38 protein-coding genes and 1 pseudogene (1 of these 39 running past the window's edge) are annotated in these 57,671 nt (G+C 70.1%); 19 read left to right on the top strand and 20 right to left on the bottom strand.

Going from position 1 to position 57,671, the window contains the following annotated elements:
• Together ACFV2X_RS33950 and ACFV2X_RS33945 are read right to left on the bottom strand one after the other, a co-directional pair.
• On the bottom strand, positions 1–362 hold the beginning of the coding sequence (locus ACFV2X_RS33950) for a glucarate dehydratase family protein (protein ID WP_385624031.1). Its footprint begins 913 nt before the window's first position; the window shows 362 of its 1,275 coding nt (coding positions 1–362); its start codon is at positions 360–362; its stop codon lies beyond the left edge, outside the window.
• A gap of 59 nt (positions 363–421) precedes the next feature.
• Positions 422–1,384 (bottom strand): 2-hydroxyacid dehydrogenase, encoded by a 963-nt coding sequence (locus tag ACFV2X_RS33945; protein WP_385624029.1) that lies wholly within the window; start codon positions 1,382–1,384, stop codon positions 422–424.
• A 355-nt stretch (positions 1,385–1,739) separates the two neighbouring features.
• Between ACFV2X_RS33945 and ACFV2X_RS33940 the strand changes: the two genes are divergently transcribed.
• Genes ACFV2X_RS33940 through ACFV2X_RS33915 form a run of 6 tightly spaced genes read left to right on the top strand, consistent with a single transcriptional unit; the run spans position 1,740 to position 8,029 of the window.
• Positions 1,740–3,275 (top strand): ABC transporter substrate-binding protein, encoded by a 1,536-nt coding sequence (locus tag ACFV2X_RS33940; protein ID WP_385624026.1) that lies wholly within the window; start codon positions 1,740–1,742, stop codon positions 3,273–3,275.
• A gap of 1 nt (position 3,276) precedes the next feature.
• Positions 3,277–4,206, top strand: coding sequence for an ABC transporter permease (locus ACFV2X_RS33935; protein ID WP_385624023.1), 930 nt, complete (start codon positions 3,277–3,279; stop codon positions 4,204–4,206).
• Positions 4,207–4,220: 14 nt separating this feature from the next.
• Positions 4,221–5,228 carry an ABC transporter permease gene (locus tag ACFV2X_RS33930; protein WP_385624021.1) on the top strand — a complete coding sequence of 336 codons (1,008 nt, stop codon included), beginning with the start codon at positions 4,221–4,223 and terminating at the stop codon, positions 5,226–5,228.
• Positions 5,225–6,238, top strand: coding sequence for an ABC transporter ATP-binding protein (locus tag ACFV2X_RS33925; RefSeq protein ID WP_385624018.1), 1,014 nt, complete (start codon positions 5,225–5,227; stop codon positions 6,236–6,238). Before ACFV2X_RS33930 ends, ACFV2X_RS33925 begins: the two co-directional genes overlap by 4 nt.
• Positions 6,231–7,316, top strand: coding sequence for an ABC transporter ATP-binding protein (locus ACFV2X_RS33920; RefSeq protein ID WP_385624016.1), 1,086 nt, complete (start codon positions 6,231–6,233; stop codon positions 7,314–7,316). Before ACFV2X_RS33925 ends, ACFV2X_RS33920 begins: the two co-directional genes overlap by 8 nt.
• The gene (locus tag ACFV2X_RS33915) at positions 7,313–8,029 is read left to right on the top strand and encodes a sulfite exporter TauE/SafE family protein (protein ID WP_089510605.1); all 717 of its coding nucleotides are present in this window, start codon (positions 7,313–7,315) and stop codon (positions 8,027–8,029) included. The genes ACFV2X_RS33920 and ACFV2X_RS33915 overlap by 4 nt, the downstream gene beginning before the upstream one ends.
• A 16-nt stretch (positions 8,030–8,045) precedes the next feature.
• Here ACFV2X_RS33915 and ACFV2X_RS33910 read toward each other — a convergent pair whose 3' ends face one another.
• From ACFV2X_RS33910 to ACFV2X_RS33875, 8 genes are all read right to left on the bottom strand, one after another.
• Complete coding sequence (locus tag ACFV2X_RS33910) at positions 8,046–8,834, bottom strand: sugar phosphate isomerase/epimerase family protein (RefSeq protein WP_385624014.1); 789 nt, start codon at positions 8,832–8,834, stop codon at positions 8,046–8,048.
• A 3-nt stretch (positions 8,835–8,837) separates the two neighbouring features.
• Positions 8,838–9,698, bottom strand: coding sequence for a carbohydrate ABC transporter permease (locus ACFV2X_RS33905; protein WP_385624013.1), 861 nt, complete (start codon positions 9,696–9,698; stop codon positions 8,838–8,840).
• Complete coding sequence (locus tag ACFV2X_RS33900; protein WP_385624011.1) at positions 9,688–10,623, bottom strand: carbohydrate ABC transporter permease; 936 nt, start codon at positions 10,621–10,623, stop codon at positions 9,688–9,690. The genes ACFV2X_RS33905 and ACFV2X_RS33900 overlap by 11 nt, the downstream gene beginning before the upstream one ends.
• 8 nt (positions 10,624–10,631) lie before the next feature.
• Complete coding sequence (locus tag ACFV2X_RS33895) at positions 10,632–11,954, bottom strand: ABC transporter substrate-binding protein (protein WP_385624008.1); 1,323 nt, start codon at positions 11,952–11,954, stop codon at positions 10,632–10,634.
• A 72-nt stretch (positions 11,955–12,026) separates the two neighbouring features.
• A complete protein-coding gene (locus ACFV2X_RS33890) occupies positions 12,027–13,157 on the bottom strand; it encodes a mandelate racemase/muconate lactonizing enzyme family protein (protein WP_385624006.1) in 1,131 nt (376 codons plus the stop codon).
• A gap of 64 nt (positions 13,158–13,221) precedes the next feature.
• Positions 13,222–14,211 (bottom strand): hydroxyacid dehydrogenase, encoded by a 990-nt coding sequence (locus ACFV2X_RS33885; RefSeq protein WP_385624003.1) that lies wholly within the window; start codon positions 14,209–14,211, stop codon positions 13,222–13,224.
• Positions 14,212–14,415: 204 nt separating this feature from the next.
• Positions 14,416–16,296, bottom strand: coding sequence for a Na+/H+ antiporter NhaA (nhaA, locus tag ACFV2X_RS33880; protein ID WP_385624001.1), 1,881 nt, complete (start codon positions 16,294–16,296; stop codon positions 14,416–14,418).
• Between the two features lie 258 nt (positions 16,297–16,554).
• Positions 16,555–17,232, bottom strand: a complete 678-nt coding sequence (locus ACFV2X_RS33875) for a type 1 glutamine amidotransferase domain-containing protein (RefSeq protein WP_385623998.1) — start codon at positions 17,230–17,232, stop codon at positions 16,555–16,557.
• A gap of 174 nt (positions 17,233–17,406) precedes the next feature.
• Here ACFV2X_RS33875 and ACFV2X_RS33870 point away from each other — a divergent pair, with 174 nt between their 5' ends.
• Positions 17,407–18,306: a LysR family transcriptional regulator gene (locus tag ACFV2X_RS33870; protein WP_385623996.1), complete on the top strand. Its 900-nt coding sequence runs from the start codon at positions 17,407–17,409 to the stop codon at positions 18,304–18,306.
• Here ACFV2X_RS33870 and ACFV2X_RS33865 read toward each other — a convergent pair.
• Positions 18,284–18,913 carry a LysR family transcriptional regulator substrate-binding protein gene (locus ACFV2X_RS33865; protein ID WP_385623993.1) on the bottom strand — a complete coding sequence of 210 codons (630 nt, stop codon included), beginning with the start codon at positions 18,911–18,913 and terminating at the stop codon, positions 18,284–18,286. The genes ACFV2X_RS33870 and ACFV2X_RS33865 overlap by 23 nt on opposite strands.
• A gap of 126 nt (positions 18,914–19,039) precedes the next feature.
• Here ACFV2X_RS33865 and ACFV2X_RS33860 point away from each other — a divergent pair, with 126 nt between their 5' ends.
• Positions 19,040–20,242, top strand: a complete 1,203-nt coding sequence (locus ACFV2X_RS33860; RefSeq protein WP_385623990.1) for a cytochrome P450 — start codon at positions 19,040–19,042, stop codon at positions 20,240–20,242.
• A 15-nt stretch (positions 20,243–20,257) separates the two neighbouring features.
• Here the strand turns inward: ACFV2X_RS33860 and ACFV2X_RS33855 are convergent, their stop codons facing one another.
• The gene (locus ACFV2X_RS33855; protein ID WP_385623988.1) at positions 20,258–26,131 is read right to left on the bottom strand and encodes a type I polyketide synthase; all 5,874 of its coding nucleotides are present in this window, start codon (positions 26,129–26,131) and stop codon (positions 20,258–20,260) included.
• Complete coding sequence (locus ACFV2X_RS33850) at positions 26,124–32,924, bottom strand: SDR family NAD(P)-dependent oxidoreductase (RefSeq protein ID WP_385623986.1); 6,801 nt, start codon at positions 32,922–32,924, stop codon at positions 26,124–26,126. Before ACFV2X_RS33850 ends, ACFV2X_RS33855 begins: the two co-directional genes overlap by 8 nt.
• Positions 32,925–33,333: 409 nt before the next feature.
• Here ACFV2X_RS33850 and ACFV2X_RS33845 point away from each other — a divergent pair, with 409 nt between their 5' ends.
• The 6 genes from ACFV2X_RS33845 to ACFV2X_RS33820 are packed head-to-tail and all read left to right on the top strand — an operon-like array spanning position 33,334 to position 38,452.
• Positions 33,334–35,040 carry an AMP-binding protein gene (locus tag ACFV2X_RS33845; protein ID WP_385623984.1) on the top strand — a complete coding sequence of 569 codons (1,707 nt, stop codon included), beginning with the start codon at positions 33,334–33,336 and terminating at the stop codon, positions 35,038–35,040.
• On the top strand, positions 35,037–35,903 hold the full coding sequence (locus tag ACFV2X_RS33840) for a ferritin-like domain-containing protein (protein WP_385623982.1): 867 nt from the start codon (positions 35,037–35,039) through the stop codon (positions 35,901–35,903). Before ACFV2X_RS33845 ends, ACFV2X_RS33840 begins: the two co-directional genes overlap by 4 nt.
• Positions 35,900–36,430: a PaaI family thioesterase gene (locus tag ACFV2X_RS33835; RefSeq protein WP_385623979.1), complete on the top strand. Its 531-nt coding sequence runs from the start codon at positions 35,900–35,902 to the stop codon at positions 36,428–36,430. Before ACFV2X_RS33840 ends, ACFV2X_RS33835 begins: the two co-directional genes overlap by 4 nt.
• Positions 36,427–36,717: an acyl carrier protein gene (locus ACFV2X_RS33830; RefSeq protein WP_385623977.1), complete on the top strand. Its 291-nt coding sequence runs from the start codon at positions 36,427–36,429 to the stop codon at positions 36,715–36,717. The genes ACFV2X_RS33835 and ACFV2X_RS33830 overlap by 4 nt, the downstream gene beginning before the upstream one ends.
• A complete protein-coding gene (locus ACFV2X_RS33825; protein WP_385623975.1) occupies positions 36,714–37,583 on the top strand; it encodes an SAM-dependent methyltransferase in 870 nt (289 codons plus the stop codon). The genes ACFV2X_RS33830 and ACFV2X_RS33825 overlap by 4 nt, the downstream gene beginning before the upstream one ends.
• Positions 37,580–38,452 carry an acyl-ACP desaturase gene (locus tag ACFV2X_RS33820; RefSeq protein WP_385623973.1) on the top strand — a complete coding sequence of 291 codons (873 nt, stop codon included), beginning with the start codon at positions 37,580–37,582 and terminating at the stop codon, positions 38,450–38,452. Before ACFV2X_RS33825 ends, ACFV2X_RS33820 begins: the two co-directional genes overlap by 4 nt.
• Positions 38,453–38,494: 42 nt before the next feature.
• Here the strand turns inward: ACFV2X_RS33820 and ACFV2X_RS33815 are convergent, their stop codons facing one another.
• Together ACFV2X_RS33815 and ACFV2X_RS33810 are read right to left on the bottom strand one after the other, a co-directional pair.
• Positions 38,495–40,135 carry an amidase gene (locus tag ACFV2X_RS33815; protein WP_385623971.1) on the bottom strand — a complete coding sequence of 547 codons (1,641 nt, stop codon included), beginning with the start codon at positions 40,133–40,135 and terminating at the stop codon, positions 38,495–38,497.
• Positions 40,136–40,218: 83 nt separating this feature from the next.
• Positions 40,219–40,722: a YfbM family protein gene (locus ACFV2X_RS33810; RefSeq protein WP_385623969.1), complete on the bottom strand. Its 504-nt coding sequence runs from the start codon at positions 40,720–40,722 to the stop codon at positions 40,219–40,221.
• A 166-nt stretch (positions 40,723–40,888) separates the two neighbouring features.
• Here ACFV2X_RS33810 and ACFV2X_RS33805 point away from each other — a divergent pair, with 166 nt between their 5' ends.
• The gene (locus tag ACFV2X_RS33805) at positions 40,889–42,937 is read left to right on the top strand and encodes an alpha-glucuronidase (RefSeq protein WP_385623967.1); all 2,049 of its coding nucleotides are present in this window, start codon (positions 40,889–40,891) and stop codon (positions 42,935–42,937) included.
• An 11-nt stretch (positions 42,938–42,948) separates the two neighbouring features.
• Here the strand turns inward: ACFV2X_RS33805 and ACFV2X_RS33800 are convergent, their stop codons facing one another.
• The 3 genes from ACFV2X_RS33800 to ACFV2X_RS33790 all read right to left on the bottom strand — a co-directional run bounded on the left by ACFV2X_RS33800 (position 42,949) and on the right by ACFV2X_RS33790 (position 49,374).
• Positions 42,949–46,695 (bottom strand): CHAT domain-containing protein, encoded by a 3,747-nt coding sequence (locus ACFV2X_RS33800; RefSeq protein WP_385623965.1) that lies wholly within the window; start codon positions 46,693–46,695, stop codon positions 42,949–42,951.
• Between the two features lie 155 nt (positions 46,696–46,850).
• Positions 46,851–48,278 (bottom strand): GntP family permease, encoded by a 1,428-nt coding sequence (locus tag ACFV2X_RS33795; RefSeq protein WP_385623963.1) that lies wholly within the window; start codon positions 48,276–48,278, stop codon positions 46,851–46,853.
• A 109-nt stretch (positions 48,279–48,387) separates the two neighbouring features.
• The gene (locus ACFV2X_RS33790) at positions 48,388–49,374 is read right to left on the bottom strand and encodes a Bug family tripartite tricarboxylate transporter substrate binding protein (RefSeq protein ID WP_385623961.1); all 987 of its coding nucleotides are present in this window, start codon (positions 49,372–49,374) and stop codon (positions 48,388–48,390) included.
• A 98-nt stretch (positions 49,375–49,472) separates the two neighbouring features.
• Here ACFV2X_RS33790 and ACFV2X_RS33785 point away from each other — a divergent pair, with 98 nt between their 5' ends.
• Together ACFV2X_RS33785 and ACFV2X_RS33780 are read left to right on the top strand one after the other, a co-directional pair.
• Positions 49,473–51,170: an ATP-binding protein gene (locus tag ACFV2X_RS33785; protein WP_385623958.1), complete on the top strand. Its 1,698-nt coding sequence runs from the start codon at positions 49,473–49,475 to the stop codon at positions 51,168–51,170.
• Positions 51,167–51,859, top strand: a complete 693-nt coding sequence (locus tag ACFV2X_RS33780; RefSeq protein WP_385623955.1) for a response regulator — start codon at positions 51,167–51,169, stop codon at positions 51,857–51,859. The genes ACFV2X_RS33785 and ACFV2X_RS33780 overlap by 4 nt, the downstream gene beginning before the upstream one ends.
• Before the next feature lie 28 nt (positions 51,860–51,887).
• Here the strand turns inward: ACFV2X_RS33780 and ACFV2X_RS33775 are convergent, their stop codons facing one another.
• On the bottom strand, positions 51,888–53,006 hold the full coding sequence (locus ACFV2X_RS33775) for a hypothetical protein (RefSeq protein WP_385623952.1): 1,119 nt from the start codon (positions 53,004–53,006) through the stop codon (positions 51,888–51,890).
• A gap of 10 nt (positions 53,007–53,016) precedes the next feature.
• Complete coding sequence (locus tag ACFV2X_RS33770; protein WP_385623950.1) at positions 53,017–53,592, bottom strand: hypothetical protein; 576 nt, start codon at positions 53,590–53,592, stop codon at positions 53,017–53,019.
• 221 nt (positions 53,593–53,813) lie between these two features.
• Between ACFV2X_RS33770 and ACFV2X_RS33765 the strand changes: the two genes are divergently transcribed.
• The gene (locus ACFV2X_RS33765; protein ID WP_385623947.1) at positions 53,814–54,956 is read left to right on the top strand and encodes an amidase domain-containing protein; all 1,143 of its coding nucleotides are present in this window, start codon (positions 53,814–53,816) and stop codon (positions 54,954–54,956) included.
• Between the two features lie 314 nt (positions 54,957–55,270).
• Positions 55,271–57,671, top strand: a pseudogene (locus ACFV2X_RS33760) (type I polyketide synthase); the annotation flags it as partial.

The following is a 57,671-nucleotide window of genomic DNA, read 5'->3' as shown; positions in this document are numbered from 1 at the left end:
AGCGCGGCGACGTCGAACGGGGACACCACGCGGTCCACCGTGCTGCTGCCCGTGACCATGCCGGACATGCCGTCGCCGCCGGCGGTGTCCGAACCGAGCGCGCGGCGGGTGCGCAGCAGCAGGTCGTTCAGGCTCCAGACGTCCATGCCGACGAGTTCCTCGGCGGTCCGGCGCACCCGCTCCAGGTGCACGCTGCCGCCGTAGGTCTCACCGATGCCGGTGACGCCGCCTTCCGTGGTGACTTCGACGATGGTGCGCAGCGCGTACGGCTCATGCACTCCCACCGTATTGAGCAAGGGGTAGTCCCGGAAAGCCACCGGGGTCACCGTGACTTCGGCGATGCGTTCAGCCGTCCCAGCCATGAACACCGTCCTCATATGTAGCCGACGTCTTCATTTGTAAACAGGGGGTGATCCGGCTGTCAATGTTCCGGCACCGGCGTGAGGAGGCTGCCCTCGGTCATGAACCGATGCAGATTGCGGAAGGTGAGATCGCCCATGGCCTCACGTGTCTCATGGGTGGCGCTGGCGATATGCGGAAGCAGGACGACCGTGTCCAGGTCCAGCAGATCCTTGGGAACACGGGGCTCATCCGCGAACACATCGAGCGCCGCGCCCGCTATCCCGCCACTGACCAGGGCGTTCACCAGGGCCGGCTCATCGATGACACTGCCCCTCGAGACATTCACCAGATAGCCCTGGGGGCCGAGCGCGTCGAGCACACCCGCCGAGACCAGGCCCTGGGTGGCGCCGCCTCCGGAGACCGCCACGACCAGCGCGTCACACTCCGCGGCGAGCTCGGTGGGCGAGGACACGCGGCGATAGCTCACGTCCTCGGCGGGCGTACGTGAGCAGTAAAGGAGCTCGACATCGAAGCCCTCGAGCCGCCGGGCGATGGCGCGGCCGATCCTGCCGAGCCCGAGGATGCCCACGCGCTTTCCGCTCACCTTGGACGCGAGGGGGAAGGCATCCTGGAGCCAGTCGCCGCGGCGGACGAAGCGGTCGGCGGCCGACAGCCGGCGCATCACATCGATCAGGGCGCCGACGGCGAGATCGGCCACGCAGTCGGTGAGGACGTCCGGGGTGTTGCTGACGTCGATACCGCGCGCCCGGGCCCGGGCGACGTCCGTGGTCTCGTAGCCGACCCCGAAGTGGACGATCGCGCGGAGCGCGGGCAGGGCGTCCATCAGCTCGTTCGACACGCCGATCCGGGCGCTGGTCACCGCGGCCACCACCTCGCCACCGTGGTCCCGCAGATAGGCGTCGGGATCGGGCAGTTCCGCGAGTCGCACGGTGTGATGGTGCTCGGCCAGCGCGGACTCCAGGGTCGGCAGCAGTGGACACACCTGCAACACGATGCCGGCGGTGCCAGTTGAGGAAGGCATGGGGCCACTCCCGTTCTTGTGGAATGGGCGGGAGCGTATGGCCGATTTCGATGCGTGTCTAAGCTCAAAACTGTATCGCTCGATACCTTCTCCATATCAATGGACGGCCGCGGGGCTCGTCCCGACCTGCGGCGGACCGCGCAGCCAACGCTTTGGCCACACCCCTTGACGCCCCTGCACCTCGGCCTTAGCTTCGGCGTTTACAAATGCAGACCGGGTACGCATGTATGGACAGCCATGTCAGCAATCGCGTCTCCGGCGGCACCACTTCAGCCCTTTCGGAGATACGCCGACGATGAAGTCCTCCGTACGCTCCTTGCCTCGCCCAAGAAGGTCCCGAGCACACCCCGTTCTCATGTTTCTCGCCTCGGGCACGATGCTGCTGACCAGCGCGTGCACCGTGGCGAACAGCGACAGCGCCGGTGACGCCGGCAGCGCGGACGGCAGCACGCTGCGGGTGGTTCTCACCCAGGAACCCCCGACGCTGGAACCCTGCGAGTCATCCACAACCGCGACCGGTGTCGTGGTCCGCTCCAACATCACTGAACCGCTGATTGAACGGGACCCCACCTCGGGCAAGCTGGAACCGCTGCTGTCCACCGGCTGGCGGCAGACAAAGCCCACCACGTGGACCTTCGACATCCGCACCGGCGTGACCTTCCAGAACGGGCAGCCGTTCACCGCGAAAGACGCCGCCTTCTCCATCGACCGCGCCGTCAACTCCGATCTCGCCTGCAACGTGGACGGCTATGTCTTCGGCGACGAGAAACTTGATGTGCGCGCCGTCAGCCCCACCCGGCTGACCGTCACCACCAAGAAGGCCGACCCCATCCTCCCGTTGCGGATCAGCTTCATCGAGATCGTGCCGCGCACCACCGACACCAAGGCCAAGGTGCGCATACCGATCGGCACCGGCCCCTACGCCGTCAAGGAGTGGCAGACCGGTGTCTCGATCTCCCTGGCCCGCAACGCGAAGTACTGGGGGAAGGCTCCCGCCTACCCCCAGGCCATGTATGTCTGGCGCAGCGATGCCAGCGTCCGAGCCGCCATGATCAACAAGGGCGAGGCCGACATCGCGACATCGCTGGACCCCATGGACGCGACCAAGGACAACTCCGTCGCCTTCCCCAACAACGAGACGACCGCCCTGCGGCTGGACGGCCGCGAGGCGCCGCTCGACGACATCCGGGTGCGCAAGGCGATCGCCATGGCCATCGACCGCAAGGGCATCATCAAGGCCCTGCTCGGCGGACTGGCCAAGCCCGCCGCGCAACTGGTCCCGCCCGGCGTGGTGGGCCACAACGACGACCTCGTCCCCCCTTCGCACAACGTGGCCGCGGCCCGTGCGCTGGTCAAGCAGGCGGCTGCCGACGGGGTCCCCACCAAGCGGCGGATCACCATCGTGGCGCGCAACGGCCAGTTCGCCGGGATCGCGGAGACGGCCGAGGCCCTGCAGTACGAGATGGATCAGATAGGGCTGAACGTAAGGATTCGCATGGCGGACACGGCCACCAGTCTTCAGTACCAGCTGCGCCCGCTGCCCCGTAATGTCGGGCCGATCGCAATGCTGGTCCAGCACGGCAACCAGGCCGGGGACGCGGCCTTCACCACCAGTCAGTACCTGCTGAGCGACGGCCCGCAGTCCACGTTCGGCACCAAGGAGCTCGACCGGCGCATCGACGCGGCGAACGAGCTGTCCGGCGAGGCCCGCCAGAAGGCCTTCGCCGATCTGCTCGACTATCAGAACAAGACGGTCGCGCAGTACGCCTACCTGGCTCATATGCGCGGACTGCTCGGCCTGTCCTCGTCGGTCCGATACCAGCCGAACTCCGCCACCGGAGACGAGATGCGGCTGGCCGAGGCCACTCCGGTGAAGGCGGGGAGGCACTGACATGTGGTCCTTCCTGCGCAAGCGCATCATCTCCAGTGCGATCCCTCTGGTGTTCGTGGTGCTGGGCGTGTTCTGCCTGGCACGCCTGACCGGCAACCCGGTCGACCTCTATCTCCCGCTGAGCGCCACCCCCCAGCAGCGCGCGGAATTCTCCGCCGCCCACGGCTTCGACGACTCCATCCCGGTGCAGCTATGGCACTACCTCAGCCAGGCAGCACACTTCGACTTCGGTACCTCGCTGCGCACCGGCCAGTCGGCCACCACGATGGTGCTCGACGCGTTCCCCGTCACCCTTCAGCTCGCCGGCATGACCATGCTTCTGGCCATCCTCGGCGCGCTGCTGGTCGGCAGCCTCGCCGCCTACCGGCCCAACTCACTCATCGACCGGATCGCCGGTCTGCTGTCCATGACCGCGGCCAGCATCCCCGACTTCTGGTTCGCGATCATGGGTGTGCTGGTCTTCGGAGTGACCCTGGACTGGCTGCCGACCTCCGGCACCCTGGGCGGCCCCGAGATATGGGTGCTGCCGATCGCCACCTTGCTGATCCGCCCGTTCGGCGTGCTCGTCCAGGTGGTCCGCGGCAGCATGGTCGGCGCGCTGTCCGCGCCCTATGTCAAGGTGGCCCGCAGCAAGGGCGCCGACGCCAAGCGAGTGGTGTTCGGACACGCCCTGCGCAACGCCGTCACGCCCGTCCTGACCGTAGCTGGAGACCTCGCCGTCGGTCTCGTCAACGGCGCGGTGATCGTGGAAACGATCTTCGGCTGGCCCGGAATCGGCAAGCTCATGATCGACTCGATTTTGCAGCGCGACTTCGCCGTATTGCAGGCAGCCGTCCTGATCACCGCAGTGACGATCTTCGCGTTGAACATCCTCGTCGACGTCTGCCACGCCTTGATCGACCCCCGAGTGCGCCAGGCGGTGCCGGCGTGAGCGAAGGAGCCACCATGACCGACCCCGCTGACCGTCCCTCGGACAGCACCGCCCCTGAAGCCACTTCCGTAGCCGCTCTTGAAGCCACTTCTGATCCCGCCTCACCAGGCAACCGTCCGCCCCGCTGGTGGCTGCTGCTCGGCAGGGACCGGGCGGCGGCCGTCGCGGCCGTCATCCTCGCTCTGGTGTTCCTGATCGCGCTGTTCGGCCGGCTGTTCATCGGCGACCAGGCGATACGGCAGGACCTCGGCGCCTCGCTGCGCCCGCCGTCCCTCGACCACGGCTTCTACGGGCTGCTCGGCACCGACGTGCTGGGACGCAGCGTGCTGGCCCGGCTGATCGAGGCCGCCGGGACGACGCTGTACGTCGCGGTGCCCGCGGTGCTGTGCTCGCTGCTGATCGGCTCAGCTCTGGGGCTGTGGGCCGGCTACCACGGGGGCTGGCGCGAGAACATCGCGATGCGCGTCGCCGATGTCATCCTCAGCTTCCCCTCCCTGCTGATCGCGGTGGTCGTGCTCTATGTCTTCGCGCCCAGCGCGCTGAACATCGTGCTGATCCTCGCCATCGCACGTATCCCCGTCTATCTCCGCACCGCCCGCGCGGAGTCGGCCGAGCTCAGAAGCCGGCTGTTCGTCGACGCGGCCCGGACCTTCGGCACCCCGAGCCGCAACATCATCTACCGGCACATTCTGCCGATCGCGCTGCCTACGCTGCTGACGGTGGCCACGCTCGACTTCTGTTTCGTCATGCTGACCGAGTCGTCGCTCAGCTTCCTCGGCATCGGGATCCAGCCCCCCGATGTGAGCTGGGGGCTGATGGTGGCCCAGGGCCGCCAGTATCTGCAGACCGCCTGGTGGATCGCCGTGCTTCCGGGCATCGCGATCGTACTCACCACGGTGTCGGCCACGGTGCTCGCCGCTTGGGTGCGCCTGGCCACGGATCCCGCGCAGCGCTGGCGTCTGACGCTGCCCAAGAAGCGGCGCGGGGCCCGAGCCGCTGTTTCCCCGGAGGTGATCGCGTGAAGCCGTCAACCCTGCCCGCGCCCGCCGCGGCCGAAGGCGCCGCGCTCGAGGTCGAAGGGCTCCGCGTCGAACTGCGCACCCCCTCCGGCACGGTCCGCGCCGTGGACGACGTCAGCTTCAGCGTGCGCAAGGGCCGCACACTGGCGCTGCTGGGCGAGTCCGGCTGCGGAAAGTCCATGACCGCGCTGTCGATCGCCGGGCTGCTCGACCCGGTGGCCGAGGTGACGGAGGGATCCGTACGGGTGTCCGGCACCGATGTGCTGCGGCTCAGCCCGGCGGGCCGCAGAAAGCTCGCCGGCCCCGGTCTGTCGATCGTCTTCCAGGACGCGCTGACCGCGCTCAACCCCGTACAGCCGGTCGGCAGGCAACTCGCCGAGCCGTTCCGCATCCATCGCGGGCTGTCGCGGCGCGAGGCCAAGGAGAAGGCGATCGAGCTGATGACCCGCGTCGGCATACCCGAACCGCGGCTGCGGGCCCGCTCGTATCCGCATCAGTTCTCCGGTGGTATGCGCCAGCGTCTGCTGATCGCGATGGCCGTCGCCCTCGACCCCGACGTACTGATCGCCGACGAGCCCACTACCGCGCTCGACGTCACCGTGCAGGCGCAGATCATGCGGCTGCTGCGGGATCTGCAGACCGAGCGGGACATGGCGATCGTCCTGATCACCCACGACCTGGCGGTGGTCGCCCAGCGCGCGGACGATGTGGTGGTCATGTACGCGGGCAATGTGGTGGAGACCGGCCCGGTACAAGAGGTGTTCGCCCGCCCCCGCCACCCCTACACCAAGGGCTTGCTCGACTCCGTACCCGAGCATGCCGTCAGGGGCCGCCCGCTGCCCGCCGTGCCGGGCAGCCCGCCCGAGCTCAGCGCGGTCCCCTCCGGCTGTGTCTTCCAGGCCAGATGCCCGCTGGCCAGGGAGCGCTGCGCCCAGGAACGTCCTCAGCTGGTGTCCGTCGACGCCTCGCGCTCGGCCGCCTGCCACTTTTCCGAGGAGCTCGACCGTGTCTGAGATCTCTGGGGCCCCGATCTCCGGGGCCCCCGTCACCGAAACCACCGCCACGGGCCCGCGCCGCGACAGCTCGGCCGGATCCCCGCCCCTGCTCGAGGTCAGCGGCGTCACCAAGTCGTTCGGCCATGGGCGCCGGCGTCTGACCGCGCTGGACGGAGTCGATGTACGGCTCGAGCGCGGGGAGACCCTTGGCCTGGTCGGCGAGTCCGGATGCGGTAAGTCGACCCTGGCCAGGGTGGTGCTCGGGCTCGAGCGGCCGGACACGGGGACGGTGCGCTTCGACGGCACCGACCCGTTCACCCTCAAGGGCAAGGAACTGCTGGCCTGGCGGCGTCGGGTGCAGATGGTGTTCCAGGACCCGTTCGCCTCGCTCAACGCCCGGATGTCCGCGGCCGACCTCATCGGGGAGCCGTGGCGCACCCACCGCGACATCGTGCCCACGGCCAAGGACCGGGAGCGGCGGGTACGTGAGCTGCTGTCCCTCGTCGGGCTGCGGGACAGTGACGCCCACCGCTACCCGAACGAGTTCTCCGGCGGGCAGCGGCAGCGCATCGGCATCGCCCGCGCGCTGGCGCTCGACCCCGACCTCATCGTGTGCGACGAGCCGGTCTCCGCGCTGGACCTGTCGGTGCAGGCCCAGGTGCTCAATGTGCTCTCCGAGCTGCGGGAAAGGCTCGGCGTCTCCTATGTCTTCATCTCCCATGACCTGTCAGTGGTCCGACATGTCTCCGATCGGGTGACGGTGATGTATCTGGGCAAGGTCATCGAACACGGCCTCACCGAGGACGTCTTCGACCGGCCCCTGCACCCCTACACCGCCGCCCTGATGTCGGCCGCGCCCACGCTCGACGTCTCGGGAGAGGCACGCGACGAGGAGATCCAGTTGCGCGGGGAGATCCCCTCCCCGTTCGACATTCCATCGGGCTGCCGGTTCCGCACCCGCTGCTGGAAGAGCGAGGCCCGGTGCGCCGAGCACGCTCCCCTGGCGATCACCCGCGACGGCGCCGCGGACCCCGGGCGGGAGCCGCATGAGGCGCTGTGCCACTTCCCGCTGGGCACCGGGCCGAGGGGAGCGTGAGCGCGCCGGAGTTCGCCCTGCTCTTCGTCACCGTGGCGGTCGGGTCGCTGCTCCAGGTCTCCATAGGCTTCGGACTCGGCCTGATCGCCGCCCCGGTGATCGCCACGCTGGACCCCTCGCTCACCCCGGTGGTGGTGCTGCTGCTCGCCACCGGGGTCACCGGTGCGGTCATGGCGCTGGAGGGCGGGCACGCGGACATACGAGGAGCGGGGTGGGCGCTGGTCGGCCGGGTGCCGGGCGTCCTGGGCGGTGCGGCGCTGGTCGCACTGCTGCCCGCCCGGCAACTCGCCTTCCTCGTCGCCGCGGTCGTCCTCGCGGGCGTCGCGGTGAGCCTGCGCGGCTTCGTACCGCGTACGGGACGGCGGTCCGTGCTGCTGGCCGGGATGGTCTCGGGAGTGATGGGCACGGCCACCTCCATCGGAGGGCCGCCGATGGCCATGGTCTGGCAGCGCTTGAGCGGCCCGAAGCTGCGCTCCACGATGAGCGGGTTCTTCCTGGTCGGCTCCGCGATGAGTCTGGTCACGCTGGCCGCGACCGGGGCCGTGCACTCGAACAGCCTGCGGTACACCGCCCTGCTGGCCCCGGCCGCGGCGATCGGCGTGCTGCTCGCCCGCCCGCTGGCGAGCAGGCTGGACATGCGGCGTACCAGGTCCGCCGCCATGGTGCTCGCGGTGGCGAGCGCGACCGTGCTGGTGATCCAGCAGTTCGTCTGAGCCTGGCGCCGGCGCGTCAGGCGCTCGCCGCGCGCGCCGCCGCCAGGTCCGTCACCAGGCGCTCCTCCACCGGGACGCTCGGGTCGGAGTACTGGCCCGACAGGCAGACGGGCCCCGACCAGCCCATGGCGGCCAGCCGGTCGAAGACCGCCGACCAGTTCGACCGCCCCTCGGCACCCGGGACGAACCACGGCTTCCAGTGACCGCCGACCGACTCACCGGCGGGCTCGACCGGCACATGGACGACGTTCTTGAGGTTGACGATGCCGAGCCGGTCCGCGACCAGCGGCAGCGTCACCCCGGGGTCGTCGCCCGCGAGCGCGTCGTGGGCCGCGTCCCACACCACCCGAAAACCCTCCGCCGGCAGCCCGTCGAGCAGGTCCATCACGCCCAGCGCGGAGGAGACGAAGCGCCCGTGGTGCGGCTGCACCCCCACCTGCACGCCGTACCGCTTCACCAGGGGCGCGGTGGCCTCCAGGCGCTGCCGGAAGCGGTGTACGGAGGCGGCGTAGCCGTCGGGGCCGAGTTCGGCCATGACGCGGATCATCGGTACGTCCGCCGCCCGGCACGCCGCGAAGACGGGCTCGTCCAGGCCGCTCGCGACGCTGATGACCTCGACGCCCTCGGTCCTCAGCTGTGCGGCGAAGGGCGGCAGCAGCCGTTCCGCCTCGGCCGGGGTGACATAGGCGCTGTCCCGTACCGGGACCTCGGCGCCGCTGAAGCCGAGCCCGGAAACCAGCTTGCCCAACTCGTCGCCGGGCAGGGCGGACCAGGGCTTGGTGAAGACGGACCACAGATATGTCATGGGTCAGCGGCCTCCGAGTCCGCTCATGGTGATGCCTTTGACGAACCATCGCTGGGTGAGGAAGAAGAGCAGGATCAGCGGGACGGTGGTGATGGTGGCCGCCATCAGCAGCAGGTTCCACTGGGTTCCGTTGGTGGACTGGAACACCTGGAGGCCGACCGACGCGGTCCTGGTGGCGTCGCTGTTGGAGATCACCAGCGGCCAGAGCAGGTTGTTCCACTGGCTGATGAACTTGAACACGGCCAGGGTGGCGATGGCCGGTACGGCCAGCGGGACGATCACCCGGATGAAGGTCTGCCAGCGGTTCGCCCCGTCCAGCCGGGCCGCCTCCTCGTAGTCGCGGGGGATGCCGAGGAAGAACTGCCGCAGCAGGAACACCCCGAGCGCGGTGAAGGCGTGCGGCAGGATCATCCCCGCCCAGGTGTCGACCCCGTGCAACTTGGCCACCAGGATGAACTGCGGGACCAGGGTGACCTGCGTCGGAATCATCAAGGTGGCCAGATACACGCCGAACAGCACCTCACGGCCCCGGAAGGTGAGCCGGGCGAAGGCGTACGCGGCCAGCGCCGCGGTGACCGTCTCCAGGATCGTGGTGCCACCGGCGAAGATGACGGTGTTCAGCAGATAGCGGCCGATGGGGACCAGGTCGAAGGCGCGGCTGATGTTCTCGGTGTGCCAACTGCTCGGCCAGAACGAGGGCTTGGTCTGCATCGACTCGGTGTCGGACTGGAAGGCGACCAGCACCATCATCGCGATCGGGGTGAGGGTGACCGCCGTGGCCAGGAAGCAGGTGAACACCAGCAGTTTCCGTCGGGCGACGGGCGAGCGGCGCAGCGGCGCGAGTACGGGGATGTCAGTTGTCATAGTGCACCAGCCCCCGCTGGAGGAGGAACTGCATCGCGGTGACCACCGCGATGAAGGCGAACAGCACGATCGACTGCGCGGCCGCGTAGCCCTGCTCGTAGTTCTGGAACCCCGTTTGGTAGATGTACATGACGAGGGTGGTGGTACGTGACCCCGGCCCGCCGTCCGTCATCACCAGGGCCTGGTCGAAGACCTGGAACGAATTGATGATCGAGGTGACGACGACGAAGAACATCGCCGGTGAGAGCAGTGGCAGCGTCACACTGCGGAAGGTCCGCCACGGTGTGGCGCCGTCGACCCTGGCGGCCTCGTACAGTTGCTGCGGGATGGCCTGCAGTCCGGCCAGGAAGATCACCATGCCGAAGCCGAAGCTCTTCCAGACGCTCATCACGATCAGCGCCGGCATCGCCCAGTCGTCCGAGATCAGCCACGCCGGACCGTCGATTCCGACCACGCCGAGCACGGCGTTGACCAGTCCGTCGGTGGGGATGTAGAGCCAGACCCAGACGAATGCCACCGCGACGGTGATGGTGGCGTACGGCAGCAGGAGCAGCGACCGGAAGACCGCGATGCGCCGGAGCCCCTGGTTGAGCAGCAGGGCGAGGGCCAGGCTGACCAGCAGGGTCAACGGCACACTGGCAAAGGTGAAGTACAGGGTGTTGCCGAATGCCGACCAGAACGTCGCGTCCGGTCCCAGCCGGGTGAAGTTGTCAAGACCCGCAAAACTGGGCGGGCTGAACAGGTTCCAGTCGAGCAGCGAGATCACACCCGCGGCGATGACCGGGCCGGCGGTGAAGACGAGGAATCCGATCAGACTGGGCAGCAGAAACAGCCAGGCGGCGAACGCCTCCGAGCGGCGCCATCGGGGGCGTGGGGGCCGCGGCGTCTGGGTCCGGGATGCGGCGGTGCGGGTCTCGACAGCCATGGTCATCCTCACTCACCGCGCCGGTCGGCCTGTCGGACGGCGTCCCGGTGCTGACGCATCAGGACGTTCAGCCGGGGGTTGATGTTCTCGATGGTCTCGGCGACCGTCAGATCGCCGAGAAAGGCCCGCGGCAGCTCCTGGCCCATCAGCAGCCGTACCCGGTTCCAGTTGGTGGTCACGTCGAAGGGGTGGCCGCCGCCGACCTCGCCCTTGAGAATCTTCTGGACGACGCCGAGGTTGGCGGGTGGTGGTTTGAAGGCACTGCCCGACGAGCGCCTGGCCGGGTTGTTGCGCCCGGCCGTCGCGTAGATGTCCAGCGCGCCGGTGCTGGTCAGGGTTTTCAGCAGCCGCCAGGCCAGGTCCAGGTCGGAGCCCTTGACGCCGGAGGGGATGCCGAAGCTGGAGCCCGATACGCGCGGCTTGCTGCCCGCGGGCCCCGCGGGGAAGGGGACGATGTCCCATTCGAAGGGCGCCTTGCGGACGTTGAGCACCTGCCAGGGCCCGTTCTGCATAAAGGCGACATTGCCCTGGAGAAAGTTGGACAGGGCGGCGCCGCTGGCCTTCGCGCTGACCAGGTTGGTGATCGGCGGGGTCGCCCGGTCCTTGACGAACAGATCGATGACGAATTCGATGGCGTGCCGGGCCTCGGCGGCGTCCAGGGCGCTGCCGTCGCCTTTGTCGTTGATGACGTTGCCGCCGGCGGAGTAGATCCATGACACCAGGTCGTCGATGGCCGGACCGCAGGTGAATCCGTAACTGTCCTTGGGCCCGCTCAGCTCGATCGCCAGATCCCGCAGGGTCTCCCAGGTCATGGGCTCGGTGGGGGACGGCGGGTCGATGCCGTGCTTGTCCAGCAGCGTCTTGTTGTAGTAGAGCACGGTGGGCGCCACGTCGAAGCCGATGCCGTACGTCTTGCCCGCGAAGGACGAGATCGACCGGATCGCGGGGTAGAAGTCGTCGAGGTCGAAGTCCGGGTCGTCGGCGATCAGATCGTCCAGCGGCCGGTGCGCGCCGCGCGCCGCGTAGGTCGGCACCATCCAGCCGTTGATACCGGTGACCAGGCTGGCCGTTCCACTGACCAGTTGGAGGTCGAGTTTGGTGGCGTAGCTGTCCGACGGGGTGAGCGTCGAGACGGACTTCACGTGCATGCGTTTCTCGACGTAGTCGCCGAACGCGGCCCAGACCTTGCCCTCCTCCGGGCCGTTGGACCACATGGACCAGGTGGCGGTTCCCGGTGGCGGGCCGGTCGAGCAGCCGCTCAGGCCCGCGACGGCGAGGCCTCCGGCGGCGGTTCTTCTGAGCAGGGTGCGGCGGGACAGGCTGGAAGACATCGTCGTCTCCTCGCTGTTCAAGGACGTGCTGTGGTGGGGACGTGCTGGGGGCTCCGGTGAGGACGTGCGGTGTCAGGCGAACGCAAGGTCCGTCGATTCGGCGCGGATGCGCTCCTCGTCGACCTCGACACCGAGGCCGGGAGCGGTGGGGACGGTCGCGACGGCCGAGACGATGTCCAGGTTGTGGACGTAGAGATCGGACAGCAGCTCGGGGCCGTTCAGCTCGGCCGGAAGGGCCAGTTCCAGCTGGCTGAACAGATGCAGCGCCGCCGCGAAGCCGATACCGCAGTCGGTCAGCCCGCTGGCCAGCACCTCCAGGCCACCGGCCAGGGCGACTTGGGCGGTCTTCAACGCGCTCCGGATGCCACCGGACTTGCAGAGCTTGACGACCACCAGGTCGGCGGCGTCGAGGCGGAGGGTACGGGCCAGGTCCTGGGCGGTGAAGCTGCCCTCGTCGATGGCGACCGGGAGATCGATCATGCTGCGCAGCCGCTGCAGACCGAGGGTGTCGGTGCTGGGCACGGGCTGTTCCACGCAGTGGATCCCCGGCACGTCGTGCAGCGCGTGCAGCAGTCGCTTCAGCCCGCTCGGCCGGTAGGACTGGTTGGCGTCCAGCCAGATGGGCTTGGCTGCCGCGACCTCGGCGACCGCCGTGACGGCCGCGGCGTCGGCGTCGATGTCCCCGCCGATCTTCACCTTGTACGCCGGGTAGTCGGCGGACGCTCGGGCATGCTCGCGGACCGCGGACGGCTCCCCCACGCCGATGGCCGAACAGAGTGGAATGGTGTCCCGTACCTTGCCGCCCAGCAGGGCGTGGACCGGCAGCCCGGCCAGTTTGCCGGCGGCGTCGTGCATGGCGATGTCGACCGCGGCCCGGGCGAACGGAAAGCCGTTGGACACCGCGGGGCTCAGCCGTCGGTTCGCCCGCGCGTGGAACAACTCCACGTCGAAGGGGGTGAGTTCGAGCAGCAGGGGCGCGAGGTGCCGCTTGATGACCACGGCGATCGTCTCGGCGGTCTCATAGCTCCAGCTCGGCAGGGCCCGCTGTTCGCCCCAGCCGACGACCCCGTCCTCCGTGGCCAGCCTGACGAAGATCACCAACCCTGCCTGGTCCGGGGTGCCGACGGTGCCGCTGCCGAGTACGAACCGCCGGGCGAACGGCACGGCCACGGGGAAGACGTCGACCGCCGTGATACGCGACATGGGAGCGTGGGTCCTTTCGCGGGAGACCTGAGGGGGAGACCTGAGGGGGTGGGCCGGCAGGTGGTCATGCGGCGGTCGGCCATGCGGCGGGATCGACGTGGCTCGGGCCGTGGACGCCCTTGTCGAGCCAGTCCACGACATCGGCCAGCACATACCCCGCCAGCGCGAGATGCCCTTCCGTGGTGTCCCCGGCGATATGCGGGGTGAGCAGCAGATTCGGGCAGCTCAGCACGGGTTCGCCGAAGCTCGGGGGCTCGGGGTCGTACACATCCAGCGCGGCGAGGAGCCGGCCGGACAGGACGTGGTCGAGGAGCGCCGGCTGGTCGACGGCGGGGCCGCGCGAGGAGTTGACGACGATCGTGCCGTCGGGCATCGCCTCGATGAGCTGCCTGGTCACCATTCCCCGGGTCGCCGGCAGATCGGGTACGTGCAGCGAGACGAACGCACAGCGAAGCGTCTCCGCCAGCGTGGCGGTGCGGACGCCGAGCGCGGCGGCCCGTGTCTCGTCCAGGTACGGGTCGTACACCAGCACATCGCAGCCGAACGGCTTCAGCAGGGTGATCAGGGCGCGTGCGGTGGAGCTGGCTCCGACGATGCCCACGGAGCGGCCGGCGAGTTCGCCGCCCCTGAAGTCCTTCTGCTTCCAGCCGCCGCCGCGCAGCGCGACATCGAACCGCGGCAGGCGGCGGGCCAGGGTGAGCATCGCGGCCAGGCAGTACTCCCCCACCGACCAGGCGATCCGGCCCGCGGCGGAGAAGACGGTGACGCCCTGGTCGAGCACCTGGCGATCGATGAGCTTCTTCACCGTGCCGGCCGCATGGGCGACCACCTTGGGGCCGCCGCCGTCGGCCCAGATCGACGCGTCCAGATGCGGGGTGCCCCAACTGGTCAGCAGTACATCGCAGCCGGCGGCCAACCGGGCCACTTCCCGGTCGTCAAGCCCGCCTTCGGCCCAGGTCGCCTCGAAGTGTTCCTCGATCAGACGCCGGGCATCGGGGCCGCATACGTCGGCGGCGCGCTCGGGGGTCATGACGACGGCGAGTTTGGACACCATTGCTCCTCACACCGGGTCTGCCTGCGCTGGTGTCACGACCGTAGGGACCCGCGGTTATGCCCGTCCAAGCCCCATTTCGCATTGCGCGATACCTTGACGGCATGGGCGTTTCTCTGCATAGCCCCGCGCCCGGCCCTCGGCTCGCACAGCGCGCCCAGGGTCTGTCGTCAAAGGGGGCCGCCCTGCTCCCTTTGACGACAGACCCTAGGCGCTGACGGCCGCCCGCTCGCGGGCCGCGCGCACCGCCGCGGACAGGCCGGTGATGTCGTACGCCCCCTGGTGTCTGCGCCCGTTGACGAAGAACGTGGGGGTGCCCGCCACCCCGCCGACATCCGCCGACTCCACGTCCTCCGCGACACGGGCCGAACCGGCGCGGGAGCGCATGTCCCGCTCGAAACGCGCCACGTCCAGACCGATGTCCGCGGCGTATCCGCGCAGGTCGTCGAAGCGCAGGGCGCCCTGGTGGCTGAGCAGCAGATCGTGCATGTCCCAGTAGCCGCCCTGGAGGGCCGCCGCCTCGGCGGCCTCGGCGGCCAGCTGGGCGTGGACGTGCACATCCGTCAGGGGGAGGTGGCGCCATACGTAGCGCACATCCCCGAAGTCCCCGAGGAGCTCACGGATGACCGGCTCGGCCTGACCGCAGTAGGGGCATTCGTAGTCGCCGTACTCGACAACGGTCACCGGAGCGTCGCGGGGTCCGCGCACATGGTCGCGGTGGGGGTCCACGGGTACGGGGAGGTCGATGATCGTTTCAGCCTTGCCCAGCACCGCTCGCAGCTGAGCTTCTCGGGGAAGCGCCCCGATGGCGCGGGTGATCAGCCAGCTGATGACGAAGGAGCAGAGGACGGCGCTCAGGATGCCGATCTTGGCGTCCTGGAGGCCGGTGCCGTGGAAGGCGAGGGTGGCGATCAGCAGGGACACCGTGAAGCCCACCCCTGACAGCGAGCCCCCGACGGCGACGGCTCCCCACCCGACCGGCAGCCGGATACGGCCGCGGCTGAGCCAGGTGGTCAGTGCGGACGCGCCGATGACGCCGATCGGCTTGCCGAGGGTGTACCCGAGCAGGATGCCGAGGGTGACCGGTGAGGAGAACGCGCGTGACAGCTGCTCGCCGCTGATCGGGATACCGGCGTTGGCCAAGGCGAAGAGGGGCACGATGACATAGCCGGCCCAGGGGTGGAAGATCTGCTGCAGGCGGTCGTTGGGTGAGATCGCGGAGGCCAGTCCGGCGCGGACCGAGCGCTCGAGTTCGGGTGTCGGCTGTTCGCGGAACAGCCGGAACAGCCCGGTGGCGCGCTCCAGGTCGCTGCGTGCCGCGGGGTAGGCGTAGGTCAGCAGCCCCATGGCCAGCCCGATGACCACGGGATCCACACCCGATTCGAGCATGGCGGCCCAGCCCACCACCGCGAGCACCGCGTAGACGGCGCCGCGGCGCACTCCCAGCCGCCGCACCAGCAGGACGACGGCGAAGGTGCCCATGGCCACCAGCAGCGCCGGGACGGAGAGGCCGCTGTTGTAGGCGATGGCGATGACGGCCAGCGCCAGGAAGTCGTCGACCACGGTGATGGTGAGGATGAAGACCCGCAGACTGGAGGGCATATGCCGGCCGACCACGGCGAGGATCCCCAGGGCGAAGGCGGTGTCGGTGGACATGGCCGCGCCCCAGCCCTGCGCCGATGCGTGACCGGCGTTGATCGCGAGGTAGATGGCGACCGGTACGAGCATGCCGCACAGGCCCGCCGCGACCGGCAGGGCCAGTCGGCTGCGTTCGCGCAGTTCCCCCATGTCGAACTCGCGCCGCGCCTCCAGGCCGACGACGAAGAAGAACACCGTCATCAGCCCGCTGTTCACCCATTCTCGCAGGTTGAGCGCGATGCCATGGGAGCCGAGCCGCAGGGACAGATGCGTATGCCAGAACGCCTCATAGGCCGAGGGCGTCAGATTGGCCCAGATGAGCGCGGCGAACGCCGCCGTCACCAGGACGGCGGCGCTGCCGGTTTCGGTCCGCAGGAAGTCACGGAGCGGGGAGTGCGAGTCGGCTGCGCAGGCGGTCTGCTCCGTGTAGTCGTTGGCCTCGGAGGACATGATCAGCCGCGCACCGCGCCCTGCCCGGACGGCATGGCCATATCGTCGGCGCGGTGGCCGTCGATGGCCTTCTTCCGGTTGTTCGGCAGCTCTGTCAGGACGGTGCTCACTTCTACCTCGCGTCGTAATCCAAGTGTCCGACATGCCCGGCGGCCGTGCCCGCCGGGCTCTCGCCGACACTTCGCCGGGGCGGCGGCTCTCGCCGCAACAGCGACCACCAGCCGTTTCATTCCTGAGCGGCCGAATCGGTGCCCCGGCCTATATGAGGACCTTGACGAGGGCTTCCCCGAGTGCGGTGGCCGAGGCCGGGTTCTGCCCGGTGACCAGACGGCCGTCGACGACCACATGGGGTTCGAAGTCGGGCGCGCCGGTGTGCTTGGCGCCCCGCTCCTCGAGCTTGCTCTGCAGCAGGAACGGCACCACGTCGGTGAGCCCCACCGCGGCCTCCTCGCTGTTGGTGAACGCCGCGACGTTCTTGCCGTCGACCAGGTACGCCCCGTTGGACAGCTTGAGGTTGACCAGGCCCGCCGGGCCGTGGCACACCGCGGCGACCGCCCCTCCGGCCTCGTAGATGTCGCGCCCGATACGGGCGAGCCCGGCGCTGTCGGGGAAGTCCCATACGGTGCCGTGACCGCCCACGTACACGATGGCGTCGTAGTCGCCGGGGGTGATGTCCTCCGGCCGGGCCGTCGCCGCCAGCTTCTCCGCGATACGCGGATCCTCCAGGAATGCCTTCTGGATCGGATCGGACAGGTCGCGGCCGTCCATCGGCGGACGGCCCCCGGAGACCGAGACCAGGTCGACCTCGTAACCGGCGTCGGACAGGACCTTCCAGGGGTGCGCGGCCTCGCCCACATAGAAGCCTGTGGTCCGGCCGGTTTCGCCGAGTTCCTGGTGGCTGGTCAGGGCGAACAGGATCTTTCGGGTGCCGGGCATGGCGGTCTCCTCTGTGCTTCCGATGTGCGTCCGATGTGCTTCCGATCGAGGGGCCGTTCCCCGGCCCCTCGGCGTCTGTGCAGCGTAGAGCGGCGCACCCATGGGCGACCAATGGGAAGATCGCCCCACATCCATCGGAAAACCGATGGATGTGCCGGACCCTGAGGAGCCCTGGTGGATCTGTCCCTGCTGAAGACCTTCCTGGCCGTCCACCGGTCCGGCTCCCTCACGGCTGCGGCGCGCCAGGTCGGCCGGTCCCAGTCCACCGTCACCGCGCAGATCCGCACGCTGGAGGAGCAGATGGGGCAGCAGCTGTTTCTGCGTATGCCGCGGGGGGTCGTACCGACGTCCGTGGCCGATGAACTCGCCGCCGAGGCCGGTCCGCATGTGGACGCCCTCGCCACCATCGCCGAGCGCGGCGTCGCCGGCCGGACCACCCCGTTCACCAAGCCCATGCATCTGGCCGGCCCCGCCGAACTCATGAGCACGCGGGTGCTGGCCGCGCTGGCGCCGCTGGTCCATGACGGACTGCGGCTGCGGGTGACCCTGGGGCTGACCGACGAGCTGCTGGCCGGTCTCCCCGACGGCCGGTTCGACCTCGTCATCTCGACCCACCGCCCGCGCGGCAAGGCGATCGCTTCGGTGCCGCTCACGGATGAGGAGTTCGTCCTGGTCGCCGCCCCGCGCCTGGCCGCGCTCGTGGACGGTGGGCAGCTCATGCGCGAAGGACCGGTGGCCCTGCGAGAACTGCCTCTGATCAGCTACGCGGAGGACCGCCCCATCATCCGCCGCTACTGGCGTACCGTGTTCGGCACCCGCCCCACGAGCAGCCCCGCTGTCGTCGTCCCCGATCTGCGAGGCGTGCTGACCGCGACCGTCGCCGGAGCCGGGCTCACGGTGCTGCCGCGCTATCTGTGCGCGAAGGAACTCGCTTCGGGTGCCCTGGTGCCGCTCCTGGAGCCCGAGATCCCGCCCATCAACACGCTCTACCTCGCCTACCGCGTCGGCACCGAGAACGCACCGTCGATCGCAGCCATTCGCGCCCGGCTGCTCATGCAGGCGCCCTCGTGGTGACGTCGGGAGCCCGGCCGCCTGACATGTCGGCGGCGTGTTTCCCGCACAGGTCCCGGATGGCCGTGACGTTGGGGTGCCAGGGGCGGGTGGTGGGGCCGGTGAGGACGAGTCGGCGTTCCAGGCGGGGCAGGAGGAGGACCAGGGTGAGGGTCTCGGGCATCATGCTCGCGGCCAGGGACGGGATGATCGCGACGCCGAGGCCGGCCTCCGCCATGGACAGCAGGGTGGTGAGTTCGCGGATGCGCTGGGTGGGCCGGTACGGATGGCCGGTCAGCGAGTGCAGGTGTTTGGCCTGGGTCTCGCAGCCGGAGGTGGTTGCCGGCAGCGGGTCGTCCAGGAGATCGGCCAGTGTGATGGACTCCTCGCCCGCCAGCGGGTGGTCGCTGCGCAGTACGGCCTCATAGGCGTCGGTCGCGACGTGGAGGGCGCCGCGGGGAAGCGGATCCCGGTCGATGAGGACGGCCGCGTCGACCGTACCGCTCGGGGGGGGACGGCCAGCCCGATCGATCCGGCGGCGCCGGCGCTCCGGTGGGCCGACGCCGTGGCGTGGAAGGCGCGGGCGGCGGCGAGTGTGGCGCGGGCGTGTGGCAGGAATCGCAAAGCGCATCTCATCGATCCGCTTCATCCTGGCGCCGGAATAGCACTTTCCCTAGTCCGGGCTCCGTATCCTGGCTGTGCGTCTCTGGAAAGTGTTATGCCTCAGGGGGTAAATGAAGCGACATGCAGAGGCGGCATGGAAATGACCATAATTTTCGATCCGCGAGATCCTTCGGTCCGCACCGACCCCTATCCCATCTATCGACACCTGCGCGAGACGGACCCCCTCCATCAATCACACTTCGGCTATTGGGTTCTTTCGCGCTACGCCGATGTGGATGCCGTACTGCGCGCACCGGGAGCGTCGAGCGAGTTCTATCGGGACCGGACATGGGCCAACCGCCGCGGTGGTCCGGACAGCCCCCTCGTGCAGAGCGTACGTAAATGGATGCTCATGCTCGACGGCCCCGCCCATCGACGGATCCGAGGCGCGATCAGCAAGTGTTTCACCCGGGCCTCCGTGGAACGGCTTCGGCCGCGGATAGCCGCCGAGACCGCCCGGCTGCTCGACGCCGTGGGCGAAGGCAAGACGGATCTCATCCGCAGTCTCGCCCTGCCCCTTCCGGTGACTGTGACCTGCGAACTCCTCGGCTTACCCGGGAGTGATCGAGACCGGTGCCGCCGTTGGACGGAACAAATCAGCCGAGTGATCGACCCCTCGATAACCGCCGAGGACGCGGTCGAGATGAACGCGGCGGAAGTGGAATTTCGCGAGTACGTCGCCGACCATCTCAAAGAGCGCAGGTCAGCACCGCGAGACGATATCCTCTCCCTCCTTCTGCACGCCGAGGTCGATGGCGGGCAGCTGACCGAGGAGGAGATCATCGCCAATGTTCAGTTCTTGTTCGTCGCAGGCCATGAGACCACCGTCAATCTGATCGGAAACGGCCTCTTGGCGCTGCTCCGCCATCCCGACCAGCTGCGGATGCTGCGCGACAACCCGGAAATCGTCACCGACTCGATCGATGAGATCACTCGATACGACCCTCCCGTGCAGATCGTCTCCAGGCTCTTGAACGAAGACGTCCCCTTGGCAGATGTCACCCTCCCCGCGGGCGCCAAGGTGATGCTGCTTTTCGGGGCGGCCGGCCGTGACCCCGAGCGCTATCCCGATCCCGACCGCCTCGACCTGACCCGCACCGGGGTGAAAACACTGGCCTTCAGCGGTGGACCGCACTACTGCATCGGTGCCGCGCTGGGGAAGCTGGAGACCTCGATGGTGCTGACGGAGTTGCTGCGGCGCTATTCCACGATCGAGCTCACCGGCGACGACCTGGTCTGGCGACCGAACGTCAGCTTCCGCGGTCTGCGGGAGCTGCCGCTCCATCTGGTGCGCTGACGCGGCTCGCCGGTCTCAGCCGAAGGTGTCCCGCATCCAGTCGCGCATCAGGGCGGCCGTATGCGGGGCGTGTTCCTCCAGCATGGTGAAGTGGTTGCCGCGGGTGATGACGGCGGTGTGGTCGTACGGCCAGACGGGTTGCCAGTCCCAGTCCGCCGGCCAGCTCTCCAGCGGCTCCCCCGCGCGTACGAACAGCACCGGGGCCGGCAGCTCGGTGAACGGCCAGTCGAATGTCTCGTAGTGCAGCATGGCGGTGACCCAGCTGTCGTCGCTGCGCACCGCGGAGTCCGGGTCGTCGGCCCGGTGCTGGAGTTCCCCCCGCAGACCGGGGGCCAGCAGGGCGAGCCGTTGGTCCTCGCCGGGGGCGTAGCTGTCCAGCAGGATGACACCGGCGGGCGGGGCGCCCTGGTCGTAGAGGTACCGGGCGAGCATATGGGCGATCAGGCCGCCGGAGGACAGGCCGGCGAGCACGAAGGGCCGCTCCCCCAACTCCGCGCGCAGACTCGCGGCGTGCGTCTCGAGCAGCGCTTCCGGGGTCTTGGGGATCGGGTCGCCGCGGTGGAATCCCGGTTGCCGCAGTGCCCAGACGTCCCGCTCGCCCTGGAACGGCTTCGCCAGGCGCGCGTACTGCACCGGATCCGATGTGCCGACGGCCGAGGTGACACACACCAGCGCCGGCCCCTCCTGGCCACCGGCCAGCCGGGTCGGTCGTGGGATCCGCGGCAGCTCGGCCGACGAGGTGAAGTAGGTGCGCGTCTGCGCCCAGGCGGTGGCCCTGGTCCGGGCGATCAGCTCGTCGACGGTCTCGCCGTGCTCCTCGGGGGCCGGTTCGCCCTCCGGCCGGGCCAGCACCTCCGCCAGATGCCGGACCAGCGCCGGCGGGGTCGGATGGTCGAAGGTGACGGTCGCCCGCAACCGTACGTCGAGGGCCTGGCTGAGGTGGTTGCGGATGTGCACGGCGGCCAGTGAGTCCACGCCCATCTCCAGGAACCCGGCGTGCGGTCTGAGTTCGTCGCTGCCGTCGTGTCCGAGGACGAGCGCGACCTTGTCCAGCACCAGGTCGAGCAGGGCACGTTCGCGCTCCGGTTCGTCCAGTCGGTCGAGCAGCTGACGCGGATTGTCCTCCGGGATCTCCGGCCGGTTCACCAGCTCCCGCAGCAGGGGCCTGGCCTGACGGCCGCGCAGATCGAGCCGGGCGGGTACGAGCACCGGGTCGGCGAGTGCGGCCGCGGCGTCGAACAGCGCCAGTGCCTCCTCGGTGGACAGCGAGTCGGCGGTGGACGGTGGGGTGGCGGTCGAATCGAGGTGGCGGGTCATATCGCTGCGCTCCTGCCACAGGCCCCAGGCGAGCGAGACCGCGGGCAGCCCTCGCGCGCGCCGGTGGTGTGCCAGCGCGTCGAGTACGGCGTTGGCGGCGGCGTAGTTGGACTGGCCGGCGCTGCCCGCGGTGGCGGCGGCCGACGAGAACAGCACGAACGACGTCAGTGGCAGGTCCTGGGTCAGCTCGTGCAGGGCGAGCGCGGCCTCGGCCTTCGGCCGCAGGACGGCGTCGACGCGGTCCTCGTCCATGGCCGTCACCACGCCGTCGTCGAGCACCCCGGCCGCGTGGACGACGACCGTCGGCCGGTGTGCGCCGAGCAGTTGGGCCAGTTGTGTCCGGTCCGCGACGTCGCAGGCGACCACGGTGGCGGTGGCGCCCAGTGCGCCGAGTCCGTCCCGCAGTCCGGGCGCCTGGCCCCGGCGGCCGGCCAGGACCAGCCGCCGCACCCCGTGCGCGGTGACCAGGTGGCGGGCCAGCAGTCGGCCGAGTGTGCCGGTGCCGCCGGTGATCAGGACGGTGTCCTCGGGCCCGGCGAACGTTCCGGGGGACCGGGGGACGACCCGCACCAGGCGGCGTGCCAGCACCTGTCCGCCCCGCAGGGCGACCTCGGGTTCATCGGCGGCCAGGGCGGCGGTGGTCGTCTGCGGGGTGATCTCATCGGCGTCCAGCAGGACGAACCGGCCGGGTTCCTCGGTCTGCGCCGACCGCACCAGGCCGATCACGGCCGCGCCCGCCAGGTCGGGGACGTCGTCGCCGGTCCTGGCCGCCACCGCGCCCGAGGTCAGGAACACCAGCCGGGACGCCGCGAACTCCGGGCGCGCACACCACCATTGGACCAGCCTCAGTGCGCGGTGTACGGATTCCCGGACCGAGCCGTGGGAGCCGGCTACGAGCACCGCGCCCGGCACCGGCAGACCCGCGCGGACCGCCTCCTCCAGCGCCGGGAGATCGGGGAAAACCGGGAAGTGGCCGGTCTCGAAGCCCACGGCCGCCATGGTTTCCGCCGCGAGCCCGCCCGAAGGGCGCACCTCGACCCATCTGTTCCGGAACAGCACGTCTCGCGGGGCGCCGCCGCGTACGGCCGCCGGGCGCAACACCAGCGAGTCCACCGACAGCACCGGCGCGCCCTCGCTGTCGGTCACGGCCAGCCGCACCCCGTCGTCGACGGATCCGCACAGCCGCACCCGCAGCGCCGAGGGCCCAGCAGCATGCGCGGTGACACCGGTCCAGGTGAACGGCAGCACCGGTCCGCTGGCCTCCCCGGCCTCGCCACCCGCCGGGGCGCTGAAGCCGAGAGCGTGCAGGGCCGAGTCGAGGAGCGCCGGATGGACCACGAAGCCATGGGTGTCCACCGGGCAGGCCACCTCGCAGAAGACCTCGTCGCCGCGCCGCCATACGGCGCGCAGCCCCTGGAACGTGGGGCCGTAGCCCAGCCCGTGGCCGATCAGCGCGGGGTAGAGCCCGGTGTGCGGGACCACTTCCGCATCGGCGGGTGGCCACTTCTCCGGCGCCTCGGGCTCGGCGGGTGCCGGGCTCAGCACGCCTTCGCCGTGCCGCACCCAGCCCGCGCCGTCCACTTTCGCATGGAGGTCCAGCCTGCGGCGCCCGCTGTCATCCGGTGCGCCGACGCGCAACTGCACCGTGGCGGCCCCCTCGTCCGGCAGGACCAGCGGCACCGCCAGGGTCAGTTCCTCGACCGTGGCGCAGTTCGCCGCGGTGCCCGCGTGCAGCGCGAATTCGAGCCAGGCGGTGCCGGGCAGGATCACCTCGCCCAGTACCCGGTGGTCGGCCAGCCACGGAGTCGACTCCGTCGACAGACGTCCCGTCAGCACCAGCTCATCGCTCTGTGCCAGCTCGACCGCCGGATCCAGCACGGGATGGTCAGCGCTTCTGGACTCACCCGGCATCAGCCAGAACCGCTTGCGTTCGAAGGGATAGGTGGGCAGTTCGGTGAAGCCGGGTGTGTCCGGCCCCGCCCATGCCGTCCAATCAGGACACAGACCGCGGACATGCAGTTCGGCGAGCGCGGAGAGCAGCGCCCTGCGGCCACCCTCCCCGCGGCGTAGCGATCCGACGACCACGGCCTTGTCGCCGGCGGCCTCCAGGACCGCCGGGCCCAGTACGGGGTGCGGGCCGACCTCCACGAAGAACGAGTGTTCCGGCGCCGCGAGCCCGGCGATGGCCTGGTCGAACCGCACCGGAAGGCGCAGGTTCCGGTACCAGTACCCGGCGTCGAGCTCCGTCCCGGCGAGTACGGTGCCGGTCACCGCCGAGTGGAAGGGGATGTCCGTGGCCTTCGGCGAGATCGGCGCCAGCTCGGTGAGGACGCGGTCGCGGACGAGCTCCATCTCGGGCGAATGGGACGCGTAGTCCACCGGCAGCTTCCGTACCCGTATGCCGGATTCGGCCAAGTCCGCCAGTAGTACGCCGAGCGCGTCGGTGTCTCCGGCGACCACCGTCGCCCTCGGCCCATTGACCGTCGCGATGCACAGCTTCTCGTCCAGCCGGGGCCACAGTTCGTCCGCCGGCAGCTCCACCGAAGCCATCCCGCCGCTGCCGGACAGCCGGGTCAGCGCCTTGGCGCGCCGGGCCACCACCAGTGCGGCGTCCTCGAGGGACAGTGCGCCGGCCACATGGGCGGCGGCGATTTCCCCCTGGCTGTGCCCCACCACGGCATCCGGCTCGATACCGCAGGAGCGCCAGAGGGCGGCGAGCGCGACCATGACCGCGAACAGCGCCGGCTGCACCACGTCCACCCGTTCCAGCGAGGGCGCGTTCGGCCGCTGCCGCAGCACGGCCGACAGGTCCCAGTCGACATGCGGCGCCAGCGCCTGGGCGCAAGCGTGGATGTGCTCCCGGAACACCGGCGATGTCTCCAGCAGGTCACCGGCCATTCCCTCCCACTGACCGCCCTGGCCGGGGAAGACGAACACCACTTTGCCGGTCAGATCGGCGGTGCCGGTGATCAGGCCCGGCGCGGTGCCGCCGCGGCTCAACGCGGTCAGGCCGGCCCGGGGATCCGTATCGAGCACCACGGCACGGCGCTCGAATGTGCTGCGGGAGGTGGCCAGCGCGTAGGCGACGCCTGCTGTGCCCCTGCCGTCCGCCTTGCCGTCGCCATCCGAGAGCAATTGTCCCGCCTTGGCACGGAGCGCGGAGTCGGTACGTGCCGAGAGCACCCACGGCAGCGGCTCCGCTCCGACGGCCGGTGTCGCTTCGGCGGGTGGCGCCTCTTCGAGGATCACATGGGCGTTGGTGCCACTGATGCCGAACGCGGACACTCCCGCGCGCCGGGGGCGGCCCGGCCCGGCCGGCCAGCGGCGGCTTTCGGTGAGCAGTTCCACCGCGCCCAAGTCCCAGTCCACCTGCGACGACGGGGCGTCCACATGCAGCGTCTTCGGCAGGGTCCGGTTTCGCAGCGCCAGTACGGTCTTCAGCACCCCGGCGATACCGGCGGCGGCTTGGGTGTGCCCGATGTTCGACTTAACCGACCCGATCGCCAGGGGGGTTTCCCGGTCGCCACCGTAGGCCGCCTGCAACGCCGACGCCTCGATCGGATCGCCGAGCCGGGTCCCCGTGCCATGCGCCTCGACGGCGTCCACATCCCGGCCGCGCAGCCCGGCGTCGGCCAGCGCGTCGCGGATGACCCGCTGCTGTGCGAGCCCGTTCGGCGCGGTCAGCCCGTTGGAGGCGCCGTCGGAGTTGATCGCGGTGCCCCGCACCACGGCCAGCACCGGGTGTCCGTGGGCGAGGGCGTCGGCCAGCCGCTCGACGAGCACGACCCCGGCGCCCTCGCCCCAGCCCACACCGTCCGCCGCCTCGGCGAACGCCTTGCAGCGGCCGTCCGCGGCGAGGGCGCCCTGGCGCCGGAAGGCGGCGAACAGTCCGGGCGTGGACAGCACCACGACACCGCCGGCCAGCGCGAGATCGCATTCCCCCGAGCGCAGCGACCGGACGGCCAGATGCAACGCCACCAGCGAGGACGAGCATGCGGTGTCGATGGTGGCCGACGGGCCCTCCAGCCCGAGGAAGTAGGCGACTCGCCCGGACAGCACGCTGGCCGCGGTGCCGGTGGCCAGGTGGTCGGCGTGTTCGTTGTGGTTGCTGACCTTGCCCAGCAGGCCGCGGTAGTCCTGGTCGTTGGTGCCGGTGAACACTCCGGTCCGGGAGCCGCGCAGGGACAGCGGGTCGATTCCGGCCCGCTCCACCGCTTCCCAGGAAATTTCCAGCATCAGCCGCTGTTGCGGATCCATCGACAGGGCTTCCCGGGGGCCGATGCCGAAGAAGCCCGCGTCGAACCATGCCGGGTCGGTCAGAAACGCCCCCGTGCCGGTGAACTCGTCCGGCCAGCCGCGGTCGGTGGGAAAGGGCGTGACGGCGTCCCGGCCCTCGCCGACCAGCCGCCACAGCCCTTCCGGGTCGCTCACTCCGCCGGGGAACCGGCAGCCGGCGCCCACGATGGCGATCGGTTCGCGGGCGCCGGCCTCGGCCACGCGCAGCCGTTCCCGGGTGTCCCGCAGCGCGGTGGTCAGGCGCTGCACGGTGTCGAGGAGCCTGTCGTCAGCCATCGTGGCGGTCCTCCCCGGCCCGGGAGAGTTCCTGTTCGGCGAGGCTCAGGATGGCCTCGAGATCGGTCGTCCCGGGCTCCGCCTCCGGCGGTGTGCGGTCGGGTGGAACGGTGTCCGGGACGAGTTCCGTGGCGAGGTGGCCGGCCAGCGCGGAGGGGGTGGGATGGTCGAACAGCACACTGGCGGGCATCCGCAGTCCGGTCTGCGCGCTGAGCTGGTTGCGCAGCTCGACGATGCCCAGTGAGCTGAGCCCCTGCTCATGGAAGGGTTTCGCGGGCTGGATCTGCGCGGCCGAGTCGTGCCCGAGCAGCTGCGCGGTGTTCTGGCGGACCAGGTCGCGCAGCGTACGGACGCACTCGGCCCGCGGCATCCCGGCGAGCCGCCGTACCAGCGCGGAGATCTCCACGGGCGGCGGGGCGGCCTTGCTCTGCTGGGCCTCGGGCAGGTCCGTGAACAGCGGGCTGTTGCGGGTGGTGGCGAGCGTCGAGAGGAATCGTGTCCAGTCGATGTCCGCGATGACGAGCCCGGATTCGTCGTGTGCGTAGGCCCGGGCCAGTAGGTCGATCGCCAGGTCCGGGTCGAGCACCGTCATGCCGTTGCGGCGCAGCCGCGTGCCCACGATCTGCGCGTCGGTACCGTCCACCGCCATGCCACCGGCCCCCCATGGCCCCCAGGCCATCGACGTGGCCGCGAGTCCGTCGGCGCGGCGTTGTTCGGCGAGCGCGTCGAGGTAGGTGTTGGCCGCCGCGTAGTTGGCCTGGCCGGCGTTGCCGACCGCGCCGGTGGCGGAGGAGAACAGCACGAACGCCTCCAGCTCCCCCGCGAGTTCGTGGAGGTTCTTGGCGCCGGTGGCCTTGGCGTGCAGGACGCGTGCGAGCCGCTGGGGGTCCAGCGCGTCGATCACGCCGTCGTCGAGCACCCCGGCCGTATGCGCCACCGCGGTCAGCGGGCGGTCCTCGGGGATGCGTGCGAGCAGGGCCGCCACCGCTTCCCGGTCGCCCACGTCGCAGGCGGCGGTCTCGACCTCGGCGCCGAGCGCGGTCAGCTCGGCGACCAGTTCGGGGTCGGCAGCGTGCCGGCCCGTCAGCAGCAGCCGTTCGACGCCCTCGGCGGCCAGCCACTTCGCGACGCGTCGGCCCAGCGCGCCGAACGCCCCGGTGATGAGGGTGGTGCCGCGTACGGGCCACTCGCGCCGGGGATCGGTGGGCAGCGGTGCGCGCAGCAGACGCCGGACGAACACTCCTGTGCCGCGGATGACAGCCTGGTCTTCGGTCGAGGAGAGTATTCCGGCCAGCCGTTCGGCCGCTGGTGCGTCGAGGGTGACGGGGAGGTCGACCAGTCCACCCCATCGCCCGGGGTGTTCAAGGGCCGCTACCCGGCCCAGTCCCCACACCATGGCCTGCACCGGGCTGCCGAGCCGGTCGCCGTGGCCCGTGGACACCGCGCCCTGCGTCGCACACCACAGGGGCGCTTCGAGCCCGGCGTCGCCCATGGCTTGGATGAGCGCCGTGGTCAGCGCGAGTCCCCCGGGTACGCCGGGCGTGCCCGGACGAGCCCGCTCCTCCAGCGCCAGCAGGGACAGCACCGCGTCGAACGGTTCGCCGTTCGACGCGGTCACCAGGCGCTCGGCGATCTCGGTGCGGTCCGCGTCGATGGCGAGGGGCAGCGTCCGGGAGCCGAGCGTGGCGCCGAGGGGTTGCGGCACGGGGAGGGTGTCGCAGTGGACGATCAGCCAGTTGCGCGGGGAGGCCGTCCGGTCCGCCGTGGGCTGCCAGCCGATCCGGTACCGCAGCCGGTCCATCGCGGCTTCCCGGTCCGTCTGCTGGGGGCGGGTCACGGCCGCGTCGGGCAGCAGCCAGAACCGCTTGCGCTGGAAGGCGTACGTGGGCAGGTCCACGCGCCGGGCCCCGCTTCCGGCGTACCACCGCGACCAGTCGGGCCCATGGCCACGTACCTGCAACGCCGCGATGGCGCCGAGCACATCGTCCTGGCGCAGGGCGGGGATCACCGCCGCCTCGGCGGTTTCCGTGAGGCAGTCGGCGGCCATCTCGGTGAGCGTGGTGTCCGGTCCCAGCTCCAGGAAGGTGGTGACGCCGTCGTCATGCAAGGTGCGCATTCCATCGTGGAAGCGGACCGTACCGCGTACATGGCGGACCCAGTACTCGGGGGAACACAGCTCGTCGGCGGTGGCGAGTTGCCCGGTCAGATCGGAGGCGACGGGGATCTCGGGCGGGTGGTAGGTCAGACTCCGGGCGACCGTGTGGAACGCGTCGAGCATGGGCTCCATCAAGGAGGAGTGGAACGCGTGACTGACCCGCAGTCGCGCGGTTCTGCGCCCCTGGGCCCGGAACCGCTCCGCCAGCGCGACGACCGCCTCCTCGACGCCGGAGATCACCAGCGACCGGTGGCCGTTCACCGCCGCCAACGACACGCCCGGCGGCAGTTCCTCCAGCTCGTCCCGCGCGGCCGCCACCGCGTACATCGCCCCTTCTTCGGGCAGCGCCTGCATGAGCGAGCCACGCGCCGCGACAAGGGCGCACGCGTCCGGCAAGGACAGGACTCCGGCCAGATGGGCGGCGGTCAGCCCACCGAGGGAGTGCCCCAGCAGCAGGTCCGGCCGGATGCCCCAGCTTTCGAGCAGCCGGAACAGCGCCACCTGGAAGGCGAACAGACCGGTCTGCGCGTACTCGGTCCGGTCCAGCAGCTCCTGATCCGTGCCGAACACCGTCTCCTTCACCGGCAGGCCCAGCCCGGCGCACGCCTCGTCGAAGACCTCGGCGAAGACCGGGTACGCCGTGTACAGCCCGTGTCCCATGCCCACCCGCTGACTGCCCTGCCCGGTCAGCAGAAAGGCCAGACCGCCCTCTGCCACCGCGCCGACCGTGAGGTCGGGGTCGGGCCGGCCCGCCGCCAGCGCGGTCAGTGAGCGCCGCAGCCGGTCGTGGTCACCGCCGGTGAGGACGGCTCGGTGGGTCAGGGCCGAGCGGGTCGTGGCCAGCGAGAAGCCGATGTCGCGCGCGTCGAGGTCGGGATGGGCGTCCCAGTGCGCGGCGAGTTGTCCGGCCTGGGCGCGCAGAGCTGCCTGTGAGCCGCCGGAGACGGTCCACAGCGAAGGGACGCTCCGTACGGGCTCCGCCGGAGCCGGTAGCTCGGCGGGCGGCTGCTGAAGGATGACGTGGGCGTTGGTACCGCCGATCCCGAACGACGACACGCCCGCCCGCCGGAGCGGGCCCTGGTCGGGCCATGGAGTGTCCTCGGTCACCAGCCGCAGCCCGGCGGCCCAGTCCACATGCGGGCTCGGCCGGTCGACGTTCAGGGTCGCCGGGACCGTCCCGTGCCGCATGGCCAGCACCATCTTCATCACGCCCGCCGCGCCGGCCGCGGCCTGGGTGTGGCCCAGGTTGGATTTCAGCGAGCCCACCAGCAGCGGGCGGTCCGGCGGCCGGTGCGCCCCGTATGCCTCCAGGAGGGCACCGGCTTCGATCGGGTCGCCGAGCATCGTCCCGGTGCCGTGCGCCTCCACGACGTCCACGTCGGACGGTCGCAGCCGGGCGTCGGCGAGCGCGGAGAGCAGCAGCCGGTGCTGGGCGGCGCCGTTGGGGGCGGTGAACCCGTTGCTCGCGCCGTCGGAGTTGACCGCCGAGCCCGCGATCAGGGCGAGCACCGGATGGCCGTTGCGGCGCGCGTCGGAGTACCGTTCCAGGACGAACATGCCACCCCCTTCGGCCCAGGCGGTGCCGTCGGCGCCCTCGGCGAAGGGTTTCGCCCGCGCGTCCGGTGCGAGCCCGCCCTGGCGGCTGAACTCGACGAACACCATAGGCGACGACAGCACGGTCACCGCGCCCGCCAGCGCCAGCGAACACTCACCACTGCGCAGCGCGGCGGCGGCGAGATGCAGCCCGACCAGCGACGACGAACACGCGGTGTCGATGGCGAGATTGGGCCCGTTCAGCCCGAAGGTGTACGAGATCCGGCCGGAGGCCGTGCTGGCCCCGGTGCCGATCGCCAGATGCGGTCGCAGACAGATGTCCGCGTACCCGGGGCCGGTGCCGTAATGGCCGTATGACAGCCCGGCGTACACCCCGGTGTCGCTGCCGCGGAGGGTGGTCGGGTCGATACCGGCCCGTTCGCACGCTTCCCAGGTCAGTTCGAGCAGCAGCCGCTGCTGCGGGTCCATCTCCAGTGCCTCGTGGCTGCCGATGCCGAAGAACGCGGGATCGAACTCGGCGGCGTCGTGGAGAAAACCACCGTGGCGCACATAGCTGGTGCCCGGGCGTTTGCGCTCCGGGTCGTACAGCCCGGCCAGGTCCCAGCCGCGGTCCTCCGGCATCGGCGATATGACCTCACGGCCTTCGGCGAGCAGCCGCCACAGGTCCTCCGGCGATCGCACCCCTGCTGGAAACCGGCAGCTCATCGCGGTGATGGCGATCGGCTCGTCCGGGCCGGTCCGGCGGGGGCGGGCGGCCACCGGCCGGGGTGTGCGGTTCTCCAGGTGGGCCGCCAGTTGGTTCGGGGTCGGGTGGTCGAAGAGCGCGGCTGTGGCGATCTTCAGTCCGGTCCGCTTCCGCAGTCGGTTCACCAGCTGCACGGCGGCGAGGGAGTCGAGCCCGAGTTCGAGGAACGACCGGTCCGGCCCGTAGCCGCCCTCGATCATCGCCTCGGTCTCGGCCCTGATCACCCGCCGCAGATCCGTCGACCGGGATACGGCGGACGCCGTACGGGAGGGCCGTGCCACGCCGGTCGGCAGATGGATACGCCGGCCACCCCAGCCGCGGAACACGGCGGGCCAGTCCACCGGGACACCGTGGGTGTGCAACCCGCCCAGTGTGTCGAGCACGGCGCGCAGATCGGACCCGCCGCCGTGCAGCACGGCGGTGATATGCGCGTTCGCGGCGGAAGACTCGGGCAGAGTCTCCTCGACCAGCGCCGCCAGCACACCGTTCGCGCTCATGTCCACATAGGTGTCGACGCCCGCCGCGTCGAGGCTGGTCACGCAGTGAAGAAAATGCCCGGTGCCGCGCACCTGCGCCCCCCAATATTCGGGCAGGTGGACGACACCGGGGTCTGATCCCAGCGCGTTGTGCACCGGAACAATCGGAATGCGCGGCGGTCGCGGGGCGAGGCCACGGACGAATTGCTCGAAGTCGCCGGCCATCGCGGCCATATGCGGCGAGTGGAAAGCCCGGTCGACCGGCAGCTGTTTCACCTTGCGTCCCCGCTCCGCCCACCCCCCGGCGATCCGCAGCACGGTTTCGCGGTCCCCGGAGACGACGACGGAGTTCGGGGCGTTCACAGCGGAGATACCGGCCAGATGCTCAAGACCGGCCAGCGATTCCAGGGCCTCGGCCTCGGAGATCCGCATCGCGACCATCGCGCCGCCGACCGGCGTCTTCTCCCGGAACAGCCGAATCCGCTCGGCGAGCAGCGCGCATACGTCGGGCAGGGGGAACACCCCGGCCGCCGTCGCGGCGGCCAGCTCCCCGACCGAGTGCCCGGCCACGAAGTCCGGGCGTACGCCCCAGTGCTCGAACTGCCGGAACAGCGCCACCTGAAGGGCGAACAGCGCGTCCTGGGTGTACAGCGCCTCGTCGGCCGGGGCGACCTCGGTGGCGTTGCCCGTACCGAGGAGCAGATCACGCACCGACCAGGTGGCGACCGCGTCCATATGGGCGCACACCTCGTCGAGCGCGTCGGCGAACACATCGAACAGCGGGTAGAGCTCGCGCCCCATGCCGGGCCGCTGCCCGCCCTCGCCGGGGAAGAGGAAGGCCACCTTGCGCCCGCCGTCAGCCTTCCCCGCGCCGCCCCGCCCCAGGGCGAGTTCGCCGAGCCCGTCCGCGAACTCCGCGCGGTCGGCGCCGAGAACCACCGCGCGATACGGCAGATGCGGCCTGGCGACCGCCAGGGTGTGCGCGGCATCGAGCAGATCCGGGCTCTCCGGCTCGGCCAGATGGACGCGCAGGCTCTCCGCCTTGCCGCACAGCGCCGTCTCGCTGTCCGCCGACAGCAGCAACGGCAGCGCCGGGACCGCGGTCCGCGCCGACGGCGAGGGGCGCACGGGCGGTTCCGACAGCACCAGCGCGCAGGCCACTCCCGCGCCGTCGGAGGAACTGTGGACCGCGGTGATACGGCGCTCGGGGTCGGGCCGGGCGCCGGGGATCGGAACCCGTCCGCGACCCAGCAGCACGGGCATCTCCAGCAGCGCCGCCACAGCGCCCACCGCGCCCTCGCCCCGGACGCCCGGCTCGCCGCCATCGCCGGACAGGCCGTCCGACGCGGCCTCGCCCGCGTGGTAGTCGCCCGCCCGGTAGTCGCCCCGCCACCAGAAATGGATTCCGTCGCCTTCCACCTGAGCGCGCGCACATGCCTGCCGTACGACGTCGCCCCGGCCCAGCGCGCTGCCCTCGATCACACAGTGGATCGGGTCGCTTTCGGCCACCGCGGCCGGAACCGGCTTGAGTACGAGGAATCCGCTGCCGCCGTCCGGTGAGGCGACCCCGGCGAGCGCCAGCGCGGACTCGCCCGTGTGGATGCTCTGGCAGGCCAGGTGGACCACACCGGCGGGGAGGGGGTCGCACGTCAACGCGGGCCCGTTCACGCCCAGTTCGGCGGCGATCAGATTGGCCTGCTCGGTGGCGAACACACCGGCCGCCGCCTCCCGGAGCCGTTCCGGGACGATGCCGGCGTTCTCCAGCGCCCGCAGCGCCGCCTCGGCCGGCGCACCCCCCGGGAGGCAGGGAGACAAGCCGATGACCGCGACTGGCGTCAGGCGAGCGGTACTTCCGGGCTGCATGGAACCACCTGTCCTGTTCACCGTCTCACCGTCGGGTTCGCCGTCTCACCGTCGGGCGGAATCGTGCCGAACACGGGCCGTACACGTATCGCCGGCGGGAATACCGCCGAATACACGGGCATTCCCAGGAAGAGGCGATGAGATCGGCAGGCTAACCTTTCCGGTCAAGCGCTTCCAAGCCCAGCATCTCGGTGGAGCGGGTGTTTAGCAGATCTCCTAGTCATTCCCGTCGGCGGCGCTGCGTCTCGCGCGGCCATGCCATGATGAGATCTCCAGAACTGTCATTGCCCGACTCAAAAGCACTTCGGATTGCCCGCTCAGAATTGATCGTTCGAGTCATCAATTAAGGGTCCGGAATGCATGAATCTGGTCTTCGACCCGCGATAGGGGAATCAGTGTGCAGCGACCCATGCGACCTGCCTTACTGGACGGACAGACCCTCGGAGAAAGCCTGACCCTGCTGGCGAAGGCCTCACCGGACTCCCGCGCGAGATTTCCCACCGCAGGCGACGACATCACCGCGGCGGACCTCGATATCGCTTCCGCCGCCGCGGCGCACGAGTTTCTGCGTGCCGGGGTGCGGCCCGGTGACATCGTGGGCGTGCTGGTGCCCACCGCCGCCCGGTTCTTCACCACGGTCTTCGGCCTCTGGCGGGCCGGTGCGGCGATCAGTGTGCTGCCGGTCCAGGCCGGTTTCGGTGACCCGAGGGACACCGCGCGCCGCCTCGCGCGCATCGCGGACGTCGCGGGTCTGCGCCACCTCGTACTGGACGCGGACCATGAAGAACTGGGCCACGAACTCACCACAATGGCCACCGGGGTGGCCCTGGTGCCCCCGCCATCGCCGAGCGGCACCGGCAGCCCGCTCACGCTGCCCACCGTCGATCCCGACTCGCTGGCCATCGTCCAGTTCACCTCCGGCAGCACCAGTCTGCCCAAGGGCGTGATGCTGCCGCATCGTACGACCATGGCCGGTCTGCGCGCCTGCGTGGTCTCGGGCGCCTTCAGCCCGGACGACGTGTTCGTCCAATGGGTGCCGACCTTCCACGACATGGGTCTGATCGGCTTGCAGGCCCACTGGCTCAACGGGGCCGATGTCCACGCGTTCTCGCCGACCACCTTTCTCCGGCGGCCGGGCACGGTACTCGAATACTTCGCCGCGCACCGCGGAACGGTGATGACCGGGCCCAACTTCTCCTACGACTATCTGCTCGACCGCGTGTCGGCCGAGCGACTTGCCGCGCTCGACCTGTCCAGCTGGCGGCTGGCGTTCAACGGCGCCGAGCCGGTCAGCTCGGCCACCGTGCGGCGGTTCACCGAGGCACTGGCGTCCAGCGGCGTCGGCCCCTCGGTGATGTACCCGGTGTACGGCATGGCCGAGGCCACCTTGTCGATCAGTTACCCCGCCCCCGGAGACATCCCGAAGATCCGTACGGTCGACCGCGACGAGCTCGCCACGACCCGTGTCGCGCGCACGGTCGACGAGGCCGCGCCCGCGGCCAAGCCGGTGGTTTCGGTGGGCCGCGCGGTGCACGGCATCGAGCTGCGGATCGTCGGTGACGACGGGGCGGTGGCGGCCGACGGCACGCTCGGCGAGATCCAGATCGCCGGGGAGCCGGTGACCACCGGCTACTTCCGCGCCCCCGAGGCGACACGCGAGGTGTTCGACCACGGCTGGCTGCGCACCGGCGATCTCGGTTTCCTGCTCGACGGCGAGCTGTACGTCACGGGGCGGCGCAAGGAAATGGTCGTGGTGCACGGGCAGAACTTCTTCCCCGACGACGTGGAGAACGTCGCGCGCACCGTGCCGGGCGTCTATCGCCACCGCTGCGTCGCCTTCTCCGACACCGATGCCGAGGGCGGCGAGCGGATCGGCGTCATCGTGGAGACCGATGCCGACCCCGCCCCGGTGCTCGCGGAGGTCCGCAGAAGGGTGGCGGCCGAGCTGGACCTGTCCCAGGTGCGGGTCTATGCGGTCAAACCCCGCTGGATCCCCCGCACCACCAGCGGAAAGTGGCAGCGCGTGCTGGCCGCGCGGCGGGTGGCCGCCGCTGACGGCGACAGCGCAGTGGCGTACCCCGCCACCGGAAGTCCAGACCGAGGAGAACGGGTGTGAACAGCAGAACACAGTCGCCGGCCGGGGTCCCCCTGCTCGCGGACGACCGGATGCACAGCGCCCGGATATTCGCCGAATATCAGCACGCCACCTGGGAGCTGCACCACATCCCATGGGAAGAGTTCCGGCCCGATCTGGTGTTACCCGAGCACATCGTGTTCGCCAAGGGGGCCATCGTGGGCGAGTCGAACGTCATCGCCGCGACCCACGGCCTGCTCAACGAGTTCGCCATGGACTACGACTTCTCGCAGTTCGCCTGCATCTGGGGCTATCAGGAGATCCAGCACCACCTCGCCTTCCAGACCTGGCTGCAGCTGGCGGGCCATGGCATCGACTACCGGACGATCGCCTCGATGCGCGAGGCGTACCCACCGGGAGTCACCCGGGCGGCCACCCTGGCCACCAACGTCATCTGCGAGGTCCTTGCCACCCACGCGTACAAATGCGTGGCCCGCACCATGAAGGAGCCGGTCCTCGCGGCCATCCTGAAGAAGGCCAGCGGCGACGAGGCCCGCCACGCACGCGAGTTCGTCCACTACACCGCGCAACAGCTGGCCGAACGGCCACAGGAATGCGCCTCGGTCGTGGAAACCCTGTACATCTACATGGGCACCACCCGCGACTTGTACCGCCATCCGGTCAGCCGGTTCAAGGGAAACCTGCCCGAGCTGGAGAACCACGAGACCATCGACGAGATGTTCGCCTACTTCGCCGAGGTCGACGAGGACGGCAAAGAATGGGCGAAGTGCTGTGAGCAGTTGTTCAAGTACTTCTCCGCGCTCACCGGCCACAAGCTGACCAAGATGTCCGATGTACGGCGGGCGATCGCCGAGGAGTCGCTGAACAGCAAGGTCCCCGCATGAGCACCGCACAGCACACCGCCGGCGAGGCGATCGAACTCCCCTGGCACGCGGAGCCCTCCTTCAACTGCTTCGGCTGCTCGCCGCGCAACCCCATCGGGCTCAAGCTGTGTCTGAAGCGGCTGCCGAACGGGGACCACGCCGCAGAGACCACATTCTCGGAGAACTACGCCTCCTACCCGGGGATCGTGCACGGCGGCATTGTGAACGTGCTGCTGGACGAGGTGATGGGCGACACCCTCGCCCTGGTGCACGGCCTGCTCGCCTTCTCCGTGACCCTGCGCAGCAAGATGCTGCTGCCGCTCGCGGTGGGCGAACCGTATCTGACCGTCGCGCGGATCAGCGGCCGGGGCAACGGAGTGCTGCACACCGAAGCCGAGATCACCGCGCCCGGGGGCGAACTGCACGTCATGGCCACCGGCACCTACCAGCCGATCCGCTCCGAACAAGCCAGGAAACTCATGCAGCTCGACGATGCCGCCTTCGGCCGCGTCCAGCACTACTTCGACCACGGTACGGGAGAGTCATGACCGCCGAACCCACCGGCCACGAGCCCACCAGCCGCGCGCGGATCGCCGCGATCACCATCGAATATCTCGCCTCCGAACTGGAGGTCTCCCCCGCCGAGATCGGTCTCACCGACCCCCTCAAGGCACTGCCCGGTGCCGACTCGATGAAATTGCTGCGGGTGGTCTCCAAACTGGAGCGCCAGTGGGACATCGAGTTCGACGACCAGGCCGTCTTCGCCGCCGACACCGTCGAGGAACTGGTCACCCTGGTGCACACCTACGTCAGCGGAGAACTGACGACACCATGACCACCGTGACCCCCCAAGCCGCGTACCAGGCCACCAACCGGCACTACGAGCTGCCCGCTGAGCTGTTCGCCGGCTACCTCGACCGGCGGCTCAAGTACAGCTCCGGACTGTACACCGACCAGAACACCGACCTCGATCAGGCACAGACCGACAAACTGCACTTCGTCGCGCGGCAACTCGGTCTCACCGGCGGTGAGCGGCTGCTCGACATCGGCTGCGGCTGGGGCAGCCTGATCCTGTTCATGGCCCAGGAGTACGGCTGCCATGCCACCGGTGTGACACCGTCACGCCCCCAGCTCGAGTACATCCGAGCCCGGGCGGAGGCGACGGGCGTGGCGGACCTGATCACGCTGGAGCACGGCTCCTTCAGCGATATCGAGGTGGCCGGCCCGTACGACGCGATCACCATGCTCGGCTCGATCGTGCATATGCCGAACCGGACGGCGGTGCTGCGCAAGGTACACGAACTGCTGCGCCGCGGCGGATCGCTGTATCTGTCGGAAAGCTGCTTCCGGAACCACGCCGCCTACGAGGAGTTCTCGCGGCGGCCGGGCACCAAGCACGTCACCGAGGACATCTTCGGATTCGCCGATATGGTGCCGCTCTCCACGCTCGTGGAAGCGGTGGAGTCGGCCGGGTTCAGCCTCACCGCGCTCTCGGATCTCACCGCGCACTATCACCGCACCATCGAAGACTGGGAACAGCGGATCCACGCCGAGCGTGACCGCATCGAACGAGCGGCACCGGGCATGAGCGAACCGCTGATCCGCTATCTCCGGACGGCCAACGCCGGCTGGGGCTACACCACCAAGCACTATGCGCTGAGCGCGCTGAAGTCCCGGATGGGACCGACGGAGGCACCATGAGCGACACCGCCCCGCCCGAATCCCCTCCGGAACCGCTCCGGCGCTCCCTCGACCCCGCGGAGCTCGGGAAGCTGACCCGGAAGGCGGTGAGTCGCGCCGATACGCACCACTGGTCCATCGACGAGTTGCCCTGGACAACGCTGCGGCCGGAAGAACTCACCGAGACCGACCGCTCGGTCGTGCGGTTCATCACCTTCATCGAGGACCACATTCCCGGGTATCTCACGTACTTCCTGGATGCCTTCCCGGTGTCCGATGAGGACCTGGCCATCGAGGAGTTCTGCTTCAACCGCGAGTACTTCCGGTTTCTGATCTCCTGGGCGAACGAGGAGGAACGGCACGCCTCGGTCCTGACCAGATATCAAATCGAAGCCGGTATCAGCGACCCGGACACACTGCTCCGGGAGCTGGCCGAGGAAGGCAGAAAGAAGTTCTCGCTGCCCTACGAGAGCCCGGTCCAGGCATTCACCTACACCCTGGTGCAGGAGAAGGCCACTCAACTCTTCTACCAGCGGTTCAAGGCGGTCGCCACCGAACCGGTGCTGCGGGAACTGCTGCACCGACTGGCCAGGGATGAGGCCCGGCACTTCGCGTTCTACACCGAAATCCTCACCGCCTACATCACGCGGCACGGGCTCGGCGCGACGATACCGGACCTCAAAGACGTACTCTCCACCTTCCGTATGCCCCTGGCGGACACGCTCAACGGATACTGGCGGTGGTCACTGCGGGTCGCGGACACCGTGTCCTACAACCACACCGAGGCGTACGGTGCCCTGATCCGGCTCGTCAACAACTTCAGCACCACAAAAGGCAGCGCGTCGACAGCCGACCTGGCCGAGTTCATCCACCGCATCCGTGCCGTCTGACCACCGCACACCGCTCACCGCTCACCGCTCACCGCTCACCGCTCACCGGGAGGCGTCGGTCCCCACCGTCGGCAGATAGCGCGGCGCTCGCCAGGCGTGCAGCCGGTGCTCCACCGCCGCCCCCAGCGACAAGAGCCCCGCGTCCTGGTGGTCACCGGCCATGAGCAGCAGGCCCACGGGCAGCTCGTCCACGAACCCGGCGGGCACCGACAAGGACGGGTATCCGGACACGGCCGCGGGCGTTGAGGAGGGGATCACATCGTTGTCGCCCCGCGCACAGTCGGTCGTCCAGGCGGGCGGGTTCGTCGGGGCGGCGATGGCGTCCAGCCGATGGGCGGACATGGTCTCGTCGATGGAACGCCGGGAAAGATCCTGCAGCTCGGCGCGCATGGCCCGGTATCCAGGGTCGGTGGTGGGCGGCGCGGCAAGGGCCTGCTCGAACAGCTCCTGGCCGGCGAAGCAGGTCTGCTCCGCCGGATGGGCGCGGTTGAACTCGACCAGTTCGGCGAGGTTGCGCGGGCCGCCACGGGTGGCGAGATAGGCGTCGACGTCCCGGTGGAACTCACTCAGCAGCGCCGGGAACTCGAGTTCGGCGAGGCGCTGCTGATACGGAGGTGTCACCTCGACGACCTCGGCCCCCGCGTTGCGCAGTTCCTCGGCCGTACGGGTCATCAGGGCGTCCACCTGCGGCCCGAGCGAGGGCAGCCGCCACAGGCCGATCCGTTTGCCGCGCAGACCGCTGGAGTGCGTCATCTCGTCCGCGAGGCCGACCGAGCCGCGCGGGCCGTCCAGGCCGCCCGAGCGTGAGGCGCCGCTGATCACGGACAAGGTGAGCGCGGTGTCGATCACATTGCGCGCCATGGGCCCCGCGGTGTCCTGCTCGGCGGAGATCGGGACCACGCCGGCCCGGCTGACCAGCCCGAGGCTGGGCTTGTGGCCGACCACCCCGTTCATCCCGGCCGGGCACACGATGGAGCCGTCCGTCTCGGTGCCGATCGCCACCTGCGCCAACGACGCGGCGAGCGCGGCGCCCGAACCAGCGGAGGACCCGCACGGATTCCGGTCCAGCACGTAGGGGTTGTTGGTCTGCCCGCCCACCGCCGACCATCCCGATGTGGGCTTGGCCGCGCGGAAGTTCGCCCACTCGGACAGGTTGGTCTTGCCGAGGATCACCGCCCCCGCGTTCCGCAGCCGGGTCACCAGGGCGGCGTCCACGTCCGGCGGGCTGCCGGCCAGCGCCAGCGACCCGGCCGTCGTGGGCATATCGCGGGTGTTCACGTTGTCCTTGAGCAGGACGGGGATCCCGTCGAGCGGGCCGCGGGTGTCGCCGCTCCGATGCCTGACATCGCTGGCGGCCGCCTGCCGCAACGCCGTCGGGTCGGTGCGCAACACCGCGTGGATCTTGGGGTCGACGGCCTTGATCCGCCGCAGGTAGGCGGTGGTCAGCGCCGTAGAGGTCAGCGAACCGTCCGCCATGCGCGCCTGTAATTCCGGGATCGTCACCGTGTCGAGGTCGACTGCCGACCCCACGGACACACCGGTCGGCGGCGGCAGATCGACGCCGGCTTCGGCGGCTTCCGCACGCGGATTCGGCGCCCCGGCGCCGAGGGACGCCGCGACCAGGGCGGCGATCAGCGTGGCAGCGCTCCGTTTCCTCACGCTCCGCTTCCTCTTGATCCTCATGAGGATCAGCCGACTACAGGCCGACGGCCCGGCACAAGGGCCTTTCGCGCCGCCGCCCGAAACGTCACGTATCCGCGGCCTCGCTAGTCGAGCCAGATGACCACGGCGTGCCCGTCGCGGGCCGCCGCCTGGAAGAACGGGACCAGCGCCTGGTAGTGGCTGGTCACATAGTCCAGCGACTCGTCGCCCACCCAGATGATGACGGGATAGATATCGGCCTGGACGAGATCATCCGGAGTGACCCCGCTGACCAGGGCCTCCGGAGGCATCGCGGCGAAGGCCTCAGCCGCCACCCGCACCCGCTCCGGCGTGAGATAGCGGGGCGGCCCGTAGCCCCAGTCGTCGGCCCCGGGGATTTCCTCCTCGCCGAAGACGACGTTCACGGGAAACGCGAGGCGGCTCAGCAGGAAGTCGAGGGCATGCCAGGCCTTGTCGGTTTCGTGGCAGCGCGCCGGTGACGTCGCGGGCCCCTCGTCCAGCTCCGTGTCCATCAGCTCGCCGATGAACTCCTGGGCCCAGTCCGGGTCGCGGACCGCGCGCTCGAGTTCGGCCGGGGTCAGACGCGCGTACTCTCCGATCATGCTCATGGCCGGATGGTACGGATGGGCACTGACAGCGTGTCCCACCCCCGTGCTCCAGCGCGCACAGTTGGTGCGGGCCTCTCCCGGCCCCGACGGGCACACGGCATACTTGGGCCGCCCGCTCGCTTCCACGCGGTCCGGCCTGCTCGATCCGCACTGACCAGGGGTTTCCGTGACAGCATCCGCATCCGTTACCGTCCCTGTGCCCGCGCTGCCCAGCGGCGTGGACCCGGCGTGGCTGCCGCCCGAGGTGTTCCGCCCGCTCGGTTCCCGGCGCACGCTGATCTTGGGAACGGGCCCACTGGTGGACACGGTGCACGGAGAAGTGGCGAGCGCCTGCGCACGGTTCGGCGGTGAGGTCGTACGGGATGCGCGGGCGCAGGGCGCGCCGTACGACCTGGTGCTGGAGCTCGGCCGGCAGGGCGAGGACGGGGACCGGCTCGGGGACGAGGGGTTCGCGCTGATGCGGGCCGAGGCCGTCACCCGGGTGACGGCCGCGGGTCAGGCCGGGCTGCTGTACGGGCTGTTCCACCTGGTGCGGCTCGGCGAGGCGGCCTTCAGTGGCGAGCGGGCGCGCGAGACGCACCGGCCGGCGCTGGCCCTGCGGATGCTGGACCACTGGGACAACGTGGCGGTGCATCCGGTGATGGGCCAGGTCGAGCGGGGGTACTCGGGTGGTTCGTTGTTCTGGCGGGACGGTCTGGCCCGGGGCTCGCGGGACGAACTGGAGCGGGTGCGCTGCTACGGCAGACTGCTTGCCGCGTCCGGTATCAACGCGCTGACCGTGAACAACGTGAATGTGCATGAAACCGAGGCGCATCTGCTGACCGACCGCGTCGGCGAGGTGGCCGCGATCGCGGACGCGCTGCGCCCGTACGGAATCCGGACGCATCTGTCCGTCTCCTTCGCCGCGCCCGTCGTGCTCGGCGGTCTGCCCACCGCCGATCCGCTGGACGCCGCGGTGGCCGGCTGGTGGGCGGAGACGACCGGCCGGGTGTACGCGGCGATCCCCGACTTCGGCGGGTATGTGGTGAAGGCCGACTCCGAGGGCCAGCCCGGCCCGTTCACCTACGGCCGCAGCCACGCGGACGGCGCCAACATGCTGGCCGCGGCGCTCGCCCCGTACGGCGCCACGGTGCACTGGCGGGCCTTTGTCTACAACCACCGGCAGGACTGGCGGGACCGGTCGGTGGACCGGGCACGCGCGGCCTACGACCACTTCGCGCCCCTGGACGGCCAGTTCGCGCCGAACGCGGTGCTCCAGGTGAAACACGGTCCGATGGACTTCCAGACGCGCGAGCCCGTCTCCCCGGTGATCGGCGCGCTGCCGAACACGCGGCTGGCGGTGGAGATACAGGCCACCCAGGAGTACACCGGGCAGCAGAAGCATGTGTGCTGGCTCGGACCGATGTGGAGCGACGCGCTGCGGTTCCGGCGGGGCGGGGAGGACGGGCCGAGCGTCGGCGATCTGGCACGCGGCGGCGGCCTGGTGGCGGTGTCGAGCGCCGGTGACGACCGGTTCTGGACCGGACATCCGCTGGCGCAGGCCAACCTGTACGCGGTCGGCCGCCTGGCCTGGCAGCCCGACGCGGACCCGCGCGCGATCCTGCACGAGTGGATCGAGCTGTCCTTCGCCCCCGAGGAGACCGCCGATCCCGCGCGGCTGCGCAGCGGGCTGCGGGCGGTTCTGGACGGCTCCTGGCGAACGTACGAGAAGTACACGGCACCGCTCGGCATCGGCTTCATGGTGCAGCCCGGACACCACTACGGGCCGAGCGTGGACGGCTACGAGTACAGCCCGTGGGGGACGTACCACTTCGCCGACCGGGACGGAGTCGGCGTCGACCGCAGCCGGGCCACCGGCACCGGGTACGCGGAGCAGTACGCGAAGCCGTGGGCGGAGACGTACGAATCGCCGGAGACCTGCCCGGACGAGCTGCTGCTCTTCTTCCACCATGTGCCGTACGGACATGTGCTGCACAGCGGCGAAACGGTGATCCAGCACATCTACGACACACACTTCGAGGGCGTGGAAGAGGTCGAGGAGGCACGCCGGGTATGGGCCGGGCTCGCGGATCTGGTGGATTCGGCACGCCACGCCCGGGTCGCGGAGCGCTACGAGGAGCAGCTTCGCAGCGCCCGGGAGTGGCGCGACCACATCAACACGTACTTCTTCCGGAAGTCCGGCGTACCGGACGCCCGCGGGCGACGCATCTACTGAATTCGATGCGTTCACTCCGTGCTCTGCGCCGCCGGGTTGCCCTGGTGGGTGAAGGCGGCCCAGAAGTGCACCTGGTCGAGGTCGATACGGGCGGCTTCGCCGCGTAGATCGTCATGGAGGGTGGGCGGTGGCTCGCGGTGCGGGTCGAGCATCCACAGCTGGGCGGCGCGCAGCGCGTCCACCGGGGCGAGGCCGTGCGCGGCGACGAAGTCGTGGAAGACGGCCATCATCACAGCCGTCGAGGCATCGCGGACGGCCCAGCGCGAGCCGATGACATCGGCCGCGCCGCGGGCGATCAGGGCGGTGGACAGAGTCAGGGCCTCGTCATGGTTGCGGGTGCTCAGATCCGTCTCGCAGGCGCTGAGCACCACCAGCGGACCCGCGGCGTCCGGCGCTCCGGTGGCGGTGCCGTCCAGGATGCGGGCCACGGTCAGCCGTCCGGCGTCCTGGGGGCCGTCCGGCGGAGTGGCGAGCCAGAGCGCCGAGCGCGTGGGATACGGGCCGACCAGGGCGTGGCAGGAGATGTGCAGAACGGCGGCGGCCGGGGAGCTGCCGCCGGGCAGGACAGCGAGGATGTCCTCCGGGGTGCCCGGCGCGTCGCTGACGGCCGTGGGGAACTCGCCGTAGCAAAGGCCGTCCGGGTAGCAGGCCGCGCGCAGCGCCTCGGTCTCGATCTCGGCCCACAGGAGGGAGAGTTCGGGGTCGGCGACCAGCACCTGTCCGGCGGCGACGGGCAGCCGGTCCCGGGCCGCGGCCCGCAGGAACTCGGCTGCGGAGGGGGCGTAGCTGAGCACCGCTTCCTCGCAGGCGTACCGGTGCGCGCGCCCATCGCGCCCGTACGGTGTGCGCGCCGCATGCCAGGCGACCGCGCCGAGCGCCCCGCAGGGCACCAGCACGATCCGCGGCGGCCGGCTGAGCGGCCCGACGGCCGCCAGGACGGGACCCATCGCGGCGGGCCAGGCCCAGTCGCACAGCTCGCGCAGCGCCGCCTCCCATTCCCGGTCCGGCGCCGCCTGTCCGCTCGGGTCCGCCGTGAAGTCGGCGGCGGTGGCGGTGGCAGCGGCGGTGGCGGCCTGGGAACGTCGGGCCGTGGCGTCGAGATAGCGCTCCAGCGGCGGGCTGCCGGGGGTCAGCAGCGGCAACTTGAGGACGGTGGGCGGGGCGTCGCCGGTGTCGGGGCGGAGGATCAGCGCGAAGCCGGGCTGGCCGGGTTCGAGCCCGGGGACGAGATGGACGAGCGCGTCGGTGCCGGCGGTGGTGAGACCGGCCTTCAGCCCTGCCAGATCCGGAGGGCCTAGCAGTTTCCGGGCGTCGGCGGCACTGCCCGCGCCCAGCGCGTCAAGTGCCCGGCGGCGCAAGGTGCCCGGGATCTGCCGCTCCGTGGACCGGCCCAGGAGCGGGGCCGCGGTATCGGGTGGGAGCCGGTCCGCGGCGACCTCGGCGCGCCACTGCCGGGCCAGCTCCGGGTGGCCACGGGCTTCAAGGAGTTCGGGAATGCCGCGGGACGCGGCGGCGGCCCGCAGCACCAGGGCCCGGCCCAGTTCCAGAGCGTCCACCGCATCGGCGGGGCGGCCGATCCCGGTGTTCCAGTAGGCCAGCCACAGTGCCTGCGCCGCCCCGGTGCGGGCCACGGCCAGGCCGTGTTCGGAGCCGAGTTGAAGAAGGACGTCCGAGGCCAGCCGGACCAGCGCCTCGCCCCTGACCGCCAGGCCGGCATCCAAGTCCGCCCGGGCGCTCGGACCGCGGCGGGCGCGGCGCAGCCAGTAGGCCTCGGACAGTTGCGCCAAGGCGTCGGCGTTGTGCGGCAGGCCGTGCCCTTGGTCAATCAGCTCGCGGACCCGGGACAGTTCGATGATGGACTGGTCGAGCAGGACCGGGTCGTCGAGATGGCGGGCTGTCTGCAGCAGGGCCCGGCCGAGTTGGTACCGCAGCTGGACTTCCTGGTAGGGGGTGGGCTGCGGTCCCTCGAGGATCCGATGAACTTCCGCGACGGCGTGGTCTGTGGCCTCCCGGCTGGGTTCGATCATGACCAGTTGGATCATCGCGGAGGCCCGTAGGGCCGGGAAGAACGGTGCGAGCAATGCGGCGATCTGCCGCTGGTCGGTCTCCACCACGTCCCGGAAGTACCGGGCCGCGGCGCGGAATTCGGCCAGGTCCTGACTGCGGGCAGCCTGTTCCCGATGGACCTCGGCCAGGGTGGCGGCGATGGCGAAGCGGTTTTCCTGCTCGGGCGGCAGGGTGGCGTACAGATCGGTCAGCTCCTCGATGAGGCGCGGCAGCACGGTGGGGTCGTCGCTGCGGCGGGCCAGGGCCAGCTCATGGTGGGCCGCGAAGACCATGGCGTTGACCATGTCCGTAGACGGTGGTGAGCCGTCGCGGCGGTAGGCGGCGCGCAACTCCCTGCCCATCGTCAAGGCGGCGTCGGCAGCCTGGAAACTGCCCCCGAACATCACCGCCGAATGCACGCGCCCAGCCAAGGCGGCGACGATGGCCTGCCTGGCGGGCGTGGCCTTCCCACCTTCCCCGGACAGCCCGTCGATCATCTCCCGGAGCCGGGCAGCGCCCCTCTCCAGCTGTGCCAGATCGCCGGTCTGCTGCACCCGTACCAAATCGATCAGACTGGTCAGCCACTGCTCCAAAGTGACCTGGCCCGGCCGGCCGGAACGGCCGGCGGGATCGGGGTCCGGCTCCGAGACGGCCTCGTCCACTTCGTCGAAGTCCATCGTGCCGGGCACCAGGAAGTTGGCCTGCAGCAGCAGAGCAGCGTGCAGCTTGGCGACACGAGCTCGTTCGGGTACGCCCGCCGGCAACTCCCGTAGGGCGTCCCGGGCGACATCCGCGCTGCGACGGGCGCCCTCGGCCAGCGCCCGGGGGTCGCCTTCTCCTGATCTGAGCTCGGCCAACAGCTCGCGCAGCGGTGCGAAAACCGGTCGGTCCAGGCCCAGGGCCGCCACTTCCTCGTCGGCCTTCTCGGTGGAGATCCTGAGTTGGTACACGGTGTTGGACAGCCACACCAGGAGACCCGTGAACCGCGGGATGTCCTCCAAGGCCCAGGCGAGCACGCCCTGGACGGCGTCGGCCAACGGATCGCCGACGCTTTCCGGGGGAGCCGTATCCGTCGGCTCCGTCGTGTTCTCCCCGTGCGGTGCCACCGCATCGGACACTGTCAGCCTGATCTCCGACACGACGAATCCGAGCAGTCGGAGCAGCTGCGAATCTTCAGGCGCCTCGGCGAGGCGCCGGAGAATGTCCATGGCCTCCACCAGTTCGTCCGGCGTGGCTGCGGTCAGCGGCTGCGGGCCGGGGGCGCGAGGCGACGGCTCCTGACGGGGGCCTTGGCGCGAGGCGCGCATGGCTCGCGCGTAGTGCTCCGGGACGAGCAGCCAGAGCAGCGCTTTGCGGGCCTGCACCGCGAGCGGGTCGGTGAGCGGTCTGGTGCGGTCGGCCCAGCGCAGGTGATAGAGGGCGTACTCCCGTGCGGACCGGACCGCGTCGTGCTGCCGGTCCGGCCCACGGCTGTCGAGCCAGACGCACACCAGGATGCCCACCGAGGCGATGACGTCGTCCCGGAGCGGATCGTCCGCGGACAACAGTTCTGCGATGGCGGCGAGATGCTGGATGCCCTGCCACAGCGCGGCTCTCCGCGCCGGGTCGTCCGCCGGGCGGCGCATCACCTCGTTGGCCTGGCGGGTGGCGATGTCGGCCCAGGCGCGCAGCACCGACGCCCTGTCCCCGCTGTCGTCGTGCTCGTGGTCCACCCAGCGCTCCCCCGTGTCCGATGGCCGCACGGCCCGGCGGGTCGGGCCGCGCGGCCATCGCCGGCCGCCGGCACGGCCCGCCGAGGCCGCTGCAGGTCATGTACCCCGGCGGCGGGCCGTCCACGTGGGTCCTCGCCCAGGACGGCCGACCGGAGTCAGACGAACACCGACAGCAGCAGGGCCATGAGCAGGCCGAGCACGCTGACCAGGGTCTGGACGACGGTCTGGGTCTTGGCGGCCTGGGCGAGGTCCATGCCGAACGACTCCTTCACCAGCCAGAAACCGGCGTGGTTGACGTAGTTGAGGCCGAGGGAGCCGGCGCCGATCGCGACCACGAGGAGCGACGCCTCCATGCCTCCGCCACCACCGATCAGCGGGGCCACGATGCCGGTCGCGGAGACGATGCCGACCGTGGCCGAACCCGTGGTCAGCGACAACAGCAGCGCGATGAGCCAGCCCAGCAGGATCACGTTGATATGGGCGCCCTCGGCGGCCGACGCGATGGCGTCGCCGATGCCCGAGTCCTGAAGGACCTGCTTGAACGCGCCCCCACCGCCGATGATGAGGAGGATCGCGGCGATGGACTTGAGGCTGTTGGTCAGGGAGGCGTGGGTCTCCTCCCCCGAGCGGCCACCGCCGACGATGGTCACGCCGAGGGCGAAGAGCACACCGGCCAACATCGCCACCAGCGGTTCCCCCGCGAAGGCGAGGCCGGCGCGCAGCCCGCTGGACTCGTCGAGCAGCGTTTCGGCCAGGGTACGCAGCAGCATGAGCGCGACCGGAACGAGCACGGCCGCCACGGCCAGGCCGACGGACACACCGGAGCGGGGAGCCGCGTCCGTACCCGACTGCGCGCCGGGCCCCGAGGAAGGCGCCGCGGGTCCCTGTCCGGCGCCGGTGAACTGGGCCACGAGCTCGGCGTCCGGGCGGACCTCGGGGAGCCGAGGCGCGATCCAGCGGGCGTAGACGGGGCCGGCCAGGATGACGGTGGGGATGGCGCAGACGACGCCGACGACGAGGGTGAGGCCGAGGTCGGCGTGCAGGCCGGTCATGGCGGTCAGCGGGCCGGGGTGGGGCGGCAGCATGCCGTGCAGGGTGGACAGGGAGGCGATGGCCGGGACGCCGAGCAGCACATACGGGCTGCCCTTGGTGCCGCCCTGGTCCTCGAGCCGACGGGCCACGCTGAAGATCAGCGGCAGCAGCACGATCAGGCCCACCTCGAAGAACATGGGGATGCCGATGACGAACGCCACCGCGCCGACCAGCCAGGGCAGCCTGCGGGTGTCGGCGCGTTCGACGAGGCCGCGGGCGATGGCGTCGGTCGCTCCGGAGTCGGACAGCAGCCGGCCCAGCATGGCGCCCAGCGCCAGCGTGACACCGACGTCCCCGAGGGTGCCGCCCGCGCCTTCCTCGATCGAGTCGATCAGTTTGGCCACCGGTTCGCCGGCCGCGAGTCCGGTGGCGACGGTCACGACGATCAGTGCGACGAAGGGGTGGACGCGCAGCCGTGAGTTGATCAGGTAGATCAGTGCGGCGATCGCCACCGTCAGGATCAGCAGCAGCCACCAGGTGTGTGTGGTCATACGGAATACCTTTCGAACGTACATACGAATCAAAGGGACGGAAAGAAGGCATGCGTTGACCTGCGGGACGAGCACCGTGGGGAGAGGCGGTCAACCGCGCGAGCGGCGGTCAGTCGAGTGCGAGGCGTGTGACCAGGTCGGCCACCGCGGCGTCCTGCCGCTCGAGGTAGGCGCCGAAGGCGCCACCGGTGATGAAGGCATCGGTCCAGCCGTGCCGGGTGAGCTCGGCCTTCCACTGCCGCGAGGAGTGCAGCGCGGTCAGCGTCCGGATCCAGCGCTTGCGGTCCTCGGGACTGATGCCGGGCGGGGCGACGATCCCCCGCCAGTTGTGGAACACCAGGTCGATACCGGCCGCCTTCAGGGTCGGCACACCGGGCAGCGCCGCCACCGGCCGGTCGCTGGTGACCGCGAGCACCCGCAGCTGGCCCGCCTGGATCTGGTCCAGGAACTCACCGATGCCACTGGTGGCGAAGTCGACCCTGCCGTCAAGCAGCGCGGGCAGCAGATCGCCGCCACCGCCGTCGTAGGCGACGTACCTCACCTGCCGGGGAGCGATTCCGACGGTCCTGGCCAGCTCCATGGGGAACAGGTGGTCCGGGCCGCCCAGAGAGGAGCCGCCGCCGACCCTGACCCGCCGCGGGCCCGTCCGCCACGCGGTGACCAGGTCCTCGACCGTGCGGTACGGCGAGTCCTTGCGGACCACCACCGCCTCGGGCTCCTCGATGAGGCGCGCGATCGGGGTGGTCTGCCGTACGGTCACCCGTGCGTGCACGACATGCGACGCGCCGAGGACCCCGAGGCCCATCTGGAGGGCGAGCCGGCCGTTGCCTCGTTCGTTGACGGTCCGCTGAAGACCCACCGTTCCACCGGCGCCCGGCAGATTGAACACCTGCACATCCGAGGCGGTGCCGGTTTCCTCCAGCACACGGGCCACCGTACGGGCCGTGGTGTCGTACCCGCCTCCGGCCGTATTGGGCACCAGGATGCGCAGACCGTCATCGGCCGCTCCGGTGTCCGGCCATGCGCCGCAGCCGCCGAGCACCAGCGAGAGCAGGAGGGCGACGGTGCCCGACAGGACTCGGGTACGTCCTCTCATGGCACCTCCCTTTCGCTTCTCGCACGGCGGACGTCATGATTGTGCGGCCTGGCGGGAGAGTCGCCCAGGTTGTGTCACCAGGAGAGATTGAGTTCATTGTGGTCGCCGCGTTCCGTCGCCAAACGCTCGCGGGCGAGATGCTGGTGCTCCAGCTCGCCATCGTCGTGGTGGTGCTGCTGGCGGTCGCCGCGGTCTCGCTCGCACAGTCGGAGGCCACCTTCAACCGGGTCGAAGGCCGGCGGGTGAGCGCGCTGGCCGAGCAGCTGGCCGCCCACCCGCTCGTACACAGCCGGCTGATGAAACCCGCGCCCGCCGAGGCCCTGGCCCCTCTGGTGCACTCCACGCAGGTGCAGTCCGATGTCACCTCGGTGACGGTGGCCGACCGCGACGGCCGCGTCGTCAGCTCGACGAACCCCACGGTGGTCGGCGACAGGCTGCCGCTGGGCGAGGGGGTCGGCGCGGGCCGGGGCTGGTCCGGCTCGCTGGCCTGGGACGGCAACCGGGAGCTGGTGGCCCAGGTGCCGGTGCTCGGCACGACGGGGGACGACGTGGGCCGGAGGCTGGGCACGGTCATGGTCGGCGAGGCGTCCCCGACGGTGTGGCAGCGGCTCAGCGGCGCCTCCTCGTATCTGCTGATCTACCTAGGCGTCGCCAGTGCGCTCGGCGTCGTCGGCTCCTGGCTGCTCGCCCGGCGGGTGAAACGCCAGACACTCGGACTGGAGCCACGCGAGATCACCGGACTGGCCGAGCACCGCGAGGCCATGCTGTACGGCATCGCCGAGGGCGTCGTCGCCCTGGACCCACAGCACCGTCTCACCCTCGTCAACGACGTGGGCAGACGGCTGCTCGAGCTGCCCGAGGACAGCGTGGGCCGGACCGTGGCCGAGCTCGGCATCGACGGACGGCTGCTCGACGTGCTGACCGGGGCGCAGGACACCGCCGCGGGCCCGCGTGACGAGGTCGTCGTCCGCCACGGCCGGGTCCTGGTCATGAACCGGATGACGGTCACCAAGGACGGACGGCTGCTCGGCTCCGTGGCCACCCTGCGCGACCGTACAGAACTGGCCCACCTGGAGCGCGAAATCGGCTCCTTCCGCAGCACCTCCGAGCTGCTGCGCGCACAGGCGCACGAGTTCGCCAACCAGCTGCACACCATCTCCGGGCTGATCCAGATCGGCGAGCAGGACGAGGTGGTGCGCTACATCCGCGCGTTGAACCAGCGCCGCCAGTCACTCGACATGACCGTCGGCCGCCGGGTCCGTGACACCGCCGTCGCCGCGCTGCTGATGGCGAAGTCCGCCCAGGCCGCCGAGCGGAAGGTCGCCCTGCGCATCTCCGACCGTACGGGTCTTGGCCGCCTCGCCCCGGAAGACGCCGCCGACGTGGCGACCGTGGTCGGCAACCTCGTCGACAACGCCATCGACGCGGCCACCGCGGGCGAGCCAGACGGCTCACTCCACGGCTCGCTGCACCGCTCACCCCACGGCGGCGTCCCGCATGACGAGGCGTGGGTGGAGGTCGAACTGCGGCAGGACGCAGCCAGTGTGGAGATCGTGGTCCGCGACTCGGGCCCCGGCGTCGCCCCCGAACTCGCGCAGGAAGTCTTCGCACACGGCTTCACCACCAAGGCCGCCCAAGAGGGCGAGCGCGGTATCGGGCTCGCCCTGACCCGTCTCGTCTGCGAGCGCCGCGGCGGAGAGATCGCGGTCACCAATACGGCCGAGGGCGCCATGTTCACCGCGCGCATGTCCGTCGGCCACCCCACCGGCGCGGTGGCGGAAGGAGCTGCCCCATGACCGAGCCGACCGGCACCATCGACGTCCTGGTCGTCGACGACGACTTCATGGTCGCCCGTGTCCACCGCACATTCGTCGAACGAGTCCCCTCCTTCCGGGTCGTCGGCACCGCCCACACCGGCGAGCAGGCGATCAAGGCCGTGGACGAGCTGCGCCCCGACCTCGTCCTGCTCGACCTGTACCTGCCGGATGTCTTCGGTCTCGATGTCATCCCGCGGCTGCGCACCGCCGGACACGACTGCGACGTCCTGGTCATCAGCGCGGCCCGCGAGGCCGAGGCGGTGCGCGACGCCGTACGCCACGGCGTCGTCGACTACCTCCTCAAGCCCTTCGACTACGAGGACCTGCAGCCCCGCCTCGAACGGTACGCGACCCGGCGCGGGCGCCTGCTCACCACCGTCGTCCGCGGCCAGGCCGACGTGGACCGCGCCCTGGCCGGGGCGTTCGCGCCCGCGGCGGGCAACGCCCTGCCGAAGGGCATGAGCGTGGAGACCGCCGACCTGATCGAACGGGCGCTCCGCGACGCGGACGGCACCCTCTCCGCCACCGAGGCGGCGACCGCCACCGGCGTCTCCAGGGTGAGCGCCCGCCGCTACCTGGAGTACTTCCACGACACCGGCCACGCCGATGTGGCGCTGCGCTACGGCAGCGCCGGCCGGCCGGAGCGCCGATACAGCTGGCGGGCGTGACGAGCGGACGCCGCTGGATACTGGCCGGCTAACGGGTGCGGGCGCGGAGCGCCTTGTGGTGGCTGTCGACCGCATCCCCGACCGTGCTCAGGTACTCCCGCAGGCTATGAGGCGTGCGGTCTTGTACGAGGGTGCGCAGCGCGTAGCGGGGAGAGACCTCCCACGCGAATCTCCCCGGGGCGTTGGGACAGATCATCGGCTCGTTGGTGAACACCATCAAGGGGTCGTCGGAGTGCCGGTACGTCCAACGGCACGGCCACATCCGCAGCGCGGTCTCACCCACGTACCGCACCGCTCCCGTGTAGAACTCGTCTCCGGCACCGGCCGCCGCTTCCAGCGGGGCGGGGCCGTCGAAACGGTCCAGCACAAGCCTCTCCAGCGCCAAGAGCGAGTCCGGTGAGTAGTCGAAGGGGAAGTCACCGGGCAGATGGGCCGCACGCCACCGGTCCAGCGCGGCATCCATGGGGGTCAGCCACTCGTCGAGACACCGGCGGGACTCCTCACTGGCGTGCAGGCGGTCGTCCTCCATGTACCACGCGAGCGTGCCGGGTTCCGCCGTGGGCATCTCGTCACGCACCCAATTGCCGACATCCACCGGCAACGGCAGACCGAACTCCTTCAGGCCCTCGGCCTGTTCGGGCGTGAGCAGAAGCCACCAGGCGTCATAGGAATCCTCGTCCAGCTGGTAAAAACTCCGTGGATCGTCGTTACCGGGCACGAGGTCGCCTATGGCCTCGAAGGTGGTGTTCCAGTCCATGTAGCGCGTGCTGTCGGAGAGGTGTTCCGCCGGGTGCCATATCGACCGGCCGTTGCGCCGGAAGTGCAGATACTGCTCTCCGTCCTCGTCCTTCACCAGCTCGACATCGTCGACCACCACCGAGCCGCCCACGCACGCCGCCGCGTCGAGCAGCAACTCCTCATACCCGTCCTCGAGATCGCCCATCGCCTTTTCGGGCGTCTGGAAGCCGAGGCCGCATTCGCCGACGAGGAAGGTCAGCTCGTCGGGGTTGTCGAAGTCCTCATCGAGGTCCATGCCGATCCCGGCGGCTTCCGCCAGACCGACCGCGGCCTGCTCCTCCGTCGCTATGCCCAGGCGGACCAGGACCTCCGCGAATCCACGGAGCGTGTGTTGTGTTGCGTCGCCCATGACAGCACCCTCACCCGTTCTTCCGGCGCCCTGAGGCAGTGATCTCCATGTGCATCGCCCCGAGCTCACGTATAGCGGCCGGAAAATCACAGAAGTCGGGATTGGTGAGGGCATCCCCCCAGAACATGTACGTCTGACCCGATCGAGTCCAGGCCAGAAGGTCGATGATCTGCGTGAACTCCGAGGGGGCGAACGGCGGGACCAGATCCTCGTCGTCATCAAGGCTTGTCGTTCGCAACTCCCGCCCGGTCAGCAGGCGCAGCCAGACCGCCGCAGCGAACGCCGTCTGGGACACCACATGCCGCTCCGGGGCCTGATCCTCGCAGTAGTACAGGCCCATGGCGGTCAGATGGTCATAGACCGCATCGACGTCGGCTAGCTCACCTGCGGCAACGTGAAGGAGCCCGCGCATCACATCCGCGGGCGTCAGCACAGGCTCATCGCTGAACTCCTCATCCTCCTGCGCAACACGGTCGAGCAGCGGAGCCATCAGGTCGTAAAGGCGGGCTACCCGCTCCTTCGGGTCCAGCGTCCCGGCGAACTCATCGATGGTCCCCAGCAATTCGGGGTACGTCGTGTCTTCCATGGCTCCTGGATAGCAGGCGGCACGGACATCTCCGTCCGGGGGCTGCGGGTAGGGGCGGCGGGTAGCGCGGGCGGGCAGGCGTGGCGATCGACCGCGAAGGGACCACATCAGACCGGATATATCGTGAAGCAACTGAGGAGGTTGAGGAGAACGTGCAAAGATGACGGACACCCGGGTCAGACCACCCGGGGTCAAGGAGAATCCCAGTGAGATCTCGGACGTTGAGCCGTTACTCAACCGTGGCCGCGACCGTGCTGTCCGCCACGCTGCTGCCCCTGTCCGCCGCCCACGCAGCCGACGCCACCGGCACCGCCGACGCCTCGGCGCCCGCGGCGACGCAGACGACCATCGCGTCCTTCGGCCGAATAGCGGACGCCGTACTGACCGACCGCACCGCCGCTCTGCTCGACCGGCCTCAACTCGCCCGCACGGCAGTGAAGTCGCAGGGAAACGTGCGGCTCTCGCCCGCGGCCTCCCGTGCGGAGAGCACCAGCCTGGCCTCCGTGCAGGACACGCGCGCCCGGCTGGCCGTGCTCGGCGAGGCCTACAGCGACGCCGACACGAAGACCACCGTCGACAGCACCCGTGTGGAGGGGCGGAAGGCCACGGTCCGCGTCACCGAAGCCACCACCCTCACCTACGAGAAGATCCGCGGCGACGAGCCCCCGACCACCGGCTTCACCGCGCACCACGAACTCACCTTCACGGCACAGACGGACGGCACCTGGCAGCTGGTGAACGTCCGCGGCACGGACAAGGGCCCCCGCGCGATCAACGAGCCCGTCCCGGCGACGAAGACGGCCCCGGTGCGCCCGAGCGCCATCATCGACGCCCCCCGCGCCGCCACCACGTACCCGGCGCCGGCCAAGCCCAAGAACCTCGGCACCGGCACCACGTACGACTACGCGGCGATGGCGACGTACGCCGAGAAGTACTGGAAGAACTACAACACCGCATACCGCCGCTTCAACAGCGCCGGCGGGGACTGCACCAACTACATCAGCCAGTCCCTCTACGCGGGCGGCTGGAAAAACGACACCACCTCCACCGAGGACTACGACACCTGGTGGTACAACACGTCGAGCCAGTCCGACACCTGGGTCGGCGTCAACGAGTGGTCCTGGTTCACGCAGACCGCGAAGCGGACCACCGCCCTCACGAACGCCTACCAGATGGACATCGGTGACGTCCTTCAGGTGGACTTCGACAAGGACGGCGCCAAGGATCACACCATGATCACCTCGTACCGGAGCACGAGCGGCGTCCCGTACCTCACCTACCACGACACCGACACCTACCGGCGGTCGCTGTCCAGCCTCCTCTCGTCGTACCCGAACTCCGCGTACTACGCCTACCGCACCTGATACCCGGCCACCATCTCGGCCGCCTGGGCCCGCTGTTCCCATACCCCCGTGGTGGGAACAGCGGGCCCAACTGTCTCCCAGAACACTTCTCGGCGCGTCGAGCTCTTCTCGGCGCGTCGAACTCTTTCGGCGCATCGAACCCTCTTCGGCATGGACCGGCGGCGCTCGCGCCGCTACTCGAGGTGCATTCAAGTCCAATGCGACCGCCGTTCTTCCGCACTGGCATATAAGTCCATGAACGTCTGCTTCTGACTGCTGCCTCTGCCGAGCGGCCATGCGTGTTCAAGGACGCTCAAGAAAGTGATCCCACTTTGGTGCACGAAGACGAACTCCTTAGCTACCTGAAGCGAGTGACCGCGGACCTGGACCGGACTCGCCGTCGTCTTTACGAGGTCACCGAGCGGGAGCAAGAACCCATCGCCATTGTCGGCATGGCCTGTCGCTTCCCGGGCGAGGTACGGTCCGCGGAGGACTTCTGGCAGCTGATCGTGGCGGAGCGGGACGCGATCGGGGACTTCCCCACCGACCGTGGCTGGGACATCGAGCGGCTGTACGACCCGAACCCGGACCGATCCGGCACCTGCTACACGCGACACGGTGGCTTCCTCTACGACGCCGCCGGATTCGACGCCGACTTCTTCGAGACCTCACCCCGTGAGGCGCTGGCGATGGACCCGCAGCAGCGGCTGCTGCTGGAGACCTCCTGGGAGGCTTTCGAGCACGCCGGCATCGATCCGACCTCCGTACGCGGCAGCCGGACCGCCGTGTTCACCGGCATCAATCCACCGGACTACCCCGTCGGACACGCCTCAAGGCCCCCGGAGTCCGCCGAGGGCTTCATCCTCACCGGCAGCGCGGGAAGCATCGCATCGGGCCGAATCGCTTACACGCTGGGCTTGGAAGGACCTGCGGTCACTGTCGACACGGCGTGTTCGTCGTCGCTGGTCGCCCTGCATCTGGCCTGCCAGGCACTGCGGGCCGAGGAATGCTCCATGGCGCTGGCGGGTGGAGTGGCCATCATGTCGACCCCACGCATTTTCCTGGAGTTTGCGCGGCAGCGGGGGTTGTCGGTGGATGGGCGGTGCAAGGCGTTTGGGGTGGGTGCGGATGGTACGGGGTGGGCTGAGGGTGTGGGGATGTTGTTGGTGGAGCGGTTGTCGGATGCGCGGCGGTTGGGGCATCGGGTGTTGGCGGTGGTGCGGGGTAGTGCGGTGAATCAGGATGGGGCGTCGAATGGTTTGACGGCGCCGAATGGTCCGTCGCAGCAGCGGGTGATCCGGCAGGCGTTGGCCAGTGCGCGGGTTGGCGGGGCGGATGTGGATGTGGTGGAGGGGCATGGTACGGGGACGCGGCTGGGTGATCCGATCGAGGCGCAGGCGTTGCTGGCGACTTACGGTCAGGAACGCCCCGACGATCAACCGGTCTGGCTGGGGTCGGTGAAGTCGAATATCGGGCATGCGCAGGCTGCGGCGGGTGTTGCGGGTGTCATCAAGATGGTGATGGCGATGCGGCATGGGATGTTGCCGCGGACGTTGCACGTCCAGGAGCCGTCGCCGCATGTGGACTGGTCCTCGGGCGGGGTGCGGCTGCTGACGGAGGCGGTGCCGTGGCCGGAGACGGGTCACGCGCGGCGTGCGGGGGTGTCGTCGTTCGGGGTCAGCGGCACCAACGCCCACGTCATCCTCGAACAGGCACCACCCGCACAAGACAGGGAACCTGGCACTGGCTCTACTTCTTCCTCTCCGTGGATGGTGTCGGCCAAGTCCGAACAGGCGCTGCGGGCGCAGGCAGCGCAACTGCGCACCTACCTGACAGCTCACCCTGAGGTGGGTCTGGCCGATGTCGGGTATGCGCTGGCCACCGGTCGCACGGCCTTCGACCACCGTGCCGTACTCCTGGGCCCCGACCGCGAAGCCTTCCTTGATGGCCTGAGGGCCCTGGAGGCCGACGAGGAACACGAAAACCTGGTACGAGGCGTGGCGACGGGTGCGGGGAAGCTGGCGTTCGTGTGTTCCGGACAGGGCACCCAGCGCCCTCGTATGGGACACGAGCTGTACCGGACGTTCCCGCTGTTCGCCGCAGCCATGGACGAAGCCTGCGCACACCTCGACCCGCACCTCGACCGGCCCCTGCGGGACGTCATGTTCGCCGAACCGGACACCGACACCGACACGGCGCAGCTGCTGCACCAGACCCGCTACGCCCAGCCCGCGCTCTTCGCCCTCCAGGTCGCCCTGCACCGCCTGGTCACCGAACACTACGGCCTCACCCCCCACTACTACGCCGGCCACTCCCTCGGAGAGATCACCGCAGCCCACCTCGCCGGGATCCTCACCCTCCCCGACGCCGCCCGCCTGATCACCACCCGCGCCCACCTCATGCAAACCCTCCCCACCACCGGCGCCATGACCACCCTCCAAGCCGACCCCGACGAACTCCACGAACACCTCACACAACACGAAGGACGCATCTCACTCGCGGCCGTGAACGCACCCGGGTCCGTGGTCATCAGCGGTGACCGCCACGACGTAGACACCACAGCCGAAAACTTCCGCACCATCGGACGCAAGACCACACCCCTCAAAGTCAGCGGCGCCTTCCACTCACACCACATCGACCCCCTCCTCAACGAACTCCGCGCCACCGCCGAAACCCTCACCTACCACCCACCCCACACCCCCCTCATCACCACCAACCCCACCAACCCCACCAACC

Origin of the sequence: Streptomyces sp. NPDC059679 (genome assembly GCF_042734105.1) — a bacterium.
In the GTDB taxonomy this organism is placed as follows: Bacteria; Actinomycetota; Actinomycetes; order Streptomycetales; family Streptomycetaceae; genus Streptomyces.
The sequence above is the reverse complement of the archived record's forward strand: the minus strand, read 5'-3'. Positions and strand labels throughout refer to the sequence as shown.

Coding starts and splice junctions, on each gene's coding strand:
- ACFV2X_RS33945 (WP_385624029.1), bottom strand. CDS start 1,384: ATGCCTTCCTCAACTGGCACCGCCGGCATCGTGTTGCAGGTGTGTCCA.
- ACFV2X_RS33940 (WP_385624026.1), top strand. CDS start 1,740: ATGTTTCTCGCCTCGGGCACGATGCTGCTGACCAGCGCGTGCACCGTG.
- ACFV2X_RS33935 (WP_385624023.1), top strand. CDS start 3,277: ATGTGGTCCTTCCTGCGCAAGCGCATCATCTCCAGTGCGATCCCTCTG.
- ACFV2X_RS33930 (WP_385624021.1), top strand. CDS start 4,221: ATGACCGACCCCGCTGACCGTCCCTCGGACAGCACCGCCCCTGAAGCC.
- ACFV2X_RS33910 (WP_385624014.1), bottom strand. CDS start 8,834: ATGACATATCTGTGGTCCGTCTTCACCAAGCCCTGGTCCGCCCTGCCC.
- ACFV2X_RS33905 (WP_385624013.1), bottom strand. CDS start 9,698: ATGACAACTGACATCCCCGTACTCGCGCCGCTGCGCCGCTCGCCCGTC.
- ACFV2X_RS33900 (WP_385624011.1), bottom strand. CDS start 10,623: ATGGCTGTCGAGACCCGCACCGCCGCATCCCGGACCCAGACGCCGCGG.
- ACFV2X_RS33895 (WP_385624008.1), bottom strand. CDS start 11,954: ATGTCTTCCAGCCTGTCCCGCCGCACCCTGCTCAGAAGAACCGCCGCC.
- ACFV2X_RS33890 (WP_385624006.1), bottom strand. CDS start 13,157: ATGTCGCGTATCACGGCGGTCGACGTCTTCCCCGTGGCCGTGCCGTTC.
- ACFV2X_RS33885 (WP_385624003.1), bottom strand. CDS start 14,211: ATGGTGTCCAAACTCGCCGTCGTCATGACCCCCGAGCGCGCCGCCGAC.
- nhaA (WP_385624001.1), bottom strand. CDS start 16,296: ATGTCCTCCGAGGCCAACGACTACACGGAGCAGACCGCCTGCGCAGCC.
- ACFV2X_RS33875 (WP_385623998.1), bottom strand. CDS start 17,232: ATGCCCGGCACCCGAAAGATCCTGTTCGCCCTGACCAGCCACCAGGAA.
- ACFV2X_RS33865 (WP_385623993.1), bottom strand. CDS start 18,913: ATGCGCTTTGCGATTCCTGCCACACGCCCGCGCCACACTCGCCGCCGC.
- ACFV2X_RS33860 (WP_385623990.1), top strand. CDS start 19,040: ATGGAAATGACCATAATTTTCGATCCGCGAGATCCTTCGGTCCGCACC.
- ACFV2X_RS33855 (WP_385623988.1), bottom strand. CDS start 26,131: ATGGCTGACGACAGGCTCCTCGACACCGTGCAGCGCCTGACCACCGCG.
- ACFV2X_RS33850 (WP_385623986.1), bottom strand. CDS start 32,924: ATGCAGCCCGGAAGTACCGCTCGCCTGACGCCAGTCGCGGTCATCGGC.
- ACFV2X_RS33845 (WP_385623984.1), top strand. CDS start 33,334: ATGCGACCTGCCTTACTGGACGGACAGACCCTCGGAGAAAGCCTGACC.
- ACFV2X_RS33835 (WP_385623979.1), top strand. CDS start 35,900: ATGAGCACCGCACAGCACACCGCCGGCGAGGCGATCGAACTCCCCTGG.
- ACFV2X_RS33830 (WP_385623977.1), top strand. CDS start 36,427: ATGACCGCCGAACCCACCGGCCACGAGCCCACCAGCCGCGCGCGGATC.
- ACFV2X_RS33825 (WP_385623975.1), top strand. CDS start 36,714: ATGACCACCGTGACCCCCCAAGCCGCGTACCAGGCCACCAACCGGCAC.
- ACFV2X_RS33820 (WP_385623973.1), top strand. CDS start 37,580: ATGAGCGACACCGCCCCGCCCGAATCCCCTCCGGAACCGCTCCGGCGC.
- ACFV2X_RS33815 (WP_385623971.1), bottom strand. CDS start 40,135: ATGAGGATCAAGAGGAAGCGGAGCGTGAGGAAACGGAGCGCTGCCACG.
- ACFV2X_RS33810 (WP_385623969.1), bottom strand. CDS start 40,722: ATGAGCATGATCGGAGAGTACGCGCGTCTGACCCCGGCCGAACTCGAG.
- ACFV2X_RS33795 (WP_385623963.1), bottom strand. CDS start 48,278: ATGACCACACACACCTGGTGGCTGCTGCTGATCCTGACGGTGGCGATC.
- ACFV2X_RS33790 (WP_385623961.1), bottom strand. CDS start 49,374: ATGAGAGGACGTACCCGAGTCCTGTCGGGCACCGTCGCCCTCCTGCTC.
- ACFV2X_RS33780 (WP_385623955.1), top strand. CDS start 51,167: ATGACCGAGCCGACCGGCACCATCGACGTCCTGGTCGTCGACGACGAC.
- ACFV2X_RS33775 (WP_385623952.1), bottom strand. CDS start 53,006: ATGGGCGACGCAACACAACACACGCTCCGTGGATTCGCGGAGGTCCTG.
- ACFV2X_RS33770 (WP_385623950.1), bottom strand. CDS start 53,592: ATGGAAGACACGACGTACCCCGAATTGCTGGGGACCATCGATGAGTTC.